Raw genomic sequence first — 56300 nt, forward strand, 5'->3', positions numbered from 1 at the left:
TCGAGACGCTGCGCCAGCGCCATCAGGCATTGACGGACGCCCACCCGAAACTGCGCATGCGCGAGCGCGCCCAGCGCCTTGGCGCCAGCGAGGCCGAACTGGTCGCGGCCGGGTGCGGCGTGGCCGTGCGACAGCTGGGCGGCACGGCGCAGCAGCTGTTCCGTGATCTCGGCACGCTCGGCCCGGTGATGGCCCTGTCGCGCAACGACCATGCCGTTCACGAACGGCATGGCCAGTACCAGGGCATCGAGGCGGACGGCCCCGTCGGCATCGTGCTCGGGCCGGACATCGACCTGCGCATGTTCTTCGGCAACTGGCGGTATTTCTACGCCGTGACGCAGCATGGCCGCGACAGCCTGCAGTTTTTCGACCGGGCTGGCGAAGCGGTACACAAGGTCTACCGCACCGACGCGACCGATGCGACGGCATGGCGGGCGTACGTGGATCGCCATGCCGTGGCGACGGTGACGCCGGTCCTGCCCGAGCCCGTTGCGCCAGCGACCGAGTCCGAGGCGCCTGCCGACGCCGATGCCATGCGTGCCCACTGGCTGGGGCTCAAGGACACGCATGATTTCTTTGCCATGCTGCGGCAGTTCAAGGTATCGCGCCTGGGCGCCCTGCGCACGGCCGGCGACGACCTGGCCCAGCAGGTGGGCAACACGGCCGTCGAAACCGTGCTTGGCCGTGCCGCCGAATCGGCGCTGCCCGTCATGTGCTTTGTCGGCAACCGGGGCATCGTGCAGATCCATACCGGTCCGGTGCACAAGCTGGTGCGCACCGGCCCCTGGTTCAACGTGCTCGACGAAGCCTTCAACCTGCACCTGAACACCGAGGCCGTGGCGTCGAGCTGGGTCGTCAACAAGCCCACGGTCGATGGCTGGGTGACGTCGCTGGAACTGTACGGCGCCGGCGGTGAGCTGATTGTCCAGTTCTTTGGCGAGCGCAAGCCGGGCAAGCCGGAACTGGGCGCGTGGCGCGCGCTGCTGCAATCGCTCTGCCCGACGGCACTGGCCGCCTGACCGCTTTGTCGGAGTCGACATGAAACTGCTGCGCTCTGCGCTGTTGTCCCTGCTGTGCGCGGCAGGCCTGGCCCATGCCGCACCGCCGGCCCGCGTGGTCGGCCTGGGCGGCGCGATCACTGAGATCATTTACGCACTGGACGCGGAAAAGACGCTCGTCGGCGCCGATTCGTCCAGCGTCTACCCTGCTGCCGCGCTGAAGCTGCCCAAGGTGGGCTACTACCGCGCGGTGTCGGTCGAAGGGCTCGCCAGCCTCAGGCCCGACCTTGTACTGGCCGCCGACCAGGCCGGTCCGCCCCAGGCGCTGGAACAGATCCGCAAGCTCGGCAGCAAGGTGGTGACGCTGCCTTCGGCGCCCACCCTGGCGGCGCTGGACCAACGCATTCTCGGCACCGCCACGGCGCTAGGGATGCCGGAGCGCGGCCGCGCGCTGGTTGACCGCCTGCACGCCGAACTGCGGGCCATCCGCGCGGTCAGCCAGCCGGTGCGCGTGCTGATCGTGAGCAGCCATACCGGCAAGATGCAGGGGATGGGCACCGCGACTGCCGGGGACGCCATGCTCGCGCTGGCGGGCGGCACCAACGTGTTGGCCAGCCAGACCGGGTTCAAGCCGTTTTCGGCCGAGGCGGCCGCGGCCCTGAAGCCGGACGTGATCGTCACCACGACGATGTCGGTCGGTGCCAGCGGCAGCGCCGACGCGTTCCTGGCGCAGCCGGGCCTCAATGCGACGCCAGCCGCCCGCAACCGGCGCATCGTCGTCATGGACGATCTTCTGCTGCTGGGCTTCGGGCCCCGCCTGCCAGAGGCGCTTCGGCTGTTGCAGACGGGGCTGGCTGCCCCGCAAACGGCGGCCCGCTGATGCGCCGCCACCGCCTGGCCATCTTCACCACGCTGTGCGTCATGCTGGTGCTGGCCGCCCTCTGCACGGCTTCCAGCGGCGCGCTGTCGATCCCGCACCAACGTCTGCTGCCATTGCTGTGGTCGGCCGCTGGTGACGGCGACGAAGCCATGTGGCGCAACGTGCTGATCGAAGTGCGGCTGCCGCGTATCGTGCTGGCCATCACGGTGGGCGCCGCGCTGGCACTCTCGGGCGCGGTCATGCAGGCGTTGTTTCGCAATCCGCTTGCCGAGCCGGGCCTGATCGGCATCTCGCTGGGCGGCGCGGCCGGCGCGGTGGCGGCCATCGTGCTGGGCGCCGAAGGGCTGGCCGGCGTCGCGCCCGCCGCGTTCCTCGGCAGCCTTGCGGCAACGTCGTTTGCCTACCGGCTCGGCGCGCGGCGCGGGGGCATGGCCAGCCTGCTGCTGGCCGGCATCGCGATCAACGCCATCTGCGCGGCCATCGTCGGTTTCTTCACGTATCAGGCCAGTGACGTGCAGCTTCGCAACCTCACGTTCTGGAACATGGGTAGTCTTGCCGGCGCCACGTGGCCCTTGCTGGCGTGGCTGGTCCCGCTGGTGACTGTGCTGTGCGCGCTGCTGCTGCGTGACTGGCGTGCCATGAATGCGCTGCTGCTGGGCGAGCGCGAGGCCCTGCACCTGGGCTTCGATCTCAAGCGGCTGCGCCGCCGGCTGATCGTGCTGACCGCCCTGCTGGTGGGCCCCATCGTCGCCGTCACCGGCACGATCTCGTTCGTTGGGCTTGTCGTTCCGCACCTGGTGCGCATGCCGCTCGGTGCGGACCACCGCTGGCTGCTGCCGAACACGCTGGCCGGCGGCGCCATTGCCATGACACTGGCGGACTGGCTGTCCCGCATGGTGGTGATCCCGGCCGAGTTGCCGATCGGCATCGTCACGAGCCTTGCGGGCGGGCCCTTCCTGCTCTGGATGCTGACGCGAAAGGGGGCATGACGTGCTGGTCGCCCGGAATCTGCACTGCAACCGCGGGCGCCGACAGGTGATCTCCGGTATCGATCTGAGTCTGCGCCCCGGCGAAGTGCTCGGCATTCTCGGCGCAAATGGCGCGGGCAAGAGCACGCTGCTGGGTGCGCTTGCCGGGGAGATCGCCGTCCCGGCGTCGGCTGTCTCGCTCAACGGGCGTGACATGGCGCACTGGCCTGCGCACGCCCTGGCGCGCACGCGCGCGGTACTGCCGCAGTCGCCGGGGCTGAACTTCGATCTGGACGTGACCGAAGTGGTCGCCATGGGCGGCTATCCGTTCCCCGAGCTCGACCGACGGGCGCTGGACGCACTGATACGCCGCGCGCTCGGGCTGGCAGAGGTGGCACACCTGGCCGGCCGCGATTACCAGCGCCTGTCTGGCGGCGAACAACAGCGCGTGCAGTTTGCCCGTACGCTGGTGCAGACGCTGGCCTGCCGGGCTGCCGACAGCTACCGGGCCCTGCTGCTCGACGAGCCGATTTCGAGCCTGGACCCGCGCCACCAACTGCTGCTGCTCGACAGCGTCAGAACGCTGAGCCGCACTGATGACCTGGCTGTGCTCGTGGTATTGCACGATGTCAACCTCGCCGCTCGCTGGTGCGACCGCTTGCTGCTGCTGGCCGAGGGCCAGGCCGTCGCCAGCGGCGATCCCGCCGAAGTCCTGACGGAACGCCATCTGGCGAGTGTCTACGGCATACCCGCCAGGGTGATGCCGTCGCCAGTACACGCGGGCGTGCCATTTGTCGTCTTCGGATGACCGGGCCCCGAAACGCACCGGGTGCGCCATTCCCCATGCCGACTTCGCGCCTGCGAGCCTGCGTATGACCGACTGCCTGCAGCAGATCCTGCAAGGCGTGCTGTCGCACAAGCCGGGCCCGCCGACGTTCGCGGCGCTGGTACTTCCGCCCGTGCTGCTCTGGATTGCCGTGTCCGACCTGCTGTATCGCCGTATTGCGAACGCGCTGGTGCTGGCGCTGCTGGCCGTGTGGCTGGTTCACCTTGCGTGGATGGGCTTGCCCGGGGGGCAGTCGCCCGCCTGGCCGGAGATCGCCCGTGGCGGCGCGGCGGCAGCGGTCGTGCTGGGTGTGGGCTACGGCCTGTTTTCCATGCGATGGGCGGGGGCGGGCGACGTGAAGCTGATGGCGGTACTGTGCCTCTGGCTCGGCCGTGAAGTCGCCATGTTCCTGCTGGTCACCTCGCTGGCGGGCGGCGTGCTGGCGCTCTTCATGCCGATCCTGCACCGGCTGGAACTGCTGGCCGCCCGGTGCGTCACGCATCTTGGCGCGTGCCTGCACCGGGCGCTACCGACGCCGACGGCGCTGCAAGGCCATTCGTCGCCCGGCATTCCGTATGGATGCGCGATGGCCGCCGGCGCGGCGTTCGTATTGCTCAGGCACTGACGTCGTGCACCGGACCCGCCCGCCCTCGCCCGTGGCCGCTCGCGGTGCGCTTGCCGTCGAAGCCGCGTTCGCGCTGCCCGTCATCATTGCCGGCGCGATGATGTTCATGGAGCTGGGCAACATCGGACTGACCATCGCCATGGGCAACACGGCGCTGGACCATGCGATCCGCCGCATGCATGCCGAGGCTGCGTACGCACCCGACCCTGCGAGCATGGCGCAGCGCGTGCGCCTTGGCATGGCTGCGGCGTCGCATCGCTTCCTCGACGACCGCCATATCGCCGCGGTTGCCGTCGAACGCTTTACCGCGCTCGATGCGATGGGCGCGGGCAGCGCCGCCAGCGCCGGGCGCACCGCCAGCCGTGCCGTGCCGGCGTGGCGGGTCACCGTCGAAATTCGCAAGGACTTCATTACCCCGCTGCCGCGCCTGCTGGGCACAGGCGGGACCGCATTCCGCTACCAGTACCAGCAGTGGCTCGACAAACTGCCCGCGCAGGCCAGCCACATGAAGCAAGATTGACGTGTCACCGGCAGCGCAGCGCGTCCTTGAGGCTCGTCCTGTCGCTCCACTGCCGGCGGTCCAGCAACAACACGGCCAGCAGTCCCTCGGGAAGGTTCTCTTCGAGCGAAAGCCGGGCGCCATGCAGCCTGGCGATGGCATTGACCAGGGCCAGGCCGAGCCCGCTGCCCGATGGCGCGACGCCGCCCGATGTCCGGCCCGACGTTGCACCCAGGCGCCGGAACCGCTCCACCGCCTGGCCGCGCAGGTCTGCCGGAATGCCGGGGCCGTGGTCGGCCACGCCCAGCGCCATGCCGTCGCCACGGCGGCGCGCCAACAGCACCAGCGCCTTGCCCTCCGGCGCATACTTGATGGCGTTTTCCATAAGGTTCGACAACGCCTGGAACAGCAGCGCGCGGTCGCCGTACAGTTCGCGTCCCGGCTCGGCTTCGATGCGCAGCGCCATGCCGGACATCGACACCAGCGGTGCATAGTATTCGGCCAGGTCGTCGAGCAGCCCGCGAACCTCGAACCATTCGAACGCGTGCTCGCAACGTCCGGCTTCCACTTCGCCGATACGAAGCACCGCGCGGACCATGCGCTGGATGCGCTCGCCTTCTTCCAGCGCGCCCAGCACGTCGTCGCGCATGGAGTCATCGACTTTCTCCGCCAGGGTGGCCAAGCGGTTGTGCATGCGCGTGAGCGGCGTGCGCAGTTCGTGGGCCAGATGGCTGCTTACGCTCTTGACTTCCTCCATCAGACGGTTCACGCGATCGAGCACATGGTTGATGTCCTGCCCCAGCAGGTCGAATTCATCGCCATCGCGCCGGCAGGGCACCGTCGCGTCGCGTTCGCCGGTCACGTAGCGGCGCAGTGCGCTGCGGATACGATCCACACGACGCATGCTTTGCACGCTGGAATAGAGCCCGATGGCCAGGCTCGACAGCAGCACCGCGAAGAGGCCCGCGCCGGCTACCAGCGGAATCACGCGCAGCCGTTCACGCATGGGCAGGATGTCGTAGCCGCTGAAGAACACGCCGCCGTCGGCCAGCGGCACCTGCACGCCGAACAGCTGGGCAAGTTGCGCACTGGTATCGCCCACCGTGACATTGCGCCACTGCAAGTCGCAAGGGGGCTCGCATTGCAGCGCCGCCCTGACCTTGGCATCGCCGAACAGCAACCTGCCCGACGGCGCCAGGACCAGCGACTTGCTGCCTTCGCGCTCGCGGCTGTCTTCCTGGGTCAGCGCCACGTCCAGCCGGCTGGCGTCGGCAAAGTGATGCCTGTGTTCCTGGGCACGCACATCGGCCAGCACCATGTCGCGCACATGGCTGTGCAGCAACACGTCGATCTGATGCGCGCTCAGCAGCACCGATCCGATGGCGACCAGCAGGAAGAGGAACGCCACCAGCGAGGCATGGCGGAAGGTCCTGGTCTCCAGCAGATGGGCTACGCGCTCAGCCCAGGACATAGCCGACCGCGCGCACCGTACGCAGCAGCGATCGCGGGAAATTGCGGTCGATCTTGCTGCGCAGCTTCGAAACGTGAACGTCGATCAGGTTCGTCTGTGGATCGAACTGGTAACCCCAGACCTTTTCCAGCAGCATCGCACGCGTGACCGTGCGGCCGACGTTGGTGGCCAGTACCTGCAGCAGTGCGAACTCCTTCTCGGTGAGATCGATCGGTTGGCCGCCCCGCGACACGCGGCGCTCGCGCCAGTCGATGCAGAGGTCTTCAAGACGCGTGACCCAGTCTGCGCCGTTCGGCAAGGCACGCCACTTGGCCAGCCCTTCCAGCCGCAGCAACAGTTCAGTGAAGTCGAAGGGCTTGCCCAGGTAATCGCCGGCGCCGGCACGCAGCCCTTCCACGCGGTCGCTGGGCTGGTCCACGGCCGAAAGCACCATGACGGGGGGATGCGGTTGATCGGCCAATGCACGCAGTACACCGATGCCATCGATGCCGGGCAGCATCCGGTCCAGCAGGACGGCGTCGAAGGCTTCGTCCCGGATCAGTTCCAGCGCGTGTTCCCCGGTGTCTGTCAGGCGGCAGGCGTGCCCCTGCTGTTGCAGCCTGGTGCCGAGCCAATGCCTCACCCGCGGATCGTCCTCCACGATCAGAACACGCATGACAGTCCTCCCCCCTTGCCCAAGTTCCCCCGCACGTCGACCCTTCTTTCATCCGGACCTGTTGTCATCGTCCGGTTTCGGCACGATTCTACATGAGACGCATTCTCATTGGCAGGGGAGTTTGCCGGAGGGTTGTCCACCCGGACATCGGCCGTTTCAAGCCCGGAAAATCGGCTGGCACCTCAAGTTTGTGGTCCGCCTGCCGTAAGCCTCCGTACTACCATTGCTCCGTGGAAGCGTCCGTCGCGACCTGGAAATGGGCTACTGGCCGGACTGCCGGCGCGTCGCGCCAGCGTCACGCGGTGCGACAACGGGAATATGTGGAGTCGAAATGCTGAGATTTTTGACGATTATCTTGCTCTCGACATTGGGTTCGTCTGCGGCGAATGCCGCGCCGGATACGGGCAGTCGGCCCCAGATTCTGAGTACCGAACGCGGCATCAGCGATGGCCAGCGTGATGCGACGGTGTTGCACACGCCGCCGCCCTCGCGGGCGGGCGTCATGGCGACACAGCCGAACGCGCCCACGTATGACCAGCAGGTCAATGGATCTGCCCCGTACCCGTATATCGTCGCGCCATATATTCAGATACCCGGCAATACGCCGTACCCGCCTCCCCCGCGTCCCGTACCGCACGGTCGATAAATCGCGACAAACCCGGGGAAACGATCCCTTCCCGGGCAGGAAGGGACATTCGGCGGCCCGGACCACAGGGCTACGCGAGCATCAGGTCCAGGTTCTGAATCGCGGCGCCTGAAGCGCCTTTTCCAAGATTGTCGAAAACCGCAGACAGTAGTACCTGCCCGTGCGCCGTGCTGGGAAATACGCTCAGACGCAGGTCATTCGTCCCGTTGAGCGCCTGCGGGTCCAGATGCTTCACATCGCGCGACACTTGCAGCGGCAAGACATGGACGTGCTTCGCCCCGTCGTAGTGGCGCGCGAGGCAGTCCTGTAACGTCGCGCCATCCACCCCCGGCGCCAGCAGCCGCAGCGCCAACGGCACCGTCAGCACGATGCCCTGCCGGAACGCGCCATAGGCAGGCATGAAAATGGGGGGCTGGCTGAGCCCGGCATGCTGCTGGATCTCGGGCGTGTGCTTGTGCGCGAGTTCCAGGCCATATACCTGGTAGGCCGGCGCGCTGGCGGCCGCCTGCCCCTCATATTCCTCCACGCCGGTGCGTCCGCGGCCGGAGTAGCCCGATACCGCATGAATGCTGATGGGGTAGTCGTCCGGTATCAGCCCGGCCTGCACCAATGGATGCAGCAGGCCAATCGCACCGGTCGGGTAGCAACCGGGGTTGGTGACCCGGCGTGCCTTTGCAATGCGCTCGGCCTGGCCCGGTGTCATCTCTGGAAATCCGTAGGTCCAGTCCGGGTGCGTACGGTGGGCCGAGCTTGCGTCGATCACGCGAACGGCGGGATTGACAATGGTGGCCACTGCCTCGCGCGCGGCGGCGTCCGGCAGGCAGAGGATGGCGATGTCGCAGGCGTTGATGGCTTCTGCGCGACGCCGCAAGTCCTTGCGCTCCGCAGCCGCCAGCGTCATCAGTCTGATATCGGTCCGGTGACGCAGCCGTTCGTGGATCAGCAACCCGGTGGTGCCTTGGTCGCCATCGATGAAAACCACGGGAGAACTCATAGGTGAAATGCTCCGCAAACTTTGGATGGGAAGAAGCAGGACAGGAGAAAGAGCCCCTATGTTCGGCGGACCGCTACAATATGAAAAGTTGAATTTCATAACGTGAACATTCAGTTTTCCTGAATCTGGACGCCGATATGCGAGAAATCAGTCTTGACCGCCTGCGCACTCTGGTCGCCATCGCCGACCGTGGCTCGTTTGCCGATGCGGCGCGTGCGTTGCATCTGGCGCCGCCAACGGTCAGCCTCCATATCGCGGAACTGGAAAACCGCATTGGGGCGCCCCTGCTGTCCCGCAAGCGCGGACATGTCAGGCCGTCGGCCATCGGAGAGGTGCTGATAGAGCGCGCGCGCCGGCTCCTTGCCGATGCGGAGCGGGCCTTGGACGATATTCAACGCCAGGTGCAGGGCCTTGAAGGGCGCGTGCGGATCGGGGCCTCGACCGGCGCCATCGCGCATCTGTTGCCGCAGGCGCTTGAGGTCTTGCGCCAGCAGCATCCCGGCATCGACATTCAGGTCGCCGTGCTGACCTCGCATGAAACACTGTCCCGGCTGGCGGATGGGACGTTGGATATCGGGCTCGTTGCACTGCCCCAGCCGCCCGTGGCCGGGCTCGTCATCAAGCCCTGGCGGCGCGATCCCGTGATGGCCTTCGTGCCGGCGCACTGGGAGTGCCCGGCCCACGTCACGCCAGAATGGCTCGCTGCCCAACCGCTCATTCTGAATGACGCGACCACGCGTCTGTCACGCCTGACGGCCGAGTGGTTCGCGACGTCCGGGCATCAGCCTGCGCCGCGCATCGCGCTTAACTTCAACGACGCGATCAAGAGTCTGGTCGCGGCAGGCTATGGCGCCGCGCTGCTGCCCCATGAGGCGACAGCGCCGGCCCCCGACCAACGCATTGTCATGCGTCCGCTGCGGCCGGCATTGTGGCGTCGGCTCGGCCTCGCGCATCGTGCCGGGCACGTCGAGCGATCCACGCAACATGTTCTGGATCTGTTGCGCGATCTGCGACTGGCGTAGGCGCTCCGGGGCCTGGCAATGACGGTCGCGGTCGGTGAACGGCTGCAGGCGACTGCTGATGACGAAAACGCCATTGCGCCGCACTGGCGAACTTGGCTTACCGGTGATTGCAGTTCCCGAAACGGGCCAGGCAATGCCACACCTGCTTGAGCATCTGCGGATCGTGCTGGCCGACGCGCACGGCCTCGCCGATCCGCATCGGTGTCAGCGGGCCATCGCACGCAAGCAACGCCGCAAGTTCAGCGACAGCCCGGCCGCGGTATTCGTGCTGTTGGCGCAGCAGATCGGCTTCCGCGCGAAAACCGGCGTGCCATTCGACGCGGCACGGCAATGCATGCGCAAGCGCCTCGACTTCCGTATTCCGGAATGATGGGTCGAGTACGATGGCATCCACGTCGCTCGCGATGTGCACGCCGCCGTGAACATGCGCCTCGATGTAATGGTCAAGCGGATCGCCCTGCCCCGCCACGGCAGCCAGACGTTCTACAAGGGCGAAGCGGTCCGCCACGCCGAAGTGACTCGGCCCATAGACACTGTCCGGGTGGCAAAACGTCGTGCGAGCCAGTACGCCGGAAGCAAGCCGCAGATGCGCCGAGCCAAAGCGTGGCGCTGCACCGGCTGGCGCATGACCCAGATTCAGTGCGCCATAGCGCGGCCGCTCGGAAGGCGATGCCGTGTCATAGGCCTGCCCGAAGATCCGGCTTTCCCATTGCCAACGATCACCACCAGGGTAGGCGGTCAGCCCGCCATTGCTGGTACCGGTTTCGAATTGGGATCGATACACGCCATCCTCGGCCATCACCGCCAGCAGCGGCCGCCCGCGAACCATTCGGTCCGGGTGGAAGTTCAGCGTTACGCGCCAGCCCGGATCGACCGGCTGGCCTGCAGATCTCGCGGCAACGTAGGCCCAAGCACGGGCGGCAGGGGTTCGGGCGGATGACATGGTGGCGCGGAAGTTTCACGGAAACACTTGGCCAATTTTACCGGCAGCGCAAACCTGTTGCGGGCGCCGACGTATAGCGCTCCGCTCAGATTCCCTGTCCGCCAGACACTTCAATCCGTTGCGCATTGACCCAGCGGTTGTCCTCCGACAGCAGGCTGGCGATCATCGGACCAACGTCTTCGGCCACGCCGACGCGCCCCAACGCCGTCATCCCGGCAAAGAACCGGTTGAATGCCGGCGTGTCGCGCACGGCGCCGCCGAAGAAGTCCGTTTCGATCGCACCCGGCGCTACGGCGTTGACCGTGATCCTGCGCGGGCCAAGCTCTTTGGCCATGTAGACGGTGAGCACTTCCACGGCGCCCTTGACCGCAGCGTAGGCGGACCAACCTTCGGCGGATACGCGCGTCAGCCCCGTCGAGAGATTCACAATGTGACCGCCATCTGCAAGCAGCGGCAGCATCGTCTGCGTGAGAAAGAACACCCCCTTGAAATGCACATTGACGAGCATGTCGAACGCCGCCTCGCGCATCTCGGCGATTGGCGCTACGTCGCCATGTCCCGCGTTGTTGACAAGGTGATCGAAGCTGTCGCGCTGCCAGGTATGACGCAGCACGGATCTCAGCCGTTCTGCGAAGCCGGGGAACGTGGTGATATCGCCGGCATCGAGTTGCAGCGCCACTGCCTTGCGGCCCAGCTTCCCGATCTCCGCGACGACTGCGCTTGCCTCCGCTTCGCGGCTTTGGTAGGTGAGGATGACGTCCCCGCCCTTGCGGGCGATCGACAGGGCCGTGTTCCGGCCGAGGCCGCGGCTGGCGCCGGTGACGAGAGAGATCGTGGTCATGCGTACACTCCTTGGCGTGTGAGGGAAACCGGTGTCCATTCTGTTGCCCGGCACGCCTGAATCCCTTGCCTGAATCTCTTTCTTCCTTGCCTTTTTCTCCAAACGTGGTGTCCCACTTCGCGGAACCCGCTACGATGGCAGGTGATGAATCACCACCCTGCCCAACGATGAGTGACCTGTTGCTTGATGCCGTGCGCCGCTATGCGGAGGCGCATGCCGGTCCCACCGGCATTGCCCGGACTCCCATCCCGGGCCTGACAGCCATCCGGGCGACGGCCCCGAGCGGGATTGACTATGCAATCTCCAGACCACTCGCCTGTATTGTCCTGCAAGGCAGCAAGCGCGTGGCGATGGGCAAGCAGACGTTCGACTTCAGCGCCGGCGATTCGCTGCTGATTACGTCAGACGTGCCGACGAGCAGCCAGATCACGCGCGCCAGCACTGATGCGCCGTACTATTCGCTCGTGTTGGATCTTGATGTGGCAGCTATCGCCGAACTGGCGGTCGAGATAAAGCCCGGGCCGGTCGCCCACGAGTCGCCTGTGCAGGTCGAACCGTCGGACGCCGACGTCGCCGATGCGGCGCTGCGGCTGATGCGGCTGATTGCGCGTCCGGCGGCAATACCAGTGCTGCAGGCACAGCTCGTGCGCGAAATCCACTACTGGCTGCTGGTGGGCAAGCATGGCCCGGTGATTCGGCAGATCGGCCGTCCGCAGAGTCACGCTCAACGTCTGGCCCGCGCCGTGGCTTTGCTGCGCGCCGAGTTCGCTCAGCCGCTTCCGGTTGAACGCCTCGCTTCAGCCGCTGGCATGAGCGCGTCGTCCTTTTACCAGCACTTCCGGGCAGCGACATCGCTGTCGCCGCTACAGTTCCAGAAGCAGTTGCGCCTCATCGAGGCACGCCGACTGATGACGTCCGAAGGCATTTCGGCGAGCGATGCTGCGTTTTCCGTGGGTTATGAAAGTGTCCAGCAATTTACGCGTGAGTACCGCCGGATGTTCGGCCTACCGCCGGGCAAGGACCGGGATGCGGCAATGCAAGGAGCCCAGCCCCACCGATCCGCCGCGCAGGGCGAGGGAATTGCCTGCGTGGGCGATATGTCGAACGTGCGCGCGTAGTGTCGACGGCAGCTCGGAAGCGCGTATCCGGGGTATGGAGTGTCATGCGCTTGGCGATGTCGCTACGCCTCTGTCGACGAGCATGTCAAAGAGAAGCTGCGCGGCCGGCGCCAACGGGCGCCCCCGGCGCGAGATCAATCCCAGCGTTCGAGTGATCGCCGGTTCGGTCAGTGGTATCGCCAGTAGCCCACTGCTCGATTTGGGCGGCAAGGCCATTCGCGGCACGACACCGATTCCCAGACCCGCCTCGACCAGGCTTACCAAGGCGGGAACATGATTTACCTCGCAGTACCAACGCGGTCTCACCGGCTGTCGCGCCAAGGCCTGGTCGATCAGCAAGCGATTGCCGCTGCCTTGCGCGAGCGTGATGTAGTCAAAATTCCCAAGGTCTTTCCATTGGACGCTTTGATGCCTGGCTAACGGATGCCCCTTGCGGCAGGCGACAACGAACGCCTCTTCAATCAACGGGCAGAATTCTATGTCAGGCTCCTGTGTCCCGATATAGGTCAGACCAAAATCGGCATCGCCGCGCGTGACGGCGAGCAGGACATCGCCAGAAGATTCGTCAATGATGCGCAGGCGTATCCCCGGATATCGCTCGTGATACGGCCCCACGACAGAAGGCAGGAAATGGCCTACCGCGGAAGGCACGCAGGCTAGTGTCACCTGGCCCGACAGCCGCTCGGAAACGGTCTGAATGCCGAGCATGGCTTCCTCCAACTCATTGATGACGTTGCGTGCCTTGTGGACAAACATGCGCCCCACAGTCGTCAGTTCCACCTTCCGTGTGGTCCGCGTGAAGAGCGCGACGCCGAGCGCTTCTTCCAGTTTGTCCACGCGGCGCGAAAGCGCCGACTGCGACAGGAACATCGAATCGGAAGCCGCTTTAAAGCTGCCAAGGTCGGCAACGGCCAGGAACGCCCGCAAGTCCGCGAGATCAAAATTCATGTGTCAAACGCAAAAATACTTGTGATTTTTGCACTTTACACTGGAATCGGGGACGGCGACCAGGTGCAGCACGGACAGCGACGTCATGCCGTCCTGAATGAGCAGGAGACAAAATGCCTAAACAAGTACGCGAGCCGGTACGCGGCATGTCGCGCCGTACCGCGCTCGCCGCCCTCGCGGTGCCGCTAGCCACTTTACTGATTCCCGCGCAAGCGCAGACCTGGACACCCGTCAGACCTATCCGGCTGATCGTCCCCTACGGCCCCGGCGGCAGTTCGGACGCCATTGCCCGCGTCATCGCGGCCGAAATGTCGAAGGGTCTCGGCCAACAGATCGTGGTGGACAACAAGGGTGGCGGCCAGGGTGTCATCGCGATGCAGGAAACCGCCCGTGCCGCGCCGGACGGCTACACCCTGGTTCTGGGCCACGTGGGCACGCTTGCCGTCAACCCGGCCATGATGCGCAAGCTTCCCTACGATGCCACGAAGGACTTCACGCCCGTGACGTTGCTCGCGAAGGTGCCAATGGTGTTCGCAGTGGGGCCTACCGTCCATAGCGAATCCATCAAGGCGTTCATCACGCAGGCCAAGGCGAAGCCTGGCGCGATGACCTACGGCTCAGCGGGCAACGGCAGCGCGGGCAATGTCGCCTTCGAGATGCTCAAGCAGACCGCACATATCGATCTTGTGCACGTGCCATACAAAGGCACCGGCGCCCAGATTACCGACTTGCTGGCCGGCAACATCGACGCCGCATCGGCCGGCCTGGCGGGCATCCTGCAACACGCCAAGGCAGGCAAGCTGCGCATCCTCGCGGTGGGATCGACAAAACGCCTTGCACCGATTCCCAACGTTCCCACGATTGCCGAAGAAGGCTACCCGGGATTCGAAAGTTCCCAGTGGTTCGGGCTGATGGCACCGGCAGGCACGCCGGCCCCGGTTGTCGGCCGTCTGCACGCCGAGGCCGTAAAGGCCCTTGCTACGCCACTGGTGCGACAACGCCTTGAAGAGGACGCGAGCACGCCTGTCGGCGCCGGCAGTGCCGAGTTCGCGGCATTCATTCGAACCGAGCAACAGCGCTGGGGCACCGTAGTCCGCAGCGCAGGCATTCAGGCCAACTAAAATCCCTCGGAGATTCTTCCGCATGCAACAAGATCGAATCACCCTATCCGAAGCCGAACTGCGCCAACTCGGAACGCGCGCGTTCCAGGGGCTGGGCCTCACGGAAGACGACGCCCGTGATGTCGTTGACATCCTCGTGCTGGCAGACCTTTTCGGGTTGAGTACCCATGGCCTGTCGCGCATTGAATCCTATGGCGAACGCCTGCTGTCCGGCGGTATCTCGGCACGTCCCGCCATCACCATCGAGCGCGCCGCACCGGCGCTGGTAAAGGTCGATGGCGGCAACGCCGTCGGTCCGCTCGCAGGCATGAAGGCACTGCGTTCCGCCATGGAGGTTGCCGGGCAATTCGGCATCGGCATGGCCTTCGTCCGGGGCAGCAATCACTTCGGGCCGGTTTCGCCCTACAGCTATATTGCGGCGGAAGCCGGATTCGCCAGCATGATCGGCAGCAACGCCACAACGACCATCGCGCCATGGGGCGGCAGCGATGCGCGCCTGGGCAACAGCCCGCTGGGCTTCGGCGTACCCGGGCACGACGGCCGCCACTTCCTGCTGGATATGGCAATGAGCGTGGCCGCGCGGGCCAAGATCCGCAATGCGCTCAAGGCAGGACAACCCATCCCGGATTCCTGGGCCACCGACGCGCAGGGACGACCGACCACCGACCCAAAAGCCGCGCTGGACGGCTTTCTGTTGCCTATCGGCGGGCACAAGGGCTATGGGCTCGCCCTGGTGGTCGATCTCTTCGCTGGGTTGCTCTCGGACGCGGCGTACCTCACGCACGTCAAGTCCTGGGTCGATGCACCCGACGAACCTCAGAACCTGGGCCATTTCTTCATCCTGATCGATACCCGGAAACTGGGCCCCACGCAGTGGCTGGCTGCACGCATGCAGGACTTTGCAGCCATTCTCCACGGCAGCGCGCCGGCCGATCCTGGCAGGCCGGTCATCGTTCCCGGGGAGATCGAGCTCGACAAGCTGACACGTCAGCGCGAAACGGGCATTGCCATGGACCCCGGCGTGAAGGCCCTGCTGGATCAACATGCGAACGCAAAGGCCACTTGAATGACGCACTCCGAAGGCACCATGATCGATGACAATGCACGGCGCGAGCTTGCGCCGAATGGAACCATTCGCGCGTCCATCAATGTTGGCAACCCCATCCTTGCGAACCTCGACGCCCAGGGAAATCCAGTCGGCGTTTCAGTAGACCTGGCCGGCGAGTTCGCCCGTCGCCTTGGCGTCCCGCTCGAACTTGTGGTGTTCGACGCTGCAGGAAAGTCGGTCGATGCAGTCACGGCCGAGCAGGCTGACTTCGGATTCTTTGCCGTCGATCCGGTCCGAGGGGCTGGCATTGCCTTTTCCGCACCCTATGTGCTTATCGAAGGCGCCTACCTGGTCAGGAACGACTCCCCGGTCAGGACGTGCGACGAAGTCGACCTTCCCGGACGCGGCGTTGTGGTGGGTAAAGGGAGCGCCTACGACCTGTATCTGACACGTACCTTGCGACATGCACACATTGTGCGCGCCCCAACATCTCCGTCCGTCGTGCAAACGTTCCTGGAACAGGGCGCCGACGTGGCCGCCGGAGTTCGACAGCAATTGGAAGCCGATGCCGCGCGCACGCCAGGCCTGAGGCTGCTCCCGGGCCGCTTCATGGTCATACAGCAGGCGATGGGCGTTCCCAAGGCCCGAAGCCCTGAAGCGGTGGCATTGCTACGGCGGTTCGTCGAGGAAATGAAGGCCTCCGGCTTCGTCTCGGACGCCCTCACCCGTCACGGAATCGAAGGTGCGTCTGTCGCGCCCATGACACCGCAGTGACTGTGAAAGGGCTCGCCCCAACGCGCCACCTGTGAGCGGCGATCCCGGGCCCCCAAAAAGACTGGCAGAGGTTCTATCCTTGGGAAAGGGGATGGCGGGCATGAAGCCATCCTCGCTGGATCTTGGTCAGGCAACGACACCGATGGCTGGCATCATGAAGCTCATTCACGCGCTGACGCGCTGACCGCGGTGTGCTTTATGTTGGCCGGCTGTGTTTCAACCGGCGTCGACATACGGCCGGAGCAGTTGTCGAACTTCCTGCTTGGCTTCTCCACCATCGACGATGTGACCAACCAGCTTGGCACACCCTCATCCCAGGTCACGCTCAAGACGGGGTCAACCATCCTGGTTTATTCCTTCGCCACATCCCATCCCCACGCTGAGAGTTTTATCCCGTTCATTGGCCCGCTCTTTTCCGGAGGCGAAATCCGGTCGTCGACCGTCTTGCTCGAATTTGACGAGAACGGCATTCTCAGAAGTGAACGCCGAACCACGTCGAGCGGGACGTCCGGCCTGACTGTATTGCCCGCCACTGCAATGTAGTTTGGCTTCATCCGGCGACTCACCACCTGGCTCTCATCAGGTAATCACAGCAGTGGCTCAGAATCGCCCTTTCGAGATCACGGATGCCATGTCGTAGGGCGGACGCTCGGGTCCCGGGAGCCGGAAATTGCATAGGACACTTCCTTTCCCGCTGCCAGCAACAGATCAACATACTCGGCCAGCTTTTCGCGCGTCAGCCGGCTAATGGGCCCGGAGATGCAAAGAGCCCCGGCCAACGTCCAGTGGATTCCAAACACCGGGACCGCCAGGCTCGAAACTTCAGGCTCCCGTTCGCCCATTGAAATGAAATAACCATCCCTGCGGATGGTCTCGTATGGCTCGCCGCTTTCGCCTGCGAACGCCCGCAACACTCTGCCCGGCGCCCCGGTGAGAGGAAGCCGTTCCCCCACGCGCACGTGGTGCCGCACCGCGCCCGGTCCTTCCACTCGCACCAGGCAGGCCCGAGTGTCTCCTTCCCGGACATAAAAGGCCGCGCTTTCGCGTGTTTCGTAGCTGATTCGCCTGAGCACCGGCTCCACCGTTTCATTCACGCGAAATGCAGCCTGATAGCGCGCACCCAGCCACCCTGCGGCAGCGCCGAGGCGCCATTGGCCATCTTCGCGTTGGACCAGGTACTCACTTTGCGCAAGCGTCCGCGCCGTGCGCAGAACGGTCGATTTGCCCATCCCGACTCGTCGGCTCAACTCCGACAGGGTCAACGAAGCGTCATCGGCGGAGAACGCCTCCAGAATTTGCAAGGCGCGCGTGACCGCGATGATTGTGTCTTTATCGGCACCCTCGGGGGCTTGGGCAGGCTGAGCATTCCGTTTCATGGCACATGTTCCGCTATGGACAACGCGATTGTATAGCACGGAACAGAAATCTATAGTCGAGGCACAAATACAAGTTCGACTGGAGACACCCTTGAACATCATCCTTCGCGTTCTCGCGGCATGCGCCATTGCCGCAGTGCCTGGCCTTCCTGCATACGCCGCAGACACCTATCCGACCAAGCCCATTCGCCTCATCGTTCCCTTCCCACCGGGGGGCGCGCCGGATACCTTCTCGCGCGAGATCGCCCAACAACTTAGCCCGGACCTGAAGTGGACCATCATCGTCGACAACAAGCCAGGGGCTGGCGGCAACCTCGGCGTCGAAGCTGCGGCCAAAGCATCGCCTGACGGCTACACGCTGGTATTCGGCCAGACCAGCAATCTTGCTATCAACCCGTCGCTGTACAAGAAGCTGCCGTATGACCCGACGAAAGATCTGACGCCTATCGGCTTGATTGCCTCCGCACCGCTCGCGATTGTTACCAACAACAGTTCACCGTACAAGAATCTGACCGACGTGCTTGCCGCCGCAAAAGCCAAGCCAGGCACGGTCACGTTCGGCACGCCGGGCAACGGTACGGTCGCCCACCTCGCCATGGAACTCCTGCAAAAGCAGGCCGGTGTGAAGATGCAGCACATTCCATACAAGGGTGCATCGCAGGCTCTCACTGACGTTCTGAGTGGCCAGGTAGAAATCTATATTGGCTCCGTCCCGACGGTGATGGGTCAAATCAAGATGGGCAAGTTGCGCGGAATCGCCGTGACCTCTGCGAAGCGATCGCCGCAACTGCCGAACACGCCGACCGTAGCGGAAGCCGGCGTAAAGCAATTCGACGCGGACACATGGTTCGGTCTGCTTGCACCCGCCGGCACCCCGGCACCCATCGTCGCGAGACTCAACGCTGAATTGAATCGCGTACTCCAGGTCCCGGCCGTGCGTTCCAAGATCGAGGCGGAAGGCGGACAGGTCCTGGGCGGTAGTAGCTCGGCGTTTGCCGGCCTATTGCAAAAGGATCTTGCTCGCTGGCGAGTCGTGGTCAGCGACTCGGGCGCGACCATCGATTAACGCATCGGCGCGCGCCCGCGCGCCGGATTCCACTTTCGCAGTTTCACGATCCGTCAGTTGCCTTGCCAACTGCGCGGCTGGCTTCACTCGTACACTTTAGGAGCAACTATGTCGCCCACCCAGCAACTTCCTGATGTCATCCGTGATTTCGAACGCGTTTCGTCCGACATCGTCAGGCAGGCGTCCGAGTTCGCGTCTTCGATCTTCGCCGATGTCGCGGGCCGCCGCGGCGGCCTGCACGGACGGATCGCACCACTGAGCCAAAAGAGCAAGTTCTGCGGTCCGGCTGTCACCGTGGAAGTTCGCCCCGGGGATAACCTCATGATTCACGCCGCGATGGCACTGGCCAAGCCTGGCGACGTCATCATCGTTGACGGCAAAGGCGACCAAAACAGCGCGCTGATGGGCGCAATCATGGTCAATCAGTGCATTGCTCTTGGTGTGGCGGCCGTCGTTCTCGACGCCGCTGCGCGGGATGCCGAAGAGATCATCGAGACGGGCTTTCCCATGTACTCCGTAGGGCTGAATCCCAACGGGCCCACCAAGTTCGTACCCGGCCGCGTCAATCATCCGATTCAATGTGGCGGGGTTACGGTGCGCCCGGGCGACCTCGTCATCGGCGATGCGGACGGCGTGGTCGTCATCGAACGCGAAAAGGCGCCGTCTCTGATCGAGGAGGCTGCAAAGAAGGTAGCGGCGGAGCGCAAACGCATCGAAGGTATCAAGTCTGGCGAAGCACTGCGACCGTCCTGGCTGGACGATGCCCTGCGTGCCGCCGGTGTCCTGAAGGCTGGAGAAACGCTGTGAGTACGCCAGCCAAGCCCGTCATCGTTGTGACCGCGGCGAACATTGCGCCACAGGCGGTCGCGCTGCTGTCCGACTTCGAACTGGTCTATGCAGGAAAAGCGGCAACCGAAGAAGAAACCGCAGCACTTTGCCGCCGATACGCGCCTGTGGCGATCATCGTCCGCACGAGCAAGGTGGGCGCCATGGCGCTCGATGCGGCGCCGTCGATCCGCGTCCTGTCGAAGCACGGAAGTGGCATCGACAACATCGACCAGGAAGCAGCGAAGGCGCGCGGCGTCAAAGTGGTGGCTGCGGCAGGCGCAAATGCGGCGGCAGTGGCCGAGCAGGCACTGGCGCTAATGCTGGCTTGCGCGAAATCGGTGGTGACGCTGGACCAGCGAACACGCAATGGCCATTGGGACAAATCGACGCACCAAAGTCTCGAACTGCAGGGGCGCACGCTCGGCCTCGTCGGCCTGGGTGCGATCGGCCGGCGCTTCGCGCGGATCGCCTGTGCCATGGATATGAAGGTGATCGGATATGACCCTTATGCCGCCGATCTGCCGACGAGCATCGAGCCCGTCAGCCTGGACGCGATCTGGGAAACCTCGGATGTCATCTCGTTCCACTGCCCCCTGACGGCCGACAATCGCGGCCTGCTCAACGAGGCCAGCCTGTCCCGATGCAAGGACGGCGTGATCATCGTCAATACCGCACGCGGCGGGCTCATCGACGAAGCGGCACTTCTGGCAGCCGTTGGAAGCGGAAAAGTGGCTGCAGCAGGCCTGGATTCGTTGCAGCAAGAGCCGCCACCTGCCGATCATCCCTTCTTCAGAAACAGCAAGTTCATCCTCAGTCCGCACATCGGCGGCGTCACCAGCGATGCCTTCGTCAACATGGGCGTCGCCGCTGCGAAGAACGTGCTGGCCGAACTTGCGAAGCTGCAGTAAGGAGCCGACATGAGTGAAGCACCAAGGCGGTGGCAGCGTAAGCCGGACGGCAGCAATTGGGGCGAGTTTGGGCCAAACGATCAGCGTGGACGCATGAACCTCGTGGATCGTGCCAAGGTACTGCAAGGCGTCGCGGAAGTACGCGAAGGCATTACGTTTTGCCTTTCGCTTCCCCTCGATTACCCCGGCGGCCAAACCATGAACGTGCGTCGGCAGCCACCGCGGCGATTCGCCGTCGTTCGGGATGGGAAGAGCGCCGGGCAGCAGGGCTTCTGCTGGTCGTACCGTTCCGAGGACCCCGATCTGACGGACGTGGTCAATGACGATGTCGTGCTCATGAGCCTGCAATATTCCACGCAGTGGGACAGCCTGGCACACGTGGGCAGTCATTTCGATGCCGACGGTGACGGCAGCGACGAAGCTGTCTTCTACAACGGCTTCCGGGCCGGCGAGGACATCAGAGCCGGTGTCGAGACGCAAGCCCCCGAGGCATGGGCAAGATACGAGAACCCGGAAGCCGGCGCGTTGAGTATTGCCGTGCTTGCCGAGCACGGCGCGCAAGGTCGTGGCGTCATGATCGACATCGAGCGCCACATTGGCCGCAAACGACAAGCCGTCGGCTACGACCACCTCATGCGCATTCTGGAAGCCGATAACGTAACGGTCGAGCCGGGCGATATGGTCTGTCTCCATACCGGGTTCGCCGACACTTTGCTGTCGATGAACAAGTCGCCAGACCTCAAGGTACTTCACGAATCCGGCACCGGATTGGACGGCTACGACGCGAAGGTGCTCAATTGGATCACCGACTCGCGCCTGGCGTGCCTGCTGGCAGACAATCCCGCCGTGGAACTGGTTGTGCCGAAACCGCTGACGCCTTCGCCCATTCGCGGGCCACGACTGCCGCTGCATGAACATTGCCTGTTCAAGAATGGCATCCACCTGGGCGAGCTTTGGCATTTGACACCGTTGGCATACTGGCTGCGCGAGAACAAACGTAGCCGCTTCCTGCTGACCGCGCCGCCTCTGCGCCTTCCCGGTGCCGTCGGATCGCCCGCGACGCCGATCGCAACCGTCTAAACCATAACGACAGCTACACCTTCTGGAGACAAGAATGTTCAAGCCCGTTACCGGATCCATTGCCAGCCTCGCACTGCTGTGCGCGGCCACCTGTGCCAGCGCCGCCTATCCCGATCATCCAATTCGCCTCGTCGTTCCCTATCCGGCAGGCGGCGCGGCCGATACGGTCGCCCGCATTGTCGCCGCACCTCTGGGCACCAAGCTGGGCCAGACCATCGTTGTCGACAACCGCCCCGGCGCAAGCGGTGTGATCGGTGCGGGCGCTGTCGCCAAGGCCGCGCCGGACGGTTACACCCTGCTGCTCGACGCCACCGCTTTTTCGGTCAACCCCAGCCTGCAACCGAAGCTTCCCTACGATACCGCGAAGGACTTTGCTCCCATCTCACTCGTGGTACGCGTGCCTAACCTCCTGGTGGTGCCACCGAACTCTCCGTTCAATTCGCCCAAGGATATCGTGGCGCGCGCGAAGGCGACGCCTGGAAAACTCACCTATGCGTCGGCGGGTTCGGGCACCGCACAGCACCTGGCGGCAGAACTGTTCCGTCAACAGTCCGGGCTGAATATGCTGCACGTACCCTACAAGGGCGGTGCACCAGCGTTGAGCGACCTGATGGGCGGCCAGGTCGACATGATGTTCAGCAACATGGCAGCGTCTTACCCACTGGTCTCCGGCAAGAAGTTGAAGGTACTGGCGACCACAGGCGCGAAGCGGTCTCCCGCACTGCCAGATGTCCCTACCATCGCCGAATCGGGGCTGCCGGGCTACCAGGTGTATGAGTGGAACGGCTTGTTCGCGCCCGCTGGCACCTCCGCGGAGATCATCGACAAGATCAACAAGGCAACCATCGAGGTCTTGACACAGCCCGCCGTCAAGGAACGTCTCGCGGCGATCGGCGCGGAAGCTTCTGGCGATAAGCCCCAGGAATTCCGGAAGTTCCTGGATGCCGAGCGCGAGAAATGGGCGACAGTCATTAAGCAGGGCAATATTCGCCCGGAATGACGTCGGGTCTGGAGCGCGTACTGCGCGAAATGCCGATGGCCGCCACCTCGGTCGCCACGGCCATTGGCATGGCCGTGGCAAACGTCCGTGAAGGGTCGCGATAGCCCGCTGCCTTACACCATTGGCAGTTGCCGAACTGGCTTGCCAGTGAGCTGGGCGACGGCATGTGCCACGGCGGGCGCGATCGGCGGCACGGCCACTTCACCGACGCCGCTGGGTTCGGCCGTGCTCGGCACAATGTGGGTCTCGATCAAGGGTGTCTCCGCCATCTTGATCATCGGATAGTCGGTGAAGTTGGTCTGCAGGATCTGTCCGTCCTTGATCTGAATGTGGCTGTACAGTGCGGCCGTCAGCCCGAAGATAATCCCGCTTTCCATCTGCTGGGCAACGACACCCGGATTGACCACCGTGCCGCATAACAGGGGGGTGGCCGGGTCGCATTCGACGCTGACCGGCCTGTGGTTGACGTCCAGATTCATGTATTGCTTCCTTGCCCTGGTCCAGGGGTCTGATGACATTCCGCCATTCAGCCGGCGGTCGCGTGGACGTGTGATGACCGGTTATCGCCTGTCCACTACGTGGGTTCTTCCCGCCGGCGCCGGCTTGCCTTTCGAAACATGGCGACGTCGTCGGGTGCCAGGCTCGAGCCTTCCATTTCCCCGGATCGGATGTGCGACAGCACCGGCTTCGCGTTGGTAGCGCAGTCGATTCCCGCTGGCTTGCCCTCGATATCAGCCAGCAGGGCATGAATGTGCGCCTTGCTCTGAGCGAGCCGCGCCTCCATTGCCTCGATGTCACGCACCTTGTTGCGCAGCGTTTCGACCAGCGACCCATGCTGCCATTCCGCCAGATCGGGAGGCAGCAGCGCGCGAATCTCGTCGAGCGTGAAGCCTGCCTGCTGCGCGCTGGCGATCAGGTTGAGCAGCAGCACGGCTTGGGATGGATAGCTTCGGTAGCCGTTCGCCTGACGCTCGACCTTCAGGAGACCGATGCCCTCGTAGAAGCGGATTCGCGATGGGGCGAGGCCGGTCCGCTTTGCCAGTTCTCCGATCTTCATGTCTTTCACACCCCTCGCGCAGAGTTGGTGGGGCCAAACCGGCTCCCAATGTCGCTGACCATTCCCCATGGCTGAATACGTTGAAACTGCCTTCAGTCCGAACTCTAAGGTTCAACGGAACTTGAAGGTCAAGCATCCGTCAGGCACCCGCACCGAGAACACGCTCCTAATAGCGGCTATTCGTTCACATATTAACCTGGAGGCACGAGAACTCCAGCCTCCCGTGGCAGTCCGCTGTCAGCCAAAAATGATGTTGACATTAAAGCTGACTTCAAACTTAGAGTCGACGCACGATCCAATTACCACTACCCAACCACATGAAGATCCGAAAACTGGCGGCGGCTACCGGTGTACTTCTGAGCGCCAATTTGAGCCCTGTCTGGGCCGATGGCGCATCGGATATCCGGCACACAGAGAGCACAACCATCGATATCGGCGGCCATGAGGTCCCTGTCGTAAAAGGCGGGCTGTATGACCGCTATCGCTCCAATCCTCCTCTTTCCGTCATTGAGGCGGAAGCCCCGGACGTTGACCTGAGCTGGTTCAAGGAACTCAAGAAGGAGAAGGTGGATATTGGCTTCGAATCCTATTCGCCAAATTTCTACTACAAGAACAGTAGGGTGACGATCATCTTCACCGCCGACTTGTACAGGTTGCGGGAATTGATGCCGGCGGACGTGCTCGAGAAGGTGCAACCGCTTCAGATCTGGCCCGGCCGCGACCTTGTCGCGCTCACCGCCTACGCCTACCACTTTTGCGATAACGACGCTTACAACGAGATGGGTCTCTCGGTCCTCACGAATGGGCCGGCCACTTCCAACCTGGGACCACTCACGTTGATAAGTCAGGCGATGTCCGGCGACTTCTGGGGCTACGTACTGAAGCTTCCTGTCAACACGGAGCTGGCGAGGGTACGCGGTGTTGTCGGCTATAACCTGCCCAAATGGCTGACAGGCATTAACTACCGCGAGACCGAGAAGTCAGTCATCGTCAAGATCCTCGACAACGAAACGGGCAAAGTCGATGTCACCATCGACGCGGAAAAGCTGGGCGATCTCTCGAGCAAGATCTCGATGGTGACCCATCGCTTTACAAACGTGGATCAGCAAGGGAAATTGACCACCGGTATTGCAACTTCCCGGCAGCTCAGCTATGCCTCCACCACAAATGCGGACACGGTGAGCCTCGGCTTGACTGAAGGAAGCCTGTCGACATTCATCAAGTCCTTGAAGCTCGGCAAGATGCTCAAGTACGAGTACGTCCCGGAATTCCAAAGCGCCCTGTACTCGCCCAAGCCGCTTTGATGGAAGTTCTAGTGTCGAGTTGACACCGGTGGCATCTTACGGGCAGTCCTTTGGGCCACCGCTTTATCGCATCCTCGTCCGCGGCGGACAGTGATCTCCAATGACCACTTCAGGTTCATCCGCGGCACTGCGACACCCCGCCACACCCCTCCACCCCATCCGCCCCGCGCACGTTTCTAAGTTTTGTTCTAAACTTTCACAAATTTTTGAAAATTCAAAACAGACAATGCAGCTCTCGCCCCTGGTCCAGCGATTTGTCCTCCACTTCGGTGAGATGGGCAGCCGCTGGGGGATCAACCGTACGGTTGGTCAGATCTATGCCCTCCTCTTTACCGCCGCGCGGCCGCTGAATGCGGACGAGATCGCGGAATCACTTGGATTTTCGCGCTCCAATGTCAGCATCGGGCTCAAGGAACTGGAATCCTGGAACCTGGTGAGGCTGTCGCACCAGCCCGGCGACCGCCGCGAGTATTTCTCCGCGCCCGACGATGTCTGGGCGATCTTCCGCACGCTGGCCGAGGAACGTCGCCGGCGCGAGATCGATCCCACGTTGTCGATGCTGCGCGAAGTCCAGCTGGAAACGCCGCTGTCCGACGAAGACCGGCACGCCCAGGCCCGCATGAAGGAGATGTACGGGCTGATCCTGCTGGTCACGACATGGTTCGGCGACATGCAGAAGCTCGATGTCGCCACCCTCGAAAAGCTGATGCGCCTGGGCTCGCGCGTCACGAAGCTGCTGGACGTCAAGGACCGGCTGACCTCTGCCATCGGCATGGGCGGCGCCGCGAAAGACAAGACTGCCAAGGCCGACAAGGCCCCGGCGAAGTCCGCCAGCAGCAAGCCCCCCGCAAAGTCTGCCCGCCCCCGCAAGGAGTAACCCGTGTTTGCAAGTGTCGATCCGGTCATACTGGCGCGCATCCAGTTCGCCGCGAATATCACGTTCCACATCCTGTTTCCCACCATCAGCATCTCGCTGGGGTGGGTGCTGCTGTTCTTCAAGCTGCGCTACAACAAGACCGGCGATGAAAGCTGGATGGACGCCTACCGCGTCTGGGTCAAGATCTTCGCGCTGACCTTCGCGCTGGGCGTGGTCAGCGGCATCACCATGAGCTTCCAGTTCGGCACCAACTGGCCCGGCTACATGGAAACCGTGGGCAACATCGCCGGCCCGTTGCTGGCCTACGAAGTGCTGACCGCGTTCTTCCTCGAAGCCACCTTCCTCGGCATCATGCTGTTCGGCATGCGGCGCGTGGGCAATCGCATGCACACCATCGCCACGCTGCTGGTGGCCGGCGGCACCACGCTGTCGGCGTTCTGGATCCTGGCGCTGAACTCGTGGATGCAAACCCCGGCCGGCTTCGAGATGATCGACGGCCGCGCGCATGTCACCAGCTGGCTCCAGGTCATCTTCAACCCGTCGTTCCCCTACCGGCTCGTGCACATGCTGCTGGCGTCGGGCCTGACCGTGGCCTTCCTGCTGGCCGGCATCTCGGCCTATCGCTGGCTGCGCCACGACCGCAGCCGCGAAGTCATGCATTCGCTGTGCACCGGCGTGACGCTGGCGGCGTTGCTGATTCCGCTGCAGATCGTGGTCGGCGACCTGCACGGCCTGAACACGCTGCATCACCAGCCGGCCAAGATCGCGGCGATGGAAGGAATCTGGAAGACCGAAAAGGGCGCGCCGGCCGTGCTGTTCGGCCTGCCCAATGCGACCACGCAGTCGAATGACTTCGAGATCGCGATTCCAAAACTCGCGTCGATCTACCTGACCCACAAGGCCGACGGCGAGATCAAGGGCATCGACGCCTTTGCCGATCGGCATCCGCCCGTGGCACCGCTGTTCTTCGCCTTCCGCATCATGGTAGGGGTTGGCCTGCTGATGCTGGCCGTGTCGTGGCTGGGCACCTGGCAGATCCGCCGGCAGGGCGCGCCGTCACCGTGGCTGGCACGCGTGCTGGTGGCGATGACGTTTTCTGGCTGGATCGCGCTGGTGGCGGGCTGGTATGTGACCGAGATCGGCCGGCAGCCTTATCTGGTCTATGGCGTGCTGACCACCGCCCAGGCCGCCTCGAAGGTGCCCGCCGCCATGATCGGCAGCACCCTCGCCATGTACCTGTCGCTGTATCTGGCGCTGATCGTGGCCTACATATCGGTGGTTTTCCACCTGGCCCGCAAGGCGGGCAAGTCCGCCGCGTCCAGCCCCACCGAGGGCACGCCGCAACCCGTCATCGACCAACCCAGGAGCGCGCAATGAACCCGGCCACGATTCACGACCTGACCCAGCCGGCCGGCTGGCTGCCGCTGGTGTTCCTGGCGCTGATGGGCCTGTCGATGCTGATCTACGTGATCCTCGACGGCTACGACCTGGGCGTGGGCGTGCTGCTGCGCCGCGCCGACGATGCCGACAAGGACACCATGATCGCGTCGATCGGCCCGTTCTGGGATGCCAACGAAACCTGGCTGGTGCTCGGCGTGGGGCTGCTGTTGACGGCGTTCCCGCTGGCCCACGGCGTCATCCTGACCAACCTGTACCTGCCCGTGGCGTTGATGCTGGCCGGACTGATCATCCGCGGCGTGGCGTTCGACTTCCGCGTCAAGGCGCGCGATCCGCACAAGCCGTGGTGGAACTTCGCGTTCTATGCTGGCTCGCTGCTGGCCAGCTTCTCGCAGGGGCTGATGCTGGGCCTCTATATCACCGGCTTCCGCTACGACCTGCCCAACCTGCTGTTCGCCGTGGCCGTGGGGCTTTGCCTGGTGGCCGGCTACTGCCTGCTGGGCGCCACGTGGCTGATCATGAAGACCACGGGCAGCCTGCAGTTGCGTGCCATCTACTGGGCGCGGCGCAGCCTGTGGCTGACGGCGGCCGGCGTGGCGGCGATCTCGGTGGTCACGCCGATGGTCAGCACGCGCATCTTCGACAAGTGGTTTGCGCTGCCGAACATCATCATGCTGGCGCCGATCCCGTTGCTGACGATGGGCCTGTTCGTGGTAATCGAGCGGTTCCTGCGCCGCATGCGCAACCTGCAGGCCAACGGCAGCGACCGCTGGTGCTGGCTGCCGTTCGCCGGGACGGCGGTGATCTTCCTGCTGGCATTCAACGGCCTGGCCTACAGCCTCTTTCCGTACCTCGTGGTCGATCGCATCGACATCTGGCAGGCGGCCAGCGCGCCGGAATCGCTGATGGTCATCCTGCTAGGCGCCGCGGTGGTGCTGCCGACGATCATGGGCTATACGGTCTACGCGTACCGCGTGTTCTGGGGCAAGGCCACCGACCTTCGCTACGACTGAGGCCACCGCGCCGCCATCGGCCGTGGCGGCACGGCGGGTGTATGCTGGCGACAGCCAGACAACACCCGCCATTTTCGTTCCGCACCTTGTCCGCCTCGCCCGACCCCACCCACCGTGCGCCCGCGGGCGCTGTTACCGGCCCGCTCATGCGTCGCCTGCGCAGCCACGCCGGCAATCAGGTTCGCGCGCTCACGCGCAGCAATTCCGGGCTGACCCTCGACTACGACAATCCGCCCGGCGATCCCGGCCTGTTCGGTCCGGACGCTGTCTGCTGGCGCGTGCATGCCGATTTCCCGGCGATGCTGGCCGGCGGCGTCAGCGCGCTGTTGTTGCAGGCGCTACACCCGCGCGCGCTGGCCGGCGTGTGGGACCACTCCAGCTTCCGCACCGACATGCAGGGCCGCCTGGGGCGCACCGCGCAGTTCATCGCCGGCACCACGTACGGCAGCCGGGCCGACGCGACGCTGCTGATCGAACGGGTAAAGCGCATCCATGCGTCGATCCAGGGCACGGCACCCGATGGCCAGCCCTACGCCGCCGACGACCCCGACCTGCTGACGTGGGTGCACGTGGCCGAGGTGTCGAGCTTCATGGCCGGATACCTGCGCTACGTGGGGCCGCTGTCCGTGGCCGAGCAGGATCGGTATTTCGCGGAAGAGGCGACCGTCGCGGCGTTGCTGGGCGCACCGGACGTGCCGCGCTCGCGCGCCGGGGTCGATGCCTATCTGGAAGCCCAGCGTCCCGGTCTGGTGAACAGCGACCGGACAAAGGAAGTGGTCCGGCTGATCATGGCGATGCCGGTGGCCAACCCGCTGCTGGTGCCAGCCGTGCGAACCATGGCCGATGCCGGCGTGGCCCTGCTGCCACCCTGGGCGCGCCAGATGCTTGGTCTGCACCGCCCTTCGCTGCGCCGCTCGCTGGCACTTGCCGGCATGCGCGGGCTGGCGCCCACGCTGCGCTGGGCGCTGGGGCCTGGTCTGGCGGCACGTGCCAGACGGCGGGTACAGGCGCGGCCCGCCGCCTGATTACTCCGCTGTAGCCGCCGCCTTGGCTGCGGCGGCGGGGCTGCCACGCAGCGTCGTTTCCTTCAGGCGGGCCACGAAGAACGGCGCGATCAACGAGACCGCCGCGCTCATCAGGAACAGCACGCGGAACGCACGCTCGGCCGCCACACGCACGGCGGCGGCATCGCCGTGGTCGCCGCCGGACATCGCCCGACGGAACATGCTCATCAGCACATCCTCGCCGCCGCGCATGTCCGACACCGCCACGCCGCTATGGCGCAGCAGCGCGATCAGCACCGTGGTAAGCACGGCCACGCCGACAGCGCCGCCCAGCAGCCGCGAAAACGCTGTCAGCGCCGTGGCGATCCCCACCTGCTGGGGCGGCACGGCGTTCTGCGTCGCTACCAGCCCGCTGGGCAGCTGCAGGCCGATCGACAGGCCCAGTACGATCATTACCAGCGCCGCCAGCGTCACCGATTGCGGTGGCGTGAATGCCAGCGCCACGATGGCCACGGGCGCCACCAGGCAGCCCGTCATCTGCAGCGGCTTGTAGCGGCCGCTCCACGACATCAGCCGGCCCGAGACATACGCGCCGAACGGAATGGCCAGCGTCAGCGGCACCAGCCGCAGCGCGGCGGTGTCCGCAGCCGCACCGCCCACCACCTGAAAGCGCAGCGGCAACAGCACCGACATCGCGATCAGCTGGAAGAAGCACAGGAACAGCGTCAGGCAGCAGATGGCCACGGTGGGCACGCCCAGCATGGCAAGCGGAATCACTGGATCGGTGGCGCGGCGCTCCTGCCACACGAACACCACCATGCCGATCAGGCCCGCCGCCAGCAGGCCGATCGTTTGCGGTTCCAGCGGCGAATGGCCCTGCCCCAGACGGGTCAGGAACACCAGCACGCCGGACAGGCCGCCGCCGAACAGCAACGCGCCCAGGTAGTCGATCTTGTGCTTGCGGCCGCTCACGGGCAGATGGCGCAGCGCGCGGCGCACCACCACCAGCGCGATCAGGGCCAGCGGGATGTTGATCCAGAAAATCCAGCGCCACGACAGGAAGTGCGCCAGGTAGCCGCCGATCACCGGCCCCGCCATGCTGGCCACGGCCCACACGCCGCTGACATAGCCCTGGTACTTGCCGCGTTCGCGCAGCGGTACCACGTCGGCGATGGTAGCCTGCGACACCGAAATCAGCCCGCCGCCGCCCAGGCCCTGCAGGATGCGCGCGACGATCAGCATCGGCATGGTCGTGGCGAGCGCACAGGCGATCGACGCCAGCAGGAACAGGATGATCGAGAACGTCAGCACCGAGCGGCGCCCCAGCACATCGGACAGCTTGCCGTAGATCGGCGTCACCACCGTCGACGCCACCAGATAGGCCGAAATCACCCAGGCCATGTCCTCGAAACCATTGAGCTGCAGCGCGATGTCGGGCAGCACCACGGCCACGATCGACTGTTCGAGCGCGCCGAGCAGGATGGCCAGCATCAGGCCAAAGATGACCTGCATGACCGGGACGTCAGCCGGAGGAGCGTCGGGGGAAAGCCGGGATGAGGGCGCTGCGGACATGGTGTGGCCTGGCTGGCAGATGAAGGCCCGGACGGGCTTCGCTGCTCTTTTGTCGGTGAAGGAGAGCCGCTATTTTAGGCGACTGCTGAAGACCGCGCTTGTCGATTCCCTTTCAACGCCCGCTTTTGGACCCGGAACCGAGGCCTGAAAGCGACACCATCATCACTTTTATGACAAGGATTCACAGCATGCGCGTACTGCTTGGCGCAACCAGCGGTGGGCGGGATCGGTGTCGCGCCGCGCATGCCAGGCCTGCTGAAATGGCACCGATGGCAGCGCCACGGGTGGCGCGAACGCGCGCAGCCCCGGCTGGGGCGGCGCGGCGGACAGCGTCCGGGCGGCCACCGTCAGGATCAGGTCGGTGCCGGCCACCACGTCCAGCGCCGCGCTCCAGTGCGGCAGGACCACCGCGACATGGCGGTCCAGGCCCGCTGCCGCCAGGGCGGCGTCGATATCGCTCGGCGCATCGAGCCGCATCGCCACCAGCACGTGGGGACGGGCCAGCCACGCCTCGCGCGCCAGGTCGCCGTGCGCGGGCAGCGTGGCGCGGTCCGCCACGCTGATGTAGTGGTCCTCGAACAGCAGGTCGACACAGATATCGCGCGGCAGATGCGGAAACACGCCCAGCGCCAGATCGATCTCGCCGTCGGCCAGCTTGGCGAGCATGGCTTCGCGGCTGGCCTGCACGGCGGCCAGGTCGATGCCGGGCGCCTCGCTCCGCAGTCGCCGCACCAGCGCCGGCAGAATGATGCGCGCGCCGTAGTCGGACAGCGCCAGGCGGAACGTGCGCCGGGACTGGGCCGGATCGAAGGCGGATGTGCGCAGCAGGCCGTTGAGCTGGCTCAGCGCATCTTCCAGCGGCGGCAGCAGTTCGCGCGCGCGCGCCGTCAGCACCAGGCCGGCGTCGCGCCGCACCAGCAGCGGATCGTCGAACAGGTCGCGCAACTGGGCCAGCGCGTGGCTGACCGCCGGCTGGCTCTTGTGCAGCCGTACCGCCGCGCGCGTGACGTGCTGCTCCGTCAGCAACGCGTGCAGCGTCAACAGCAGGTTCATGTCGAGGCGGCGCAGGTCATCCATGCGGCGAATGTCTCAGGTAAGGATTGCGAATTTCCCTGGCGGCCCAGCCGCGGGCACCATGGGTGCTTCGTTCTTGAACCGGAGACTTTACATGACGGCACCTTTGGCCACGCCGCTGGCATCCACCTGGATGCTGATGGGCATCGCGCTGCTTGCCGGCGCCATGATCCCGTTCCAAGCCGGCACCAACGCCACGCTGGGCCGCTTGCTCGGCCATCCGCTGTGGGCCACGGTGCTGTCCCTGCTGCTGAGCTTGCTGGTGGTACTGCCGGTGCTGTGGGGCACGCGGGCGCCACCGCCGGCGCTGGCCGGCGCCCTGCACGGGCCGTGGTGGCAGTGGATCGGCGGCGTGTTCGGCGTGATCTACATTACGGCCGCGCTGATCCTGGCGCCCCGTGTGGGCACCGCGAACTTCATCGTCGGCGTCGTGGCCGGCCAGGTGCTGGCTTCGCTGCTGATCGATCACCTCGGGCTGGTGGGGCTCCCCAGCCGGCCCGTCACCTGGATGCGCCTGGCCGGGGTGGGACTGGTGCTGGCCGGGATGGCAGTCATGCAATGGCAGCCATCGGACGTGGCCACGCAAGCAGACGGCGCCGCGTCTGGCGCCGCCTCGCTGCGCAACCACCAGCGTTAAAACGTTTCCCAGTCGCCGGTATCGGCTGTTGCCGGGGTCGGCGCGGCGGCGGGCCGACGGCGGGCCGGCGTGGCCAGCACGGGTTCCTTGCGCTGATGCGTCACCGGCGAGCGCGGCGCGGCCGGCCTGGCGCCGTGGCGCGACAGCACCGGCTCGGCCTTGGCCTTGCGCTGCACGGGCGGCCGCGTCGCGGCGGGCACGGCGGCCACGCGGGTCGGCGCCCGCGCCGTCACCGGCGCCTGTGCAGCCACCGGGGCCGGCCTTGCAGGCTGGACCGGCTTGGCTGGCTTGACCGGCAAGGCCCGCTTCACCGGCTCGGCGGCGGGCGCGGGCAATGCCCGGGCTGGCTTTGCAGGAATGACGCGCGCAGGCCTGGCGACCGCCACCGCGGCGGCGCGCGGCGTTGCCGGGTGCCGCGCGACGGGCTCAGCGGTTGCGATGCCGCCCTGCCCCAAGTCGAACCGCGCCACCTCGGTCACCAGGCCGCCGGCCTGCTGCAGCAGGCTTTCGGCCGCTGCACTGGCTTCTTCGACCAGCGCGGCGTTCTGCTGCGTCACGCTTTCCATCTGGGTAATCGCCAGGCTCACCTGTTCGATGCCGGCGGTCTGCTCTTCGCTGGCCGACGAGATCTCGCCCATGATGTCGGTCACGCGGCGCACGGCGGTCACGATGTCGTCCATCGTCTTGCCGGCCGCCTCAACCTGTTTGGCGCCGTCCTGCACCTGGCGCACGGACCCGTTGATCAGCTCGCCGATTTCCTTGGCCGCCGACGACGACCGCTGGGCCAGGCTGCGGACTTCGGCCGCCACCACGCTGAAGCCCCGGCCCTGCTCGCCGGCGCGAGCGGCTTCCACGGCCGCGTTCAGCGCCAGGATATTGGTCTGGAATGCGATGCCCTCGATCACGCCGATGATTTCGGACACGCGGGCCGACGACTTCGAGATCCCGTCCATCGTATCCACCACGCTGCGCACCGCGCGGCCGCCTTCGGTGGCCACCTCGGACGCGTTGACGGCAAGCTGGTTGGCCTGCCGCGCGTTCTCGGCGTTCTGGCGCACGGTCGATGTCAACTGTTCCATCGATGCAGCGGTCTGCTCCAGCGAGGCCGCCTGCTCTTCGGTACGCTGCGACAGGTCGGTGTTGCCACTGGCGATTTCGCGGGCGGCGGTATCGATCGAACCGGCTGCCTGCTGGATGCCACGCACCAGCGTGCCCAGCTGCCCGAAGGCACGCTCCAGTGCGCCGAGCATGCGGCCCATTTCGTCCTGGCTGCGCACCTGGATCGCGTGGCCAAGCTGGCCCTGCGCCAGCGCCTCGGCCGCATCCAGCGCCTGGTGAGCGGGACGCGTCACCGAGCGCGCCAGTCCGATGCCAAGCAGTGCAGCGATGACGGCAGCCACGGCCGACATGCCGATCAGCACGTTGCGCGTGAAGACATACTGCGCCGAGGCCTCGTCGACCGCCGCCATGGCCATCTTGCGGCCCAGTTCGGCGGCGGCATCGAGACTGTCGAAGTACGCCGCCTGGGCCGCCGGCAGGGTCACCACCAGCCCGGCACGGGCGCCATCGAAGGCGCCACCACGCAGTTGTTGCATGACGAGGTCGAGCTGGCCGTTGTAATTGGCGCGCACCTGCATCAGTTGCTCAAACCTGGCACTGGAATCGGCGCTTGCGGAAGCCCGCATGACCTTGCCCAGATCTTCGAGCGTGGCGCTGACCTGTTCCCGGATCTTGCCGATCTTCTCGGCGTTCTGCTCCGCCAGCGCCGGGTCTTCCGTCAGGGCGGCGTCGCGCACCAGGATGCCGATCGTCAGCACCCGCTCCTTGGCCAGTTTCAGATCCAGCACGCGCAACAGCCGTTGTTCCACGGCCTGGTGCATCGCGTCGTTCATGCCGCCCAGCGCCCTCACGCCTACCGTGGCCACCACGGCCAGCAGCACCACCACCACGGCGAATGCCAGCGACATCCGCGCGCCGATCCCCATTTTCCGCAAGCCCATGACTTCGTACCTTTCGTCTGTCGGGTTGTATTTGTACGCGCTACGTCCGCCCGAGGAGGGGCGTCGCACGGCACGGTAACGGCGGGCCGCACGCTGCACTTGAGCGAATAAATGAAATGGGGGGAAAAGTCGCTGCTCTTCCACAAATTGGGGGCGCAGCGCATGGCGTCTAATTGCCTGAGGCACTTCGATCCCGTCGCAAATGGACGGGCGAGGCAGACTGCCGGAACGGCGGATTGCATCGAAGGATGCGGGCTCAAAAAAAAGAAGCCCACGCGCGGGGTGCTCGTAGGCTTTCAGGACTGCTATGAAGGGACCGGCTGTACCCGGTCCCGAACCGCGAATATAAACCTGCTTACATGAGGTGTAAATCGCGTTTCTATCAGGGATTCCCCTGATGGCGGGTGTAACGAGTGCGTCACTCGCATGCCAAAAGTGATGCAAGAAGACACTTTTAGACTTATCGATGAATTACGGACGCTTCCCGGAAACCTTTAGCTGGCGCGGGTTGTGGAGAATGAGCCAGTCGCGGCGAGCCTCAGCCGATCGATATGTGCTACACAAATCACAAAAGTGCGGCAACTAAATAAGTAGAGCAAATCCTCTAGGCCCAGCCCCGCAGGGGGTTCGTCAACACTTGTAAAACTTTGTTACTCTCCCGCCTGAAGTATTCCCCTTCTCTCCTGGCAGAGACGACCCCACCGGGTAGCAGGGCAGCGTCCATCACTTCCCTCGAACGCCTGTCCGCTGCAATCATGTCGTCGTGTCCCTGCACCGGTTCCGAGAGCGAATGTTTCAATTCTCGCCGCGATCAGGCTGCAGTAACCGTCACTTTTAGTGCGACGGCACGCAAAGTCCCTGGTCATCGGACCGTTGTCAGCCGCCAGAACCCTCGCGGGCTCTTCCGGAGAAGTTGTGAAGAAGGAAATCAAGGCTCCCAGACCCAGCAGAAAGCTGCAGCAGTTGCAGTTCGCCGCGCACAGCGCCAGCCGTGCCGCGGTGGTCGTGCATCTGTCGAATGGCACGCGGCTCAATGGCATCGTGCTGGCGTCGGACAATTACATGATCCTGCTCGGGCGGACCGCCGAGGATCCCACTCCGACACTGATCTACAAGCGCGCCATCACGGTGGTGACGCCCGCCCACGCGTCGACCGACGCCGTGGCGATGCTGGACGCCGACGTATCGCCGGATTTCGTGCGGATCTTCATTCCGCGCACCCGCAAGCGCCGCTGACCGCCCGGCCCGCCGCGGGGCTGGCCGCCGCCGGCGGCATCGTCTCCGCCTCTCTATATATAGCAGGCCACAACGGGCCCCATGGCGGGCAGGGCCGCCGCCATACACCAGATCGGCCCACGCCCGCAGCACGCGCAAAAGTCACTCTAAAGTCTTCTCACCCACGGTCGATAACCTTTGCAACGGAGGCACTCTACGCCCTGCACTGCAGGCAGCCAACGTTACGGCACCCGCCGGAATGCCTAAAACATTGCAAATAGGAGTCGTACCATGGCGCAAGTCATTAATACCAACTCGTTGTCTCTGATGACGCAGAACAACCTGAACGCATCGCAGTCGTCGCTGAACACGGCGATCCAGCGCCTGTCGTCGGGTCTGCGTATCAACAGCGCAAAGGACGATGCAGCCGGCCAGGCCATCGCCAACCGTTTCACCGCCAACATCCGCGGCCTGACGCAAGCTCAGCGCAACGCCAACGACGGCATCTCGCTGGCGCAAACGACGGAAGGCGCGCTGACGGAAGTCAACAACAACCTGCAACGTATCCGTGAACTGTCGGTCCAAGCCGCCAACGGCTCGAACTCGTCGTCCGACCTGAAGTCGATCCAGGACGAAATCACCCAGCGTCTGTCGGAAATCGACCGTACCTCGGCTCAGACCGACTTCAACGGCGTGAAGGTGCTGTCGTCGGCTGCCAAGCCGCTGACGATCCAGGTTGGCGCCAACGACACCGAGACGATCTCGATCAACCTGTCGGAAATCAGCTCGAAGACGCTGGGTCTGCAAACGTTCAGCGTGTCGGGCCCGCAAGCTACGGGTAGCTTCTCCTTCGACGGCACCGCGGCTTCGGCCGCCAGCGAAAAGCCGACCGCCGCTCAACTGCAAAACCTCTACGGTTCGACCACCGCCGTCACGCAGACGACGGTTGGCGAAAAAGTCACCGACGCCCTGTCGACCAAGCTGGGCCTGGCCGCCGGTGGCGCCGTGCTGACCGGCAATGCCGTGGCAGACAAGAACGGCACGCTGTTTGCGGAAGTCGCCATCAAGACGCAGTCGGCTGGCGAAGCTTCCTCGCTGCAGAATCAGGGCTTCAGCGACGCCGCCTGGAACACCGGAACTAGCACCGGCAACACGGTCTATCGTTACGTTGCTCTGGACCCGCAGTCCGCCGACACGACCACGGCCGCTACGACGGCTGCCTTCACGGTTGACACCTCGAAGATCTCGGTTTCCGACCTGCAAAAGGGTACGACTGCCAGCCCGCTGGCCGCTATCGACGCAGCCCTGAAGAAGGTTGACGACCTGCGCAGCTCGCTCGGCGCCGTGCAGAACCGTTTTGACTCGGTGATCGCCAACCTGGGCACGACCGTGACGAACCTGTCGTCGTCGCGTTCGCGCATCCAGGACGCAGACTACGCAACGGAAGTGTCGAACATGACCCGCGCGAACATTCTGCAACAAGCTGGTACGTCGGTTCTGGCCCAGGCCAACCAGACCACGCAAGGCGTGCTGTCGCTGCTGCGTTAATCGCACCGCCGCGTTCCGCAGGAAACCAGGCCCTTGGGCCCGGTTTCCTGCGGAGTGCTAGGCAAGCGGACTACCGCTTGCCTAGCACTTCCCCCTGACGCATCGCTCGTCATTGCCCGCACCAGAGAGACCGGACCATGAGCATTTCCGCCGCAGCCGCCGTCACCCTGTCCGCTGCCGTGTCGCAGCAAGCCGAAGTCATCACGCCCGCCGGGGTTCCCAACAAAATCCCGCAAGCAGCCGTGGATAACGCGCCCGCCGGCGATGCCAGCCGCGAGGCGCTGCCAAAGGACATGACGGCCGCCGTCAGCGAATTGCGCGATGCACTGCGCACCACGCCGTTCGGCCTGCAATTCGAGATCGACGATGTGACCCACAAGGTCATCACCAAGGTCGTGGATCGTGAAACCGGCGAGGTCATCCGCCAGTTGCCGTCGGAAGAGATGGTGCGCATCGCCCATGCGCTGAACAAGCTGCAGGGGTTGCTGGTGCGGCAATCGGCATAAAGCACCGGAAGAACCCGAAGACGTTCGACGATCGAAACACCCCCGCAAGCATCGAGGCAACAGCATGACATCCGTCTCCTCCCTTGGCATCGGTTCCGGCCTGCAACTGAACACACTGCTGGACCAGCTCACCACCGCGGAAAGCGCACCGCTCACCCAGATTCAGAGCCAGCAGTCGTCCTTCCAGGCAAAGCTCTCCGCATACGGCACGCTGCAAAGCGTGCTGTCTGCATTTCAATCGACGGCAAGCAAGCTAGGAAGTGCCGCCACGTTCCAGGCCGTGAAGGCCAGCGCGAGCAACACCGCCGTGATGACCGTGGCCACGAGCACCAGTGCCGCGGCGGGCTCCTATGCGATCAACGTGACCGGCCTGGCCCAATCGCAATCGCTGGTGAGCGTCGGCGTGGCCAAGCAGGACGCCGCAGTGGTGACCGGTACCCTGCCGGCCACGCTCACGTTCGACTTCGGCACCGTCACGGGCTATGACAGCACCACCGGCGCGTACAACCCCCCGGGCTTCAACGCCACCGCGGGTTCGACCAAGACGGTGACGATCGACAGCAGCAACAACTCGCTGCAAGGTATTCGCGACGCGATCAACAAGGCGAACATTGGTGTGACCGCCAGCCTGGTCAACGATGGCAGCGGCACGCCCTATCACCTGGTGATGACCTCGACGAACACCGGTGCGGCCAATAGCATGCGCATCTCCAGCAGTTCGGCCGATCTGCAGAACCTGATCGGTTTCGACCCGGCAGCGATGAATGCGAGTACGGCCACGACGGCCAATGGCGTACGCCAGACCGTGCGCGCCACCGATGCCACCCTGACCGTGAACGGCATCGCCGTAATCAGCGCCAGCAACACGGTGAAGGAAGCGGCTCAGGGCGTGACGATGACGCTGTCGCAAACCGGTACGACCAACCTGACCGTGACGAGCGACACCGACTCGATGAAAGCCGCCGTCAATGCGTTCGTGTCGGGTTACAACAACCTGCAAGCCGCAGCCAACCAGCTCACCGCGTTCGACACCTCGGCGGGCACCAACTCGCCGCTGACCGGCGACAGCGTGCTGCGCAACATCCAGACGCGCCTGCGCGGCCTGATGAACACGCCGCAATCCGGCGGCGCCTACACAATGCTGTCGCAGATCGGGGTCTCGTTCCAGAAGGACGGAACGATGTCCGTGAACGACACCAAGCTCTCCGCGGCGTTGGCCAGCAATCCGGGAGGCGTCGCGCAACTGTTCGGCGGCGATGGCACCAAGGGTGGCATCGGGCGCCAGATTGATTCGACGATCTCCGGCTTCTCCGATACCAACGGCATGCTCAAGAGCGCGCAGGACGGTATCAACCAGACGCTCAAGGATCTCAGTGCGCAGTACGCGAGCGAGCAAAGTCGCATCAACGACACGATCGCCAACTACCGCACGCAGTTCACGGCACTCGACTTGGCGGTGTCGCAGATGAACCAGACCAGTTCATACCTGACGCAGCAGTTCAGCGCCATGAACGGTACGAGCAGCAAGAAGTAACATCAGCCAACAGCAGGAGTCCACATGTTCGCGCGCCGCAGTGCCGTCAATACCTACGCCCAGGTGGGCGTCGAAACCGGAGCCATGAGTGCCAGCCCGCACCAGCTGATCGTCATGCTCTACGACGGGGCGCGCGCCGCGATCGCCCGTGCCAAGTTCCACATGGCCGGTGGCGACATCGCCGCCAAGGGCAACGCCATCTCCAAGTCGATCGACATCATCGACAACGGCCTGCGCGCCGTGCTCGATCACAATGCCGGCGGCGATGTTGCCGCCGATCTCGAACGGCTCTACGACTACATGTCGCGCCAGCTGATGCTGGCCAACCTGCACAACGACGAGGCCCTGCTCGCTCAGGTCGACGGCCTGCTGCAGGATCTCGCCAACGCCTGGGCGCAGATCAGCAACCCGGCCGCCAACGGCGAGCAGGGTGCCCCGCAGCCGATGGTTGCCAACTCGTAATCCTCCGAGGAGCTGAGACGATGTACTCCAATATGCCTGCCAATGCCTCGGTCATCCAGATCTACGAGGAGCTCGTCCTGCTCTCCGAGCAGATGCTCGAAGCCGCCCGTCATGACAACTGGGACGCGATGACGGAAGTCCAGCGCGTGTACGTGGCCCAGGTGGACGCACTGCGCAGTAAGAACCCGCCGCCGCCCGCGACGCTGCAGGAACGCATGCAGCATCAGGCGCTGTTGGCCAGGCTGCTCGCGCACGACGCCGCGATTCGCGACCTGGTCATGCCGCAACTGCAACGCCTGGGGGAACTGCTCGGCAATGCGCGCCGCCGCCGCGGCGTCAACGACGCCTACGGCGTCTCCGCGTAAGAGGCTCCTCCGAAACGTATCCGCGCGAGACGCCTGTCCTGCCCCACTGCAGGCCTTGAGTGCAGACTTGCGCGGCGCCCCGCGTCGCGGCCCGTTCCATGTCCATACCGATTCATACCCAACCCGACGCAGGCCAGCTTGCGCGTAACGACCTGCTGACGCAGCGAACGGCCCTAGCGGTAGACAAACTGGCCGCGCTGATGCCGGTCCAGGACACGAACGAAGCCAATTCGCGTGACACCAGCACCGATCTCGGCACCACGGGCCGCGTGCCTGGCGCACGGCCGGGCGATGCGGCGGCTGGAAACGCCGCCGGCACCATTGTCACCTCCACGCGCGAAACACTGAGCTTTGCCGCGCGCACGATTCTCTACCTGCTCGCGAATGCCGACGGCGAGACCGCCGCACTAAAGGCGGCAGCGCCACTCGCCACGCGCACGGAGATGCAATCCGCACCGCTGCTGGCCACCAAGCTGGCCGGCGTGGTCGATCAAAGCGGCATGTTCTACGAAGCGCATCTTGCCGAGTGGGTGAGCGGCGCACGCCCACTCAAGGACATCGCGCGCGAGCCACAGGCCATGCTGGCGTGTGCCGCCGCCGGTGGCGCGGCAGAACAGACTCATGCGGACGAACCGCTGCGCCAGTTGCTGGCCCTGCCCTATTCGCCACGCGCCGCCGATGCGGCCCGCGCGGCGATGCTTGCAGCCGGTGGCTTGCCCGATGCACCGGACGGTGAAACCGCCGGCCGCAATGGTAACCCTGCACAGGGCTCGGCGGGGACGAGCACCGGGGGCAACATGGCGGCCAATCGCGCCGCGGAAGTCTCGTCCTTCGGCCGCCACCCACCCGTCACCCGTACGATCACCGTCGGCCAGCCGATTCCAGCCCCCGAAGGCGCACGTACGCAACTGCTGCAAGCCGCCCAGTCCTACGCTAACGTCGCACACGCAGGCGAACCGGTGCGCGCCTCACTACTGCCCTCTCACGCACCGGCATCCGAGCCGGCCGCCGGTGCGCCGCCCGCGCCGCCGCAAGGGCCGGTCGTGCATCCCGCGACGGAAAGCCTGATGCGCCAGCAGCTCGAACTCATGGCCGCCCAGCAGTTCCGCTGGCAGGGCGAGGCCTGGTCCGGCACCCAGATGAATTGGGAAGTCTCGCCGGCTCTGGTCGACGAAGATGGGTCGGGCGCACCGCATCAGGCGCGAAGCTGGACCACGCGGCTGATCGTGCAGATGCCCGGCATGGGCATGGTCGAAGCCAACCTGACGCTATCGCCATCGATGCTCGACGTGCGCGTCAACGCATCGCTGGACGATACGATCACGCGGCTCAGCGCCGCGATTCCGGACCTGCACGGCCGGCTCGCGGCCAGCGGCTTCACCGTGGGCAATATCACGGCCCGTGCCGACGCAACATCCATGGAAAACGGAGCCTCGACATGACCGACGCATCGCGTGGCGCGGCGGTTGCGCTGTCCTACGAGGAAGGTGAGAAGGCCCCGCGCGTGGTGGCCAAGGGCTACGGCGTGACCGCAGAGTCGATCATCGCGCGCGCGCAAGAGGCCGGCGTCTACGTCCACAACTCGCCGGCGCTGGTCAACCTGCTGATGCAGGTGGACATGGATTCACAGATTCCGCCCCAGCTCTATCTGGCCGTGGCGCAGTTGCTGGCGTGGCTGCATCAGTTGGAGAATGCGGCCACCTGAAACGACCGGCGATTACGCAGCAAGGTGGCGACGATTTCACCCTCTGTTCTGACCATTGCGGCGGTCCGAATACGGATATGGTGGCAGCATGGCCAAGGCTCGAGCGCGAGCTTTGCAAATCTCCTCCATAGCCGTCAGCCGGCAACCGAATGAAAGTACAAGCCAGCCGTCAGTCGCACCAGGCAAAGCAAACTGAGCAGCTGCTCCGCGATGCATGGCAATGTTTTCACGAAGCACGCTTTGAAGAAGCCGACAGATACGCGACGGCGGCACAGAAGCAGAACAGGAAAAACCCTGTCGCGTACTTCATCCGCGCCACGGCCGCCCTGCATCAACACCGGTTTTCGGACGCAGAGGCGTTGCTACGGGAGGGACTGGGGTACTTTCCGGAGCATGAGCTTCTGAGTGAACAACTTGGCGTCACTCTGATCAAGACTGGAAGATATCCGGAAGCAGAATCGATACTATCCCGTTGCGTCGCCAGCAGCTCGCCATCTGGTACCGCATGGATTAACTATACGAACGTCCAATTTCAGCTATCGAACTATGCTGCCGCCAAACATGCGGCGCAACGCGCACTCGCCATCTTTCCCGACGATGCACAGGTGCTTAGCAATTACGGATCCACGCTGCTGCATACCGGCCTTGCGCGCGAAGCTATTGAACAGTTCCGGAAGGCTTGCAAGCTTTCGCCGGCAGATCATGCCGCTCGATCAAACCTGCTCTACGCACTATTGTTCGATGACGAATTGAGTGCCGTCGACATTCGCCAGGAAGCGGAAGAGGCGGGCCGGCACTTCGTACGCTATCCGACCGCGTCAACGCAGCCAGCAAAGCAGCGATCAACCGTTAGGCTACGACTAGGCATACTGTCCGCCGACTTCAATCGGCACGCCTGCGCCTACTTCCTGATTCCACTCCTGGCCAATATCGATCATCGAAAATTTGATGTTCATCTTTTCTCGATTGGCCGGGAGAAGGATCGGATCACTGAAAAGCTTGGACACTATGCGGACATGTTCCATGATCTTTCCGGGCTGTCGGCTCAGCAGGTCGTGGAACACATTCAAACCGTCGACACGGATGTTTTGATCGATCTCGGCGGCCATACCCGCCTGTCGCCGCTCAGGTACATGGCCAGTCAGCTTGCGCCCTCGCAGGTGACGTGGCTCGGCTATCCGGGAACCACAGGCGTTGACGAAGTCCAGTACCGCATCAGCGACTGGACCGCCGACCCGGAAGGCGCAGACGACGCCTACACCGAAACCCTGCTGCGAGCGCCTGAAGTCTTCTGTACGTACCATCCATTGGTGAGCGCCCCGCTGGACATCTACGCAGACCGCTATCGCGTTCGGCCCACGCCCGCGTTGGGCAGTGGCTTCATTACCTTCGGCTCTTGCAACACCATCTCCAAGCTGACGAGCCAGACCCTGCAGCTCTGGAGCGCCGTCCTTGCCAATTGCTCGAGTAGCCGGCTGCTCGTGGAAGCACACGGTCTCGACAACGAATCTGTCAAGCAGACCCTGCTGGAACGGCTGGCACTGGCAGGAATCGATACAGATCGAGTGGATCTGGTCACGCGCGACAGTCGCAACCAGTATCTGACTTACCATCGGATCGATGTGGCCCTGGACACCACTCCGATGACTGGCGGCACCACAACTTGTGATGCACTTTGGATGGGGGTTCCCGTTATCACACGCGAAGGTGCCGCATTCCACCGTCGAATTTCCGCGACCATCTTGCGTGCCGTCGGGCTGCAGGCGCTGGTCTGCGCATCCGATCAAGAGTATGTCGAACGGGCTGTTCAACTGGCCAGCGATATCGGTTTCCTGAATGACCTTCGACTGTCATTGCGCCAACGGTTCGAGAAGGCGCCGATCTCGGATGCGGCAGGGTTCAGCCGATGGTTCGAGCACACGATCGCGGGATTGGTCGACTGCGGAGAAGCCTCGCAGCCGGAGGTTCCACACGACGAGCGTCCAATCTTCTTTGGCGGCGAACTCCACCAACTGGGAGACATCATCGCGGCCGTTGGCGCCCTGCTGGCGAAACACGAGCATCCCCAACTGCTCAGCCTGCTCGAAAACGTGACAAGCGTCTGGCACCGACACTGGCTGGTTGCCTATGCGATGGCGGAGGTGCATCACGAGAAGGGCGAATGGGACGAGTCCCTGGCGCTGCTGATCGAAGCAATCGGACTGCGCAGCTATTCACTGCCGCTCTATCGTCTGCTTAGCGCGCGCATGGATGCGTACCAGATCGACAAGTCCGCACTGAAGGAACTCCTGGCCAACTCGTTTGGGATCGAGCTTTCGCATCTCGACCAAAGCCCGGTGCCAACGCCCTTCGACATTCTTGGTTTGACCCTTGAGCCAGCACGCACATGAAAGCCGTCATCCTTGCGGGCGGCCTTGGCACGCGTATCGCCGAGGAATCGCATCTGCGTCCCAAACCGATGATCGAGATTGGCGGCAAGCCAATCCTCTGGCACATCATGAAGATGTACTCCGCACACGGCGTCAACGAGTTCATCGTTTGCCTGGGCTACAAGGGGTACATGATCAAGGAGTACTTCGCAAACTACTTCCTGCATACGTCGGACGTAACGTTTGACATGTCTACCAACGGCATGGAAGTGCATTGCCAGAAGGCCGAGCCTTGGCGGATAACACTCGTGGACACCGGCGAGGATTCCCAGACAGGTGGGCGTCTGCGCCGCGTGCGCCAATACCTGCCCCCCGGCGAGAGCTTCTGCTTCACCTATGGCGATGGCGTGTCCGATATCGACATCAGCGGCGAGATTGCCTTCCACAAACGCCACGGACGCTGGGCCACGGTGGGTGCCGTGCAGCCGCCTGGCCGCTATGGAGCACTGGAGCGCACGCGCGAAGGCATGGTGTCCGGCTTTACCGAAAAGCCCCGCGGTGACGGCGGATGGATCAACGGTGGGTTCTTCGTATTGCAGCCGGAGGTCATCGACTTGATCGCGGATGACAAAACGGCGTGGGAGCAGGCGCCAATGGGCGAGCTTGCCAAGCGTGGCCACCTGCTGGCCTTTGAACACTCGGGATTCTGGCAACCGATGGATACCCTTCGCGAGAAGAACCTGCTAGAGGATCTGTGGCAATCGGGCAAAGCCCCCTGGAAACAGTGGTAATGGGAATGCTGGAATGTTATCGAGGGAGTGACGTCTTCCTCACCGGGCACACGGGATTCAAGGGCGGCTGGCTGGCACTTTGGTTGGCACGGCTGGGGGCTCGCGTGACCGGCTATTCGCTGCCTGCCGCGACAGATCCCTGTCTGTTCGACGTTGCCCAGATCGGCCAGACGCTGCACAACCAGCATTTCGCCGATATTCGCGATGCGTCCGCGCTCACGGCTGCCATGCAAGCGGCAAGGCCCAAATTCGTTTTTCATCTGGCAGCGCGGCCCCTCGTCCGGCAAAGCTACCAGACGCCCCTGGACACCTGGTCCACCAACGTCATGGGTTGCGTGCATCTGCTGGAAGCCGTGCGAGTGTGCCCATCCGTTCGGGCGGTCGTGGTTGTCACCACCGACAAGTGCTACGACAACCACGAATGGGTCTGGGGGTATCGCGAAACAGACCCCCTCGGCGGGCACGATCCCTACAGCGCGAGCAAGGCAGGAGCAGAACTCGTCGTCTCCAGCTATCGCAAGTCGTTCCTCGCGGCATCGGACCAGCGTATCGCCAGTGCCCGGGCAGGCAATGTGATAGGCGGTGGTGACTGGTCGGAAGACAGGCTGATTCCCGATGCAGTTCGGGCGATCACCGCGCGTCACACGCTCCGCATACGCAACCCCGGCGCTACCCGTCCATGGCAGCACGTTCTGGAATCACTGAACGGCTATCTGCTGCTTGGTGCACGACTTGTCGGCGAGGATGGCGCCCGATTCGCGGATGCGTTCAACTTCGGGCCGAGCGCGGCGGACAATCGCACGGTGAGTGACGTCTTGCAAGGTCTCAAGATGAACCTGCCGGGCCTGAGCTGGGAATTGGATGGCACCTCGAGCACCAGTCAGCCTCACGAAGCGGCCTTCTTGTACCTCGACTCATCCAAATCTACCCGGTCGCTGGGCTGGAAGCCGCGATGGGACCTGGATCGCGCGCTAGCGGAAACGGCCAGATGGTATGGCTCCGTGCAAGACAAGCCTGCCACGGCACGCGCACTCTGCGAATCCCAGATCGAGGAATTCAGCGCCATATAATTGGTGGACCTTCCCTACTCCCGATACTTGATGATCCGGGCGGGACTTCCCGCGATGACGGCGTAGTCCGGCCAATGGCCCTTGATAACCGTGCCTGCACCCACAACGGTTCCCATGCCAAGGCGCGTGCCATCAAGCAAGACGCAATTGGCACCAATCCAGCAGTCGTCGCCAATGTCGATGCCGCCGCGCGAAGGCATGAATCGCTGATCGATGATGGAGCGGGCCTTCTCACGGTACTCGTGGTTGGTAGGGGCCAGCGTGGTGTTGGCGGCGATCAAGACACCACGGCCTATCTTCACACCGTTTCCCGAGTAGATGACAACGCCGGAGTTCAGGTAGGCATGCGCTCCGATCTCGACATCGCCGCCCCCCCCCGCAAACTTAATCTTTACAAAGCTGTCCACGGTGACATGGTCGGCAACCCTGACCATGTTGCCGCGCACAGAGCTTTCAATGTCTGCCAGCGGCGAGACCTTCGCGAGCGCCGATATCTCGTTCACCTGACAACTCCGCCAAGATGTTCCACCACGCACCGCAGGAACTTGGCCATGCGCGACGACATGACCGGCTCGTCCACTTCGGACGGCCAATGGTTTGAGAAGAATCGGTATGGCGTCTCAGTCGATCCAGTTCGTGCTTCCGCACCGACGCCACCGAGGCTCACATCAATCGTTCGGTCCAACGTTTGGCCCGCGACCTCCGCGCATAGTCTCGCGAGGTCCCCCATCCTCCACGGCTGCCCTGACACGTGCGTCAGTTCCGGCAGTTGATCCTTGAGTGCTGCCCGGACCGCACCGGTTAATTGTTCGAGCGAAACGTAGCTGCGCACCGGCGATCCATCGGACAGCAGTCGGATTGATCCATCGCGGACTGCTTGCCGCGCAAAATCGAATGGCGCAAGCGACCATCGAGCGAACGTGTGCCATGACGCCGGGACTCCATACAGATTGGTCAGTCGCAGCACCGTCGCGCGCATGCCGACTTGTCGCGCGTACATCCGTACCATCTGTTCAGCGGCGAGGTGCGTCATGCCGTAGTCGGTAGCCGGCACCGGCTGGCATTGTTCGTCGATCTCGCCGGCAGGCGATCCGTACACGTGAAACGTCGACAAGTAGACAACCCGGCCCACCCTGGCGTGGGAAAGCGCCGTCAGCAAGGCCCTCGTTGCCGTAACGTTTGCTGTCCACGCCGACACCGGATCCATGCGGCAGCCAACCTCATGGGCCGCCGCCGCGTGGATGCACGCATCAACCTGAGGCAGACGCAGCTCGGCAATGGCCTGCGGATTCAATAGATCGAGCCGAATGGCATCCTCCGGGCGGCGGCCTGCGGTCATCACTTCGATGCCATCGGCCCGCAGCGTTTGCAGCACTGCAGCTCCCGCATAACCCGAAGCTCCGGTCAGGATCACGCGCGCCATATCAGGCAATTCCAAAATCGGATCGTGGCAGGTAGTCGGCCATCGCAGGAAGCGCCTGGTCTCGCGCGGACATGATCGCAGTTGTCACACCTGGCCCATCCTCCCACCAGTCTATGCCGACACTGTCTGCATGGATGCCTGCGTCCAGCGCCGGATCGTGCTCGGACGACACCAGGTACCACATGGCGGTACCGTCGCGATGGGCGGCAAAGCCATGTGCGATGCCTCTCGGCAAGTACAGTACAGCGGGATCCTCGGCCCTGAGCATCACGCTGACACTGACGCCAAATGTCGGCGACCCGCGCCGCAAATCGGTGAAACCGTCGCGTGCGCAGCCACTGAGACAGCTTACGAGCTTGGCATGGTCCTTGGGAGGCCGCTGAAAATGCATCCCGCGGATGACCCCTGCATTCGACGTCGAAACAAAGGACTCGGCAAACCGGGCTTCCAAGGCGTGTGACGCGAGTGTGGAGCCCTGGAACAGCTTGAGAAAATCACCTCTGGCATCTTCATGTCGATCGACTCTGAGCAGATAGCATCCGGAAATAGCCAGCGGCTGAAGAATCATGCTCAGAATCCGATTCCGAAGAACTGCTCCAGCTTTTCGCCGACAAAGTCGAGCATCGATTCGGACAACCCAGGGTAGATGCCAAGCCAGAACGTATCGTTCATGACGATGTCCGAATTGGTCAGGTCCCCGACCACCCGATAGTTGCGGCCCTGCATATAGGGCTGTCGAGTCAGATTGCCGGCGAACAGCAGTCGGGTGCCGATCCGGAACTGGTCCAGATAAGTCACCAGGTCGGTACGGCGTACGCCTGCCTCCGGCCGCAACGTGACCGGAAATCCAAACCACGACGGATCGGACCCGGGCGTGGCTTTCGGGAGAATCAGCGCCTCGCTGCATGCGGCAAGGCGTTCCTTGAGGAAGCCGAAATTGTGACGACGGGCAGCGATGAACCCTTCAGCCCGCTCAATCTGTGCCAGGCCGCAAGCGGCCTGCATATCGGTGATCTTGAGGTTGTACCCGAGGTGTGAGTACGTGTACTTGTGGTCGTACCCTTCCGGCAATGCGCCGAGCTTCCAGCAGAATCGCCGGCCACAGGTATTGTCCTTGCCCGGTGGGCAATAGCAATCGCGTCCCCAGTCACGAAACGACTCGGCGATGACCTTGAGCGTGTCATTGTTGGTAAAGACTGCGCCCCCCTCTCCCATCGTGATGTGGTGTGCGGGGTAGAAGCTCAACGTCGCAATATCGCCGAACGTGCCGACGAGCTGCCCACCATATGTCGCGCCAAGCGCATCGCAGCAATCCTCCACCAGCCACAGTCCATGCTTCCGACAGAGGGCGGTAACCACTTCAAGATTGAATGGGTTGCCCAGCGTATGCGCCAGCATGATCGCCTTGGTGCGCGGCGTAATGGCGGCCTCGATACGGCTGGCGTCAATATTGTAGGTGCCCATTTCCACATCCACGAAGACAGGCACCGCACCACATTGAATGATTGGATTCACCGTCGTCGGGAATCCCGCCGCCACTCCGATCACTTCGTCACCGGGACGGATCGCGCGATAGCCCAGCCGGGGAGATGTCAGCGTCGCAAAGGCCACCAGATTAGCCGACGACCCCGAATTGACCGTCAGCACATGACGCACGCCAAGCAACTTGCCCAGTCGCTGCTCGAAAGCGTCGTTGAAGCGGCCAGTGGTCAGCCACGCATCGAGCGATGCCTCAACCATCGACTTCATCTCGGCAGCACCCACGACCTTGCCCGACGGAGGGACTGGAGTCTGGCCCGGCTGGAATGCTGGCGTCTCGCTTTCGACAAGCGCGGCGTACTCATCGACGAGACCCGCAATCCGTGCGCGCAGTTGTTCCTTGCTCATTCCCGATACTTTTGCTGTTTGCCCGTTCCACATCGGGCCAGGTCATCTCAGCTGAGGCCACCGATGTCACATGCCAAAGACCGACGCATGAGTTGCATTCGATCCGTCGAACCTACCCTTCTCACACGACCATATTCATCATTTCCTGATACGCAGCCGCCAGGCGGTTACGGACCTGCACGGTGGTCTGGAACGAAATGTTGGCCTTCTGCATGTCGATCATCACGTCGTTGAGCGACACGCCGGGCTTGCCCACTTCAAAGGCCTCGGCCTGGCCGTAGGCGCGTTCCTGGGTGGCGTTCAGGCGTTGCAGCGAGCGTTGCAGTTCGCCTGCAAAGCCGGCCGTGGCAGCCGAATTCGCGGCCTGGGAGGTGGTTCCGCCGCCAGCCACCTGCGCCAGGCCGCGCAGTTGGTGGAGCATGCCCTCGATGGAAGAAATGGTCATGGCACGTACAGGTTGGTCAGTCGGGACAGGATCAATGTGACGAAAGCGCTACTCGCCATCCTGTTTCAGCCCTCGCACTGTACTGGCCGCCTGCCTCCTTCCAAAGGCTGAAATCGGCGGAAAAACATCGCCTATTCAGCCGATTGTTCCTCGCCCGTCTGCCCGATCATCGCTACCGTGCCGGATCTGGCGGATCGACGCGTTTCTTGTCTCGCCGCCTGACTCCATGGGATTCAACTAACGCGGGGAGTGCGCGTGTTTTTTCAGCAGCGTAAAGTGAGCCGTGCCGAGATGATTAACGGCAGCGAAGGCCTGAGTGGTAAGGGCAGGGAATGCCCGGCCAAGCCGGAGACGCGCGCATGAACGCGGCCGCCACCCTGCCGAACGGCGCGGCCCTGGTCGAAAAGCTCAAGGGCAATCCGCGTCTGCCCCTGATGCTGGGCGGCGCGGCGCTGGTTGCCGCCATTGCCGTGGGCGTCATGTGGTCGCGCCAGCCGGACTACAAGGTGCTGTACACCAACCTGTCCGAGCGCGACGGTGGTGCAGTGATCCAGTCGCTGCAGCAAATGAACGTGCCGTACAAGTTCGCCGAAGGCGGCGGCGCCGTCATGGTGCCGGCCGACAAGGTTGCCGAGACGCGCCTGCGCCTGGCCAGCCAGGGCCTGCCCAAGAGCGGTACCACGGGCATGGAACTGATGGACAACCAGAAGTTCGGCATCAGCCAGTTTGCCGAGCAGGTGAACTACCAGCGCGGCCTGGAAGGCGAGCTGGCCCGTTCGATCGAATCGATCGGCGCCGTGCAGTCGGCCCGCGTGCACCTGGCCATCCCCAAGCCCACGCTGTTCGTGCGCGAACGCCAGAAGCCCACCGCGTCGGTGGTGCTGCAGCTCTACCCGGGCCGGGCCGTTGACGAAGGCCAGGTGGCCGCGATCACGCACCTGGTGTCGTCGAGCGTGCCCGAACTGACCCCGAAATCGATCTCCATCGTCGACCAGCACGGCAACCTGCTGTCCGGCAGCAGCGACCGTTCGATGGACGCCACCCAGCTCAAGTTCGTGCAGCAGGTGGAACAGAGCTACGTCAAGCGCGTGGAATCGATCCTGGCTCCGATCCTCGGCAAGGACAACGTCCACGCCCAGGTCACGGCCGATATCGACTTCTCGTCGGTCGAACATACCGACGAGAGCTTCAAGCCGAACCAGGATCCGACCAAGGCGGCCATCCGCAGCCAGCAGACCAGCGAATCGAACCAGCAGGGTGGTTCCGCCGTGGGTGGCGTGCCCGGCGCGCTGTCCAACCAGCCGCCGGCCGCCGCCGTGGCCCCGGTCACCACGCCGCAGCCGCCGCGCCAGCCCGGCCAGCCGAACGCGCCGGCCCAGGCGCAGCCCAACCAGGCCACGCAGACCGCCGAAAAGACCGGCCCGAGCAGCAACCGCCGCGACGCCACCACCAACTACGAGCTCGACCGTACCGTGCGCCACGTGCAGCAGGCGCCGGGCGGCGTGAAGCGCCTGTCGGTGGCCGTGGTGGTGAACTACCGCAGCAAGGTCGACGCCAAGGGCAAGCCGGTCACCGAGGCGCTGTCCGCCAAGGAACTGGCCCAGATCGAGAACCTGACCAAGGAAGCGATGGGCTTCTCGGCCGATCGCGGCGATTCGCTGAACGTGGTCAACAGCCCGTTCACGGCCGACAACAAGACGGAACCGGAACTGCCGCTGTGGAAGCAGCCGCAGATAATCGACCTGGCCAAGACCGGTGTCGGCTACCTGCTGCTGGCCCTGCTGGCGATGTTCCTGTGGTTCAAGGTGGCGCGCCCGGTGCTGCGCAAGTACACCACGCCGGCCCTGCCTGCCACCATCGAGGCCACGGACGCCACCGCAGCCGAAGCCGCGCTGCCGCCGCCGGAAGAGGAAACCAATCCGGAAGTGCTGCGCCTGGCCGCGAAATATGAAAGCGATCTCGCCCTGGTGCGTGACGCCGCGCAACGCGACCCGCGCCTGGTCGCCAGCGTAATCAAGACCTGGATGGCAAATGACGAAGGCTAACGCTAGCAAGGGAGCGGCCGACAAGGGCCTGCAGAAGAGCGCCATCCTGATGATGGCGGTGGGCGAGGATTCGGCCGCCGAGGTGTTCAAGCACCTGTCGCCGCGCGAAGTGCAGCAGCTGGGCTCCGCCATGGCCAACCTGTCGGCCGTGACCCGCGAGGAAATGGCCGAGGTGCTGGCCGAGTTCCGCGGCGAGACCGAGCAGTACCTGGCCCTGAACGTCGATTCGAGCTCGTTCATCAAGAGCGTGCTGAACAAGGCGCTGGGCGAGGAGCGCGCGCTGTCGGTGATCGAGGACATCCTGGAATCGCGCGACCCGGGCGGTGGCATCGATTCGCTGAACTGGATGGAAGCCAACACGGTGGCCGAACTGATCAAGGACGAACACCCGCAGATCATCGCCACCATCCTGATCCACCTGGACCGCCAGAAGTCGTCCGAAGTCCTGGGCTTCTTCACCGAACGCCTGCGCAACGACGTGGTGCTGCGTATCGCCACGTTCGGCGGCGTGCAGCCGGGCGCGCTGCAGGAACTGACCGACGTGCTGACCAAGCTGCTGGCAGGCCAGAGCCTGAAGCGCAGCCGCATGGGCGGTGTCCGCACGGCGGCCGAGATCATCAACCTGATGAGCACGGCCCACGAGGAAGCGGTGATCGACGGCGTGCGTTCGCACGACGCCGACCTGGCGCAGAAGATCATCGACGAGATGTTCCTGTTCGAGAACCTGATGGAAGTGGACGACCGCGGCATCCAGCGCGTGCTCAAGGAAGTGGCCACCGAATCGCTTATCGTCGCGCTCAAGGGCGCGCAGCAGGAACTGCGCGACAAGTTCATCCGCAACATGTCGACGCGTGCCGGCGAAATGCTGCGCGAGGACCTGGAAGCCCTGGGTCCGGTGCGTGTGTCGCAGGTCGAGGCCGAACAGAAGGCCATCCTGCAGGTGGTGAGACGCCTGGCCGAGGCCGGCGAAGTCCAGATTGGCGGAGGCGACGATGCCTACGTTTGAACGCGGCTTTGCCGCAGGCCGCGGCCCGGGCCGTGGCGATCCCGGGTTCTTTGGCGCGCCCAGCGCGCCCCAGGGCGCCGGCGGTCTTTCGGAAAAGCAATCCGGCGGGCTCTCCGGTGGACTCACCAATGTCCACCGCAGCGACGAAGACTTCCAGGGTTTCGAGGCGCCCGTGCGATCGAGCCTGGGCGGCGACGCCTGGAAACGCTGGCAGCCCGAATCGCTTGACCCGCGCGACGCCCTGAAGAAAGCGCTGGCCGCGCAGTTGCCGGTCGAGCCCCCGCCCCCGCCGCCGATCGACTTTGCCGCGCTGGACGCCATGCGCGACGGCGCACGCAAGGAAGGCTATGCGCAGGGCTACACCCAGGGCCAGACCCAGGGCTACGGCGACGGCCACCGCGAAGGCTATGCCCGCGGGCTGGAATCGGCCCGCAGCGAAGCCGCCCGCCTGCACGAACTGGCCGGCAACTTCCGCGACGCGCTGGGCCGTGTCGATACGGAGATCTCCGACGCGCTGATTTCGCTGGCGCTCGACGTGGCACGCCAGCTGGTGCGCAAGACGATGGAAATCGACCCGGCCGCGCTGGTGCCAGCCGCGCGCGAACTGATCAACGCCGAACCGCCGCTGTCCGGCGCGCCCTGCCTGCTGCTCAACCCCGAAGACGTGGCGCTGGTGGAAACCCACCTGAAGGGCGAACTCGAAGCCGCCGGCTGGACCGTGCGCGCCGATGCCACCGTGGCGCGCGGCGGCTGCATCGCCAGCGCCGCCAGCGGTGAACTCGACGGCACGCTGGCCACGCGCTGGGAGCGCGTGATCAAGGCCCTGGGCCGCAACGATCCGTGGGAGCCCCCGCATGCATGATTCCCAGGCCACGGCGCCAGACACCGCCTCCGCTGCAGCCCATACCGGCCGCTGGCGCGATGCGCTGGCCACCGCTTCGTCGAACATCGCCGAGATCGACAGCAAGCGTGCCTGCGGCCGCCTGACGCGTGCCGCCGGCCTGGTGCTGGAAGCCGTGGGTCTGCGCATGCCCGTGGGCAGCGACTGCCTGATCGAACTGCCGGGCGGCCAGCATTCGCATGGCGGCCCGCGCACGGCCGAAGCCGAAGTCGTGGGCTTTGGCGCCGATCGCCTCTACCTGATGCCGCAATCCGACGTGGCCGGCCTGGTGCCGGGCGCCCGCGTCTATCCGCTGGAACCGTCGCCGCTGCCCAGGGGCGTGAGCGCCCCGCGCGAGCCGGGCTCCAAGCGCCTGCCCGTGGGCGATGGCCTGCTGGGCCGGGTGCTGGACGCGGCCGGACGTCCGCTTGACGGGCTGGGCCCGATCACCGCCGCCAGCGAAGTGCCGCTGTCGGGCGCGCAGATCAACCCGCTGATGCGTGCTCCGATCGAAACGGTGCTCGATACCGGCGTGCGCGCCATCAACGGCATGCTGACCGTTGGCCGCGGCCAGCGCATGGGCCTGTTCGCAGGCTCCGGCGTGGGAAAGTCCGTGCTGCTGGGCATGATGGCCCGCTACACGAACGCCGACGTGATCGTGGTTGGCCTGATCGGCGAACGCGGCCGCGAAGTGAAGGAATTCATCGAGAACATCCTCGGCGAGGAAGGCCGCAAGCGATCGGTGGTGGTGGCCGCGCCGGCCGATTGCTCGCCGCTGCTGCGCATGCAGGGCGCCGCCTACGCGACGCGCCTGGCAGAGTATTTCCGCGACAAGGGCCAGCACGTGCTGCTGATCATGGATTCGCTGACCCGTTACGCGATGGCCCAGCGCGAGATCGCCCTGGCCATCGGCGAGCCGCCGGCCACCAAGGGCTATCCGCCATCGGTGTTCGCCAAGCTGCCGACGCTGGTGGAGCGCACCGGCAACGGCCCCGAAGGCGGCGGCTCGATTACCGCCTTCTATACCGTGCTGACCGAAGGCGACGACCAGCAGGACCCGATTGCCGATTCGGCGCGCGCCATTCTCGACGGCCATATCGTGCTGTCGCGCAGCCTGGCCGAAGCGGGTCACTATCCGGCCATCGACGTGGAAGCGTCGATCAGCCGTGCCATGACCGCCTTGATCGAACCGCCGCAATTTGCCTCCGTGCGGCGATTCAAGCAGTTGATGTCGCGCTACCAGCGCAATCGCGACCTGATCAGCGTGGGCGCCTACGTGCCCGGCAACGATCCGGAGCTGGACCTCGCGATCCGCCTGCATCCGCGCATGGAGGCATTCCTGCAGCAGGACATCCACGAGCGCGCCGGCTACGAGGTGTCGATCGCCCAGCTGCACGCGACCATCGGAGCAACCCACCATGGCTAAGACATCGCCGATGCACACCCTGGCCGACATCGCCCAGGACAACACGGACAAGGCCACGCGCGAGCTGGGCCGGCTGCAGGGCCTGCGCACGCAAGCCGAGCAGCAGCTGCACGCGTTGACCGAGTACCGTCACGAGTACCGCGCCCGCATGCAGGTCATTGCGGCCGAAGGCATGACGTCCAGCCGCTGGCAGGATTTCTCGCGCTTTCTCGACTCGCTCGACCATGCCATCCGCCAGCAGACCGCCGCGCTGGACAAGGCCGAGGCCGACCTGCTGGCCGGCCGCGCCAACTGGCAACAGCAGAAGCGCCGCCAGAATTCCTTCGACACGCTGATCACGCGTGCCGAAGTGCGCGAACAACAGATCGCCACACGCCGCGAACAGCGGGCCAACGACGAATACGCGGCCCGCATCGCACGCCAGCCGGCGAGCGGCCAGAACTGACCTGCCAAAGACCACAATGATCGATATCAGCCAGATCGTCGGCAACACCGCCGCAGCCCTCGGGAACCTCAAGTCGCCGGACGCCGGCAAGGTTGGCGATGCCAACCCGTTCCAGGATGCGCTGTCGCGCGCACGCCAGGATGGTCAGCAGTCCGCGCCGGCCGCCGCGCAGGCGAAGGTGCCTGCCAAGGATGGCAAGCAGGCCGAGGCATCGAAGGGCAGCGCCACGCAAAAGCCGCAGCAGCCCGCCGCCAACAATGCGCTGCCACAGAAGGACACCGGCAAGGTAGCCGCCAAGGGCGACGCGAAGACCGACGAGGCCAAGGATGGCGAGACCGACGACACCGCATCGGCCGATGCCGCAGCGGCCGCCGCCGCACTGGCCGCCGCCGCGCTACTGACGCAGCCCCCGGTCCCGCAGGCCCCTGCCGCCGCCAGCACGGCCGGCGTCGACACCAGTGCGATCGACGGCCTGCCGACGCTGCCGTCGGCACAGGGCGCGGCCCAGGGCGCCAGCGCATCGGCTGCTGCCGCTGCGGCCTCCGCATCCACCGCAGCCGCCGCCGCTGCCGATCCGGCCGCCGATGCCGCGGCCTTGCAGGCACAG

56 protein-coding genes and 1 pseudogene (2 of these 57 running past the window's edge) are annotated in these 56300 nt (G+C 64.6%); 40 read left to right on the forward strand and 17 right to left on the reverse strand.

Going from position 1 to position 56300, the window contains the following annotated elements; all coding sequences use genetic code 11:
- The 6 genes from D9X30_RS21120 to D9X30_RS21145 all read left to right on the forward strand — a co-directional run.
- Positions 1-1019, forward strand: partial view of a hemin-degrading factor gene (locus D9X30_RS21120; protein ID WP_502799662.1) — the 3' portion only. 16 nt of this gene lie to the left of the window's left edge; 1019 of the gene's 1035 nt are visible here — the last part of the coding sequence; the start codon falls outside the window, past its left edge; its stop codon occupies positions 1017-1019.
- 19 nt (positions 1020-1038) lie between these two features.
- A complete protein-coding gene (locus tag D9X30_RS21125) occupies positions 1039-1878 on the forward strand; it encodes a heme/hemin ABC transporter substrate-binding protein (RefSeq protein ID WP_153945918.1) in 840 nt (279 codons plus the stop codon).
- Positions 1878-2867: a FecCD family ABC transporter permease gene (locus D9X30_RS21130; protein WP_153945917.1), complete on the forward strand. Its 990-nt coding sequence runs from the start codon at positions 1878-1880 to the stop codon at positions 2865-2867. The genes D9X30_RS21125 and D9X30_RS21130 overlap by 1 nt, the downstream gene beginning before the upstream one ends.
- Position 2868: 1 nt before the next feature.
- Entirely contained in the window at positions 2869-3654 is a 786-nt protein-coding gene (locus tag D9X30_RS21135; RefSeq protein ID WP_249641035.1) for a heme ABC transporter ATP-binding protein, read from the forward strand.
- A gap of 64 nt (positions 3655-3718) precedes the next feature.
- Entirely contained in the window at positions 3719-4297 is a 579-nt protein-coding gene (locus D9X30_RS21140; protein ID WP_153945916.1) for an A24 family peptidase, read from the forward strand.
- A gap of 4 nt (positions 4298-4301) precedes the next feature.
- A complete protein-coding gene (locus D9X30_RS21145) occupies positions 4302-4817 on the forward strand; it encodes a hypothetical protein (protein ID WP_194946445.1) in 516 nt (171 codons plus the stop codon).
- A 4-nt stretch (positions 4818-4821) separates the two neighbouring features.
- Here the strand turns inward: D9X30_RS21145 and D9X30_RS21150 are convergent, their stop codons facing one another.
- The 3 genes from D9X30_RS21150 to argC form a co-directional block, all read right to left on the reverse strand.
- A complete protein-coding gene (locus D9X30_RS21150) occupies positions 4822-6267 on the reverse strand; it encodes a sensor histidine kinase (protein WP_153945915.1) in 1446 nt (481 codons plus the stop codon).
- Entirely contained in the window at positions 6254-6922 is a 669-nt protein-coding gene (locus tag D9X30_RS21155) for a response regulator transcription factor (protein ID WP_153945914.1), read from the reverse strand. Before D9X30_RS21155 ends, D9X30_RS21150 begins: the two co-directional genes overlap by 14 nt.
- A gap of 716 nt (positions 6923-7638) precedes the next feature.
- Positions 7639-8562, reverse strand: coding sequence for an N-acetyl-gamma-glutamyl-phosphate reductase (argC, locus tag D9X30_RS21160; protein WP_153946099.1), 924 nt, complete (start codon positions 8560-8562; stop codon positions 7639-7641).
- Positions 8563-8699: 137 nt separating this feature from the next.
- Here argC and D9X30_RS21165 point away from each other — a divergent pair, with 137 nt between their 5' ends.
- Complete coding sequence (locus D9X30_RS21165; protein WP_153945913.1) at positions 8700-9584, forward strand: LysR family transcriptional regulator; 885 nt, start codon at positions 8700-8702, stop codon at positions 9582-9584.
- 97 nt (positions 9585-9681) lie between these two features.
- Here D9X30_RS21165 and D9X30_RS21170 read toward each other — a convergent pair whose 3' ends face one another.
- Positions 9682-10527, reverse strand: a complete 846-nt coding sequence (locus D9X30_RS21170) for a DUF3626 domain-containing protein (RefSeq protein WP_153945912.1) — start codon at positions 10525-10527, stop codon at positions 9682-9684.
- A gap of 85 nt (positions 10528-10612) precedes the next feature.
- Positions 10613-11368, reverse strand: a complete 756-nt coding sequence (locus D9X30_RS21175; protein ID WP_153945911.1) for an SDR family NAD(P)-dependent oxidoreductase — start codon at positions 11366-11368, stop codon at positions 10613-10615.
- Between the two features lie 134 nt (positions 11369-11502).
- On the opposite strand from D9X30_RS21175, the gene D9X30_RS21180 reads away from it, so the two are divergent.
- Positions 11503-12486 (forward strand): AraC family transcriptional regulator, encoded by a 984-nt coding sequence (locus tag D9X30_RS21180; RefSeq protein WP_228770758.1) that lies wholly within the window; start codon positions 11503-11505, stop codon positions 12484-12486.
- A 42-nt stretch (positions 12487-12528) separates the two neighbouring features.
- On the opposite strand, the gene D9X30_RS21185 is transcribed toward D9X30_RS21180, so the two are convergent.
- Positions 12529-13434, reverse strand: coding sequence for a LysR family transcriptional regulator (locus D9X30_RS21185; RefSeq protein ID WP_153945910.1), 906 nt, complete (start codon positions 13432-13434; stop codon positions 12529-12531).
- A gap of 113 nt (positions 13435-13547) precedes the next feature.
- On the opposite strand from D9X30_RS21185, the gene D9X30_RS21190 reads away from it, so the two are divergent.
- The 4 genes from D9X30_RS21190 (at position 13548) to D9X30_RS21205 (ending at position 16920) form a co-directional block, all read left to right on the forward strand.
- Positions 13548-14555: a Bug family tripartite tricarboxylate transporter substrate binding protein gene (locus D9X30_RS21190; RefSeq protein WP_153945909.1), complete on the forward strand. Its 1008-nt coding sequence runs from the start codon at positions 13548-13550 to the stop codon at positions 14553-14555.
- A gap of 22 nt (positions 14556-14577) precedes the next feature.
- Positions 14578-15621 carry an Ldh family oxidoreductase gene (locus D9X30_RS21195; protein ID WP_153945908.1) on the forward strand — a complete coding sequence of 348 codons (1044 nt, stop codon included), beginning with the start codon at positions 14578-14580 and terminating at the stop codon, positions 15619-15621.
- Entirely contained in the window at positions 15622-16377 is a 756-nt protein-coding gene (locus D9X30_RS21200) for an ABC transporter substrate-binding protein (RefSeq protein WP_228770757.1), read from the forward strand.
- Between the two features lie 198 nt (positions 16378-16575).
- Positions 16576-16920 carry a hypothetical protein gene (locus tag D9X30_RS21205; protein WP_153945907.1) on the forward strand — a complete coding sequence of 115 codons (345 nt, stop codon included), beginning with the start codon at positions 16576-16578 and terminating at the stop codon, positions 16918-16920.
- 77 nt (positions 16921-16997) lie between these two features.
- On the opposite strand, the gene D9X30_RS21210 is transcribed toward D9X30_RS21205, so the two are convergent.
- On the reverse strand, positions 16998-17753 hold the full coding sequence (locus D9X30_RS21210; RefSeq protein WP_153945906.1) for an IclR family transcriptional regulator: 756 nt from the start codon (positions 17751-17753) through the stop codon (positions 16998-17000).
- A 91-nt stretch (positions 17754-17844) separates the two neighbouring features.
- Between D9X30_RS21210 and D9X30_RS21215 the strand changes: the two genes are divergently transcribed.
- From D9X30_RS21215 to D9X30_RS21235, 5 genes are all read left to right on the forward strand, one after another.
- On the forward strand, positions 17845-18819 hold the full coding sequence (locus D9X30_RS21215; RefSeq protein WP_228770756.1) for a Bug family tripartite tricarboxylate transporter substrate binding protein: 975 nt from the start codon (positions 17845-17847) through the stop codon (positions 18817-18819).
- A gap of 108 nt (positions 18820-18927) precedes the next feature.
- A complete protein-coding gene (locus D9X30_RS21220) occupies positions 18928-19626 on the forward strand; it encodes an RraA family protein (RefSeq protein WP_153945904.1) in 699 nt (232 codons plus the stop codon).
- Complete coding sequence (locus tag D9X30_RS21225) at positions 19623-20555, forward strand: NAD(P)-dependent oxidoreductase (protein WP_249641036.1); 933 nt, start codon at positions 19623-19625, stop codon at positions 20553-20555. The genes D9X30_RS21220 and D9X30_RS21225 overlap by 4 nt, the downstream gene beginning before the upstream one ends.
- Before the next feature lie 9 nt (positions 20556-20564).
- Positions 20565-21635, forward strand: coding sequence for a cyclase family protein (locus D9X30_RS21230; protein ID WP_153945903.1), 1071 nt, complete (start codon positions 20565-20567; stop codon positions 21633-21635).
- A 34-nt stretch (positions 21636-21669) separates the two neighbouring features.
- Positions 21670-22635: a tripartite tricarboxylate transporter substrate binding protein gene (locus D9X30_RS21235; protein WP_153945902.1), complete on the forward strand. Its 966-nt coding sequence runs from the start codon at positions 21670-21672 to the stop codon at positions 22633-22635.
- Between the two features lie 113 nt (positions 22636-22748).
- On the opposite strand, the pseudogene D9X30_RS21240 reads toward D9X30_RS21235, so the two are convergent.
- Together D9X30_RS21240 and D9X30_RS21245 are read right to left on the reverse strand one after the other, a co-directional pair.
- Positions 22749-23051, reverse strand: a pseudogene (locus D9X30_RS21240) (molybdopterin cofactor-binding domain-containing protein); the annotation flags it as partial.
- A 158-nt stretch (positions 23052-23209) separates the two neighbouring features.
- The gene (locus D9X30_RS21245) at positions 23210-23692 is read right to left on the reverse strand and encodes a MerR family transcriptional regulator (protein WP_153945901.1); all 483 of its coding nucleotides are present in this window, start codon (positions 23690-23692) and stop codon (positions 23210-23212) included.
- Between the two features lie 317 nt (positions 23693-24009).
- On the opposite strand from D9X30_RS21245, the gene D9X30_RS21250 reads away from it, so the two are divergent.
- The 5 genes from D9X30_RS21250 (at position 24010) to D9X30_RS21270 (ending at position 29309) form a co-directional block, all read left to right on the forward strand.
- The gene (locus D9X30_RS21250; protein WP_153945900.1) at positions 24010-24996 is read left to right on the forward strand and encodes a FlaG family protein; all 987 of its coding nucleotides are present in this window, start codon (positions 24010-24012) and stop codon (positions 24994-24996) included.
- Between the two features lie 226 nt (positions 24997-25222).
- Positions 25223-25873, forward strand: coding sequence for a GbsR/MarR family transcriptional regulator (locus tag D9X30_RS21255; RefSeq protein WP_153945899.1), 651 nt, complete (start codon positions 25223-25225; stop codon positions 25871-25873).
- A gap of 3 nt (positions 25874-25876) precedes the next feature.
- On the forward strand, positions 25877-27250 hold the full coding sequence (locus D9X30_RS21260; RefSeq protein WP_249641037.1) for a cytochrome ubiquinol oxidase subunit I: 1374 nt from the start codon (positions 25877-25879) through the stop codon (positions 27248-27250).
- Positions 27247-28284 carry a cytochrome d ubiquinol oxidase subunit II gene (locus tag D9X30_RS21265; protein ID WP_153945898.1) on the forward strand — a complete coding sequence of 346 codons (1038 nt, stop codon included), beginning with the start codon at positions 27247-27249 and terminating at the stop codon, positions 28282-28284. The genes D9X30_RS21260 and D9X30_RS21265 overlap by 4 nt, the downstream gene beginning before the upstream one ends.
- A gap of 146 nt (positions 28285-28430) precedes the next feature.
- Positions 28431-29309, forward strand: a complete 879-nt coding sequence (locus D9X30_RS21270; RefSeq protein ID WP_228770755.1) for an oxygenase MpaB family protein — start codon at positions 28431-28433, stop codon at positions 29307-29309.
- Here the strand turns inward: D9X30_RS21270 and D9X30_RS21275 are convergent, their stop codons facing one another.
- A complete protein-coding gene (locus D9X30_RS21275; RefSeq protein ID WP_153945896.1) occupies positions 29310-30860 on the reverse strand; it encodes an MDR family MFS transporter in 1551 nt (516 codons plus the stop codon). It abuts the gene before it with no gap.
- A 168-nt stretch (positions 30861-31028) separates the two neighbouring features.
- Positions 31029-31937, reverse strand: coding sequence for a LysR family transcriptional regulator (locus D9X30_RS21280; RefSeq protein WP_153945895.1), 909 nt, complete (start codon positions 31935-31937; stop codon positions 31029-31031).
- Between the two features lie 91 nt (positions 31938-32028).
- On the opposite strand from D9X30_RS21280, the gene D9X30_RS21285 reads away from it, so the two are divergent.
- Positions 32029-32571 (forward strand): DMT family transporter, encoded by a 543-nt coding sequence (locus D9X30_RS21285; RefSeq protein ID WP_153945894.1) that lies wholly within the window; start codon positions 32029-32031, stop codon positions 32569-32571.
- On the opposite strand, the gene D9X30_RS21290 is transcribed toward D9X30_RS21285, so the two are convergent.
- Positions 32568-34538: a methyl-accepting chemotaxis protein gene (locus D9X30_RS21290; RefSeq protein ID WP_228770753.1), complete on the reverse strand. Its 1971-nt coding sequence runs from the start codon at positions 34536-34538 to the stop codon at positions 32568-32570. The genes D9X30_RS21285 and D9X30_RS21290 overlap by 4 nt on opposite strands.
- A gap of 948 nt (positions 34539-35486) precedes the next feature.
- Between D9X30_RS21290 and D9X30_RS21295 the strand changes: the two genes are divergently transcribed.
- From D9X30_RS21295 to rfbG, 11 genes are all read left to right on the forward strand, one after another.
- Positions 35487-35807: an RNA chaperone Hfq gene (locus tag D9X30_RS21295; protein ID WP_092599433.1), complete on the forward strand. Its 321-nt coding sequence runs from the start codon at positions 35487-35489 to the stop codon at positions 35805-35807.
- A 270-nt stretch (positions 35808-36077) separates the two neighbouring features.
- Positions 36078-37334: a FliC/FljB family flagellin gene (locus D9X30_RS21300; RefSeq protein ID WP_153945891.1), complete on the forward strand. Its 1257-nt coding sequence runs from the start codon at positions 36078-36080 to the stop codon at positions 37332-37334.
- A 137-nt stretch (positions 37335-37471) separates the two neighbouring features.
- Complete coding sequence (locus D9X30_RS21305) at positions 37472-37840, forward strand: flagellar protein FlaG (protein WP_153945890.1); 369 nt, start codon at positions 37472-37474, stop codon at positions 37838-37840.
- A gap of 64 nt (positions 37841-37904) precedes the next feature.
- A complete protein-coding gene (gene fliD / locus D9X30_RS21310) occupies positions 37905-39374 on the forward strand; it encodes a flagellar filament capping protein FliD (RefSeq protein WP_153945889.1) in 1470 nt (489 codons plus the stop codon).
- Between the two features lie 24 nt (positions 39375-39398).
- On the forward strand, positions 39399-39836 hold the full coding sequence (fliS, locus tag D9X30_RS21315; RefSeq protein ID WP_153945888.1) for a flagellar export chaperone FliS: 438 nt from the start codon (positions 39399-39401) through the stop codon (positions 39834-39836).
- A gap of 20 nt (positions 39837-39856) precedes the next feature.
- Positions 39857-40201: a flagellar protein FliT gene (locus D9X30_RS21320; protein ID WP_153945887.1), complete on the forward strand. Its 345-nt coding sequence runs from the start codon at positions 39857-39859 to the stop codon at positions 40199-40201.
- Positions 40202-40299: 98 nt separating this feature from the next.
- On the forward strand, positions 40300-41643 hold the full coding sequence (fliK, locus tag D9X30_RS21325) for a flagellar hook-length control protein FliK (protein WP_153945886.1): 1344 nt from the start codon (positions 40300-40302) through the stop codon (positions 41641-41643).
- On the forward strand, positions 41640-41906 hold the full coding sequence (locus tag D9X30_RS21330) for an EscU/YscU/HrcU family type III secretion system export apparatus switch protein (protein WP_153945885.1): 267 nt from the start codon (positions 41640-41642) through the stop codon (positions 41904-41906). Before fliK ends, D9X30_RS21330 begins: the two co-directional genes overlap by 4 nt.
- Positions 41907-42055: 149 nt before the next feature.
- Complete coding sequence (locus D9X30_RS21335; protein WP_153945884.1) at positions 42056-44296, forward strand: O-linked N-acetylglucosamine transferase, SPINDLY family protein; 2241 nt, start codon at positions 42056-42058, stop codon at positions 44294-44296.
- Positions 44293-45066, forward strand: coding sequence for a glucose-1-phosphate cytidylyltransferase (gene rfbF, locus D9X30_RS21340; RefSeq protein WP_153945883.1), 774 nt, complete (start codon positions 44293-44295; stop codon positions 45064-45066). The genes D9X30_RS21335 and rfbF overlap by 4 nt, the downstream gene beginning before the upstream one ends.
- Positions 45066-46136, forward strand: coding sequence for a CDP-glucose 4,6-dehydratase (gene rfbG / locus D9X30_RS21345; protein ID WP_228770752.1), 1071 nt, complete (start codon positions 45066-45068; stop codon positions 46134-46136). Before rfbF ends, rfbG begins: the two co-directional genes overlap by 1 nt.
- 14 nt (positions 46137-46150) lie before the next feature.
- On the opposite strand, the gene D9X30_RS21350 is transcribed toward rfbG, so the two are convergent.
- The 5 genes from D9X30_RS21350 to fliE form a co-directional block, all read right to left on the reverse strand.
- A complete protein-coding gene (locus D9X30_RS21350; protein WP_249641038.1) occupies positions 46151-46639 on the reverse strand; it encodes an acyltransferase in 489 nt (162 codons plus the stop codon).
- Complete coding sequence (locus tag D9X30_RS21355; RefSeq protein WP_153945882.1) at positions 46636-47559, reverse strand: NAD-dependent epimerase/dehydratase family protein; 924 nt, start codon at positions 47557-47559, stop codon at positions 46636-46638. Before D9X30_RS21355 ends, D9X30_RS21350 begins: the two co-directional genes overlap by 4 nt.
- Position 47560: 1 nt before the next feature.
- Positions 47561-48127 carry a dTDP-4-dehydrorhamnose 3,5-epimerase family protein gene (locus D9X30_RS21360; protein WP_153945881.1) on the reverse strand — a complete coding sequence of 189 codons (567 nt, stop codon included), beginning with the start codon at positions 48125-48127 and terminating at the stop codon, positions 47561-47563.
- A gap of 2 nt (positions 48128-48129) precedes the next feature.
- On the reverse strand, positions 48130-49446 hold the full coding sequence (rfbH, locus tag D9X30_RS21365) for a lipopolysaccharide biosynthesis protein RfbH (protein ID WP_153945880.1): 1317 nt from the start codon (positions 49444-49446) through the stop codon (positions 48130-48132).
- A gap of 121 nt (positions 49447-49567) precedes the next feature.
- Positions 49568-49891, reverse strand: a complete 324-nt coding sequence (gene fliE, locus D9X30_RS21370; RefSeq protein ID WP_153945879.1) for a flagellar hook-basal body complex protein FliE — start codon at positions 49889-49891, stop codon at positions 49568-49570.
- A gap of 359 nt (positions 49892-50250) precedes the next feature.
- On the opposite strand from fliE, the gene fliF reads away from it, so the two are divergent.
- The 6 genes in view from fliF to D9X30_RS21400 are tightly spaced (at most 16 nt apart) and all read left to right on the forward strand, a layout consistent with a single transcriptional unit that may run on beyond the window.
- Positions 50251-51936, forward strand: coding sequence for a flagellar basal-body MS-ring/collar protein FliF (gene fliF / locus D9X30_RS21375; RefSeq protein WP_153945878.1), 1686 nt, complete (start codon positions 50251-50253; stop codon positions 51934-51936).
- Positions 51923-52942, forward strand: coding sequence for a flagellar motor switch protein FliG (fliG, locus tag D9X30_RS21380; protein ID WP_153945877.1), 1020 nt, complete (start codon positions 51923-51925; stop codon positions 52940-52942). The genes fliF and fliG overlap by 14 nt, the downstream gene beginning before the upstream one ends.
- A complete protein-coding gene (gene fliH / locus D9X30_RS21385) occupies positions 52929-53804 on the forward strand; it encodes a flagellar assembly protein FliH (protein WP_153945876.1) in 876 nt (291 codons plus the stop codon). The genes fliG and fliH overlap by 14 nt, the downstream gene beginning before the upstream one ends.
- Positions 53797-55248, forward strand: a complete 1452-nt coding sequence (gene fliI, locus D9X30_RS21390; RefSeq protein ID WP_153945875.1) for a flagellar protein export ATPase FliI — start codon at positions 53797-53799, stop codon at positions 55246-55248. Before fliH ends, fliI begins: the two co-directional genes overlap by 8 nt.
- Positions 55241-55693, forward strand: coding sequence for a flagellar export protein FliJ (gene fliJ, locus D9X30_RS21395; protein ID WP_092599383.1), 453 nt, complete (start codon positions 55241-55243; stop codon positions 55691-55693). The genes fliI and fliJ overlap by 8 nt, the downstream gene beginning before the upstream one ends.
- 16 nt (positions 55694-55709) lie before the next feature.
- Positions 55710-56300, forward strand: the beginning of a protein-coding gene (locus D9X30_RS21400; RefSeq protein ID WP_153945874.1) for a flagellar hook-length control protein FliK. Its footprint extends 915 nt past the window's final position; only the first 591 of its 1506 coding nucleotides appear in the window; its start codon is at positions 55710-55712; the stop codon falls past the right edge of the window.

This window comes from Cupriavidus sp. U2 (assembly GCF_009663685.2).
Classification (GTDB): Bacteria; Pseudomonadota; Gammaproteobacteria; order Burkholderiales; family Burkholderiaceae; genus Cupriavidus; species Cupriavidus necator_C.

What these genes read in the sequence shown, in the direction of transcription:
- D9X30_RS21125 (WP_153945918.1), top strand. Translation starts at nt 1,039, where the DNA reads ATGAAACTGCTGCGCTCTGCGCTGTTGTCCCTGCTGTGCGCGGCAGGC.
- D9X30_RS21130 (WP_153945917.1), top strand. Translation starts at nt 1,878, where the DNA reads ATGCGCCGCCACCGCCTGGCCATCTTCACCACGCTGTGCGTCATGCTG.
- D9X30_RS21140 (WP_153945916.1), top strand. Translation starts at nt 3,719, where the DNA reads ATGACCGACTGCCTGCAGCAGATCCTGCAAGGCGTGCTGTCGCACAAG.
- D9X30_RS21150 (WP_153945915.1), bottom strand. Translation starts at nt 6,267, where the DNA reads ATGTCCTGGGCTGAGCGCGTAGCCCATCTGCTGGAGACCAGGACCTTC.
- D9X30_RS21155 (WP_153945914.1), bottom strand. Translation starts at nt 6,922, where the DNA reads ATGCGTGTTCTGATCGTGGAGGACGATCCGCGGGTGAGGCATTGGCTC.
- argC (WP_153946099.1), bottom strand. Translation starts at nt 8,562, where the DNA reads ATGAGTTCTCCCGTGGTTTTCATCGATGGCGACCAAGGCACCACCGGG.
- D9X30_RS21165 (WP_153945913.1), top strand. Translation starts at nt 8,700, where the DNA reads ATGCGAGAAATCAGTCTTGACCGCCTGCGCACTCTGGTCGCCATCGCC.
- D9X30_RS21170 (WP_153945912.1), bottom strand. Translation starts at nt 10,527, where the DNA reads ATGTCATCCGCCCGAACCCCTGCCGCCCGTGCTTGGGCCTACGTTGCC.
- D9X30_RS21175 (WP_153945911.1), bottom strand. Translation starts at nt 11,368, where the DNA reads ATGACCACGATCTCTCTCGTCACCGGCGCCAGCCGCGGCCTCGGCCGG.
- D9X30_RS21180 (WP_228770758.1), top strand. Translation starts at nt 11,503, where the DNA reads ATGGCAGGTGATGAATCACCACCCTGCCCAACGATGAGTGACCTGTTG.
- D9X30_RS21185 (WP_153945910.1), bottom strand. Translation starts at nt 13,434, where the DNA reads ATGAATTTTGATCTCGCGGACTTGCGGGCGTTCCTGGCCGTTGCCGAC.
- D9X30_RS21190 (WP_153945909.1), top strand. Translation starts at nt 13,548, where the DNA reads ATGCCTAAACAAGTACGCGAGCCGGTACGCGGCATGTCGCGCCGTACC.
- D9X30_RS21195 (WP_153945908.1), top strand. Translation starts at nt 14,578, where the DNA reads ATGCAACAAGATCGAATCACCCTATCCGAAGCCGAACTGCGCCAACTC.
- D9X30_RS21200 (WP_228770757.1), top strand. Translation starts at nt 15,622, where the DNA reads ATGACGCACTCCGAAGGCACCATGATCGATGACAATGCACGGCGCGAG.
- D9X30_RS21205 (WP_153945907.1), top strand. Translation starts at nt 16,576, where the DNA reads ATGTTGGCCGGCTGTGTTTCAACCGGCGTCGACATACGGCCGGAGCAG.
- D9X30_RS21210 (WP_153945906.1), bottom strand. Translation starts at nt 17,753, where the DNA reads ATGAAACGGAATGCTCAGCCTGCCCAAGCCCCCGAGGGTGCCGATAAA.
- D9X30_RS21220 (WP_153945904.1), top strand. Translation starts at nt 18,928, where the DNA reads ATGTCGCCCACCCAGCAACTTCCTGATGTCATCCGTGATTTCGAACGC.
- D9X30_RS21230 (WP_153945903.1), top strand. Translation starts at nt 20,565, where the DNA reads ATGAGTGAAGCACCAAGGCGGTGGCAGCGTAAGCCGGACGGCAGCAAT.
- D9X30_RS21235 (WP_153945902.1), top strand. Translation starts at nt 21,670, where the DNA reads ATGTTCAAGCCCGTTACCGGATCCATTGCCAGCCTCGCACTGCTGTGC.
- D9X30_RS21245 (WP_153945901.1), bottom strand. Translation starts at nt 23,692, where the DNA reads ATGAAGATCGGAGAACTGGCAAAGCGGACCGGCCTCGCCCCATCGCGA.
- D9X30_RS21250 (WP_153945900.1), top strand. Translation starts at nt 24,010, where the DNA reads ATGAAGATCCGAAAACTGGCGGCGGCTACCGGTGTACTTCTGAGCGCC.
- D9X30_RS21255 (WP_153945899.1), top strand. Translation starts at nt 25,223, where the DNA reads ATGCAGCTCTCGCCCCTGGTCCAGCGATTTGTCCTCCACTTCGGTGAG.
- D9X30_RS21265 (WP_153945898.1), top strand. Translation starts at nt 27,247, where the DNA reads ATGAACCCGGCCACGATTCACGACCTGACCCAGCCGGCCGGCTGGCTG.
- D9X30_RS21270 (WP_228770755.1), top strand. Translation starts at nt 28,431, where the DNA reads ATGCGTCGCCTGCGCAGCCACGCCGGCAATCAGGTTCGCGCGCTCACG.
- D9X30_RS21275 (WP_153945896.1), bottom strand. Translation starts at nt 30,860, where the DNA reads ATGTCCGCAGCGCCCTCATCCCGGCTTTCCCCCGACGCTCCTCCGGCT.
- D9X30_RS21280 (WP_153945895.1), bottom strand. Translation starts at nt 31,937, where the DNA reads ATGGATGACCTGCGCCGCCTCGACATGAACCTGCTGTTGACGCTGCAC.
- D9X30_RS21285 (WP_153945894.1), top strand. Translation starts at nt 32,029, where the DNA reads ATGACGGCACCTTTGGCCACGCCGCTGGCATCCACCTGGATGCTGATG.
- D9X30_RS21290 (WP_228770753.1), bottom strand. Translation starts at nt 34,538, where the DNA reads ATGTCGCTGGCATTCGCCGTGGTGGTGGTGCTGCTGGCCGTGGTGGCC.
- D9X30_RS21300 (WP_153945891.1), top strand. Translation starts at nt 36,078, where the DNA reads ATGGCGCAAGTCATTAATACCAACTCGTTGTCTCTGATGACGCAGAAC.
- D9X30_RS21305 (WP_153945890.1), top strand. Translation starts at nt 37,472, where the DNA reads ATGAGCATTTCCGCCGCAGCCGCCGTCACCCTGTCCGCTGCCGTGTCG.
- fliD (WP_153945889.1), top strand. Translation starts at nt 37,905, where the DNA reads ATGACATCCGTCTCCTCCCTTGGCATCGGTTCCGGCCTGCAACTGAAC.
- fliS (WP_153945888.1), top strand. Translation starts at nt 39,399, where the DNA reads ATGTTCGCGCGCCGCAGTGCCGTCAATACCTACGCCCAGGTGGGCGTC.
- D9X30_RS21320 (WP_153945887.1), top strand. Translation starts at nt 39,857, where the DNA reads ATGTACTCCAATATGCCTGCCAATGCCTCGGTCATCCAGATCTACGAG.
- fliK (WP_153945886.1), top strand. Translation starts at nt 40,300, where the DNA reads ATGTCCATACCGATTCATACCCAACCCGACGCAGGCCAGCTTGCGCGT.
- D9X30_RS21330 (WP_153945885.1), top strand. Translation starts at nt 41,640, where the DNA reads ATGACCGACGCATCGCGTGGCGCGGCGGTTGCGCTGTCCTACGAGGAA.
- D9X30_RS21335 (WP_153945884.1), top strand. Translation starts at nt 42,056, where the DNA reads ATGAAAGTACAAGCCAGCCGTCAGTCGCACCAGGCAAAGCAAACTGAG.
- rfbF (WP_153945883.1), top strand. Translation starts at nt 44,293, where the DNA reads ATGAAAGCCGTCATCCTTGCGGGCGGCCTTGGCACGCGTATCGCCGAG.
- rfbG (WP_228770752.1), top strand. Translation starts at nt 45,066, where the DNA reads ATGGGAATGCTGGAATGTTATCGAGGGAGTGACGTCTTCCTCACCGGG.
- D9X30_RS21355 (WP_153945882.1), bottom strand. Translation starts at nt 47,559, where the DNA reads ATGGCGCGCGTGATCCTGACCGGAGCTTCGGGTTATGCGGGAGCTGCA.
- D9X30_RS21360 (WP_153945881.1), bottom strand. Translation starts at nt 48,127, where the DNA reads ATGATTCTTCAGCCGCTGGCTATTTCCGGATGCTATCTGCTCAGAGTC.
- rfbH (WP_153945880.1), bottom strand. Translation starts at nt 49,446, where the DNA reads ATGAGCAAGGAACAACTGCGCGCACGGATTGCGGGTCTCGTCGATGAG.
- fliE (WP_153945879.1), bottom strand. Translation starts at nt 49,891, where the DNA reads ATGACCATTTCTTCCATCGAGGGCATGCTCCACCAACTGCGCGGCCTG.
- fliF (WP_153945878.1), top strand. Translation starts at nt 50,251, where the DNA reads ATGAACGCGGCCGCCACCCTGCCGAACGGCGCGGCCCTGGTCGAAAAG.
- fliG (WP_153945877.1), top strand. Translation starts at nt 51,923, where the DNA reads ATGACGAAGGCTAACGCTAGCAAGGGAGCGGCCGACAAGGGCCTGCAG.
- fliH (WP_153945876.1), top strand. Translation starts at nt 52,929, where the DNA reads ATGCCTACGTTTGAACGCGGCTTTGCCGCAGGCCGCGGCCCGGGCCGT.
- fliI (WP_153945875.1), top strand. Translation starts at nt 53,797, where the DNA reads ATGCATGATTCCCAGGCCACGGCGCCAGACACCGCCTCCGCTGCAGCC.
- fliJ (WP_092599383.1), top strand. Translation starts at nt 55,241, where the DNA reads ATGGCTAAGACATCGCCGATGCACACCCTGGCCGACATCGCCCAGGAC.